This window comes from Streptomyces sp. 378 (assembly GCF_030124145.1).
Lineage (GTDB): Bacteria > Actinomycetota > Actinomycetes > Streptomycetales > Streptomycetaceae > Streptomyces.
Genome location: NZ_JASKMS010000017.1, coordinates 55,341 through 112,537 on the forward strand (window position 1 = coordinate 55,341; position 57,197 = coordinate 112,537).

The 57,197-nt window shown below is 72.0% G+C and carries 52 protein-coding genes and 1 pseudogene (2 of these 53 cut by a window edge); 27 read left to right on the forward strand and 26 right to left on the reverse strand.

Annotated features, from left to right (window positions below; all coding sequences use genetic code 11):
* Positions 1-318, reverse strand: the 5' end (the start) of a protein-coding gene (locus QNO09_RS22645) for a DeoR/GlpR family DNA-binding transcription regulator (protein ID WP_283972066.1). Its footprint begins 453 nt before the window's first position; the window shows 318 of its 771 coding nt (coding positions 1-318); its start codon is at positions 316-318; its stop codon lies beyond the left edge, outside the window.
* Between the two features lie 258 nt (positions 319-576).
* Positions 577-1,401, reverse strand: coding sequence for an NAD-dependent epimerase/dehydratase family protein (locus QNO09_RS22650; protein ID WP_283972067.1), 825 nt, complete (start codon positions 1,399-1,401; stop codon positions 577-579).
* A 221-nt stretch (positions 1,402-1,622) separates the two neighbouring features.
* On the opposite strand from QNO09_RS22650, the gene QNO09_RS22655 reads away from it, so the two are divergent.
* Both QNO09_RS22655 and QNO09_RS22660 read left to right on the forward strand, forming a co-directional pair.
* Positions 1,623-2,564: a 5-dehydro-4-deoxyglucarate dehydratase gene (locus tag QNO09_RS22655; RefSeq protein ID WP_283972068.1), complete on the forward strand. Its 942-nt coding sequence runs from the start codon at positions 1,623-1,625 to the stop codon at positions 2,562-2,564.
* A complete protein-coding gene (locus tag QNO09_RS22660; protein WP_283972069.1) occupies positions 2,561-3,724 on the forward strand; it encodes a hypothetical protein in 1,164 nt (387 codons plus the stop codon). Before QNO09_RS22655 ends, QNO09_RS22660 begins: the two co-directional genes overlap by 4 nt.
* On the opposite strand, the gene QNO09_RS22665 is transcribed toward QNO09_RS22660, so the two are convergent.
* The gene (locus tag QNO09_RS22665) at positions 3,661-4,899 is read right to left on the reverse strand and encodes an MFS transporter (RefSeq protein WP_283972070.1); all 1,239 of its coding nucleotides are present in this window, start codon (positions 4,897-4,899) and stop codon (positions 3,661-3,663) included. The two genes, QNO09_RS22660 and QNO09_RS22665, sit on opposite strands and share 64 nt — an antisense overlap.
* 130 nt (positions 4,900-5,029) lie before the next feature.
* On the opposite strand from QNO09_RS22665, the gene QNO09_RS22670 reads away from it, so the two are divergent.
* From QNO09_RS22670 to QNO09_RS22750, 17 genes and pseudogenes are all read left to right on the forward strand, one after another.
* Positions 5,030-5,638 (forward strand): TIGR03086 family metal-binding protein, encoded by a 609-nt coding sequence (locus QNO09_RS22670; protein ID WP_283972071.1) that lies wholly within the window; start codon positions 5,030-5,032, stop codon positions 5,636-5,638.
* Between the two features lie 104 nt (positions 5,639-5,742).
* Positions 5,743-6,508: pseudogene (locus tag QNO09_RS22675) on the forward strand (MBL fold metallo-hydrolase); the annotation flags it as partial.
* Positions 6,509-6,664: 156 nt separating this feature from the next.
* Positions 6,665-7,324, forward strand: coding sequence for a GntR family transcriptional regulator (locus QNO09_RS22680; protein WP_283972184.1), 660 nt, complete (start codon positions 6,665-6,667; stop codon positions 7,322-7,324).
* Positions 7,321-8,232, forward strand: a complete 912-nt coding sequence (locus tag QNO09_RS22685; protein WP_283972072.1) for a dihydrodipicolinate synthase family protein — start codon at positions 7,321-7,323, stop codon at positions 8,230-8,232. The genes QNO09_RS22680 and QNO09_RS22685 overlap by 4 nt, the downstream gene beginning before the upstream one ends.
* Entirely contained in the window at positions 8,229-9,962 is a 1,734-nt protein-coding gene (araD, locus tag QNO09_RS22690) for an L-arabinonate dehydratase (protein ID WP_283972073.1), read from the forward strand. Before QNO09_RS22685 ends, araD begins: the two co-directional genes overlap by 4 nt.
* Positions 9,963-10,075: 113 nt before the next feature.
* The gene (locus QNO09_RS22695) at positions 10,076-11,011 is read left to right on the forward strand and encodes a carbohydrate ABC transporter permease (protein WP_283972074.1); all 936 of its coding nucleotides are present in this window, start codon (positions 10,076-10,078) and stop codon (positions 11,009-11,011) included.
* On the forward strand, positions 11,008-11,907 hold the full coding sequence (locus tag QNO09_RS22700; RefSeq protein ID WP_283972075.1) for a carbohydrate ABC transporter permease: 900 nt from the start codon (positions 11,008-11,010) through the stop codon (positions 11,905-11,907). Before QNO09_RS22695 ends, QNO09_RS22700 begins: the two co-directional genes overlap by 4 nt.
* Positions 11,904-13,193 carry a pectate lyase family protein gene (locus QNO09_RS22705; RefSeq protein WP_283972076.1) on the forward strand — a complete coding sequence of 430 codons (1,290 nt, stop codon included), beginning with the start codon at positions 11,904-11,906 and terminating at the stop codon, positions 13,191-13,193. Before QNO09_RS22700 ends, QNO09_RS22705 begins: the two co-directional genes overlap by 4 nt.
* Positions 13,190-14,347: a Gfo/Idh/MocA family protein gene (locus QNO09_RS22710; protein WP_283972077.1), complete on the forward strand. Its 1,158-nt coding sequence runs from the start codon at positions 13,190-13,192 to the stop codon at positions 14,345-14,347. The genes QNO09_RS22705 and QNO09_RS22710 overlap by 4 nt, the downstream gene beginning before the upstream one ends.
* Positions 14,344-15,186, forward strand: coding sequence for a DUF6807 domain-containing protein (locus QNO09_RS22715; RefSeq protein ID WP_283972078.1), 843 nt, complete (start codon positions 14,344-14,346; stop codon positions 15,184-15,186). Before QNO09_RS22710 ends, QNO09_RS22715 begins: the two co-directional genes overlap by 4 nt.
* A complete protein-coding gene (locus tag QNO09_RS22720) occupies positions 15,183-16,703 on the forward strand; it encodes a glycoside hydrolase family 43 protein (RefSeq protein WP_283972079.1) in 1,521 nt (506 codons plus the stop codon). The genes QNO09_RS22715 and QNO09_RS22720 overlap by 4 nt, the downstream gene beginning before the upstream one ends.
* 30 nt (positions 16,704-16,733) lie before the next feature.
* On the forward strand, positions 16,734-18,737 hold the full coding sequence (locus QNO09_RS22725) for a pectinesterase family protein (protein WP_502962337.1): 2,004 nt from the start codon (positions 16,734-16,736) through the stop codon (positions 18,735-18,737).
* A 49-nt stretch (positions 18,738-18,786) separates the two neighbouring features.
* Positions 18,787-20,142 carry an ABC transporter substrate-binding protein gene (locus QNO09_RS22730; protein ID WP_283972081.1) on the forward strand — a complete coding sequence of 452 codons (1,356 nt, stop codon included), beginning with the start codon at positions 18,787-18,789 and terminating at the stop codon, positions 20,140-20,142.
* 167 nt (positions 20,143-20,309) lie between these two features.
* Positions 20,310-21,125: a rhamnogalacturonan acetylesterase gene (locus QNO09_RS22735; RefSeq protein WP_283972082.1), complete on the forward strand. Its 816-nt coding sequence runs from the start codon at positions 20,310-20,312 to the stop codon at positions 21,123-21,125.
* Positions 21,126-21,160: 35 nt separating this feature from the next.
* On the forward strand, positions 21,161-22,471 hold the full coding sequence (locus QNO09_RS22740; RefSeq protein ID WP_283972083.1) for a pectate lyase family protein: 1,311 nt from the start codon (positions 21,161-21,163) through the stop codon (positions 22,469-22,471).
* 96 nt (positions 22,472-22,567) lie between these two features.
* Positions 22,568-23,701 carry a pectinesterase family protein gene (locus tag QNO09_RS22745; RefSeq protein WP_283972084.1) on the forward strand — a complete coding sequence of 378 codons (1,134 nt, stop codon included), beginning with the start codon at positions 22,568-22,570 and terminating at the stop codon, positions 23,699-23,701.
* Positions 23,702-23,705: 4 nt separating this feature from the next.
* Positions 23,706-24,845, forward strand: coding sequence for a dienelactone hydrolase family protein (locus QNO09_RS22750; RefSeq protein WP_502962338.1), 1,140 nt, complete (start codon positions 23,706-23,708; stop codon positions 24,843-24,845).
* Positions 24,846-24,848: 3 nt separating this feature from the next.
* Here the strand turns inward: QNO09_RS22750 and QNO09_RS22755 are convergent, their stop codons facing one another.
* From QNO09_RS22755 to QNO09_RS22770, 4 genes are all read right to left on the reverse strand, one after another.
* Positions 24,849-27,065 carry a glycoside hydrolase family 43 protein gene (locus QNO09_RS22755; RefSeq protein WP_283972086.1) on the reverse strand — a complete coding sequence of 739 codons (2,217 nt, stop codon included), beginning with the start codon at positions 27,063-27,065 and terminating at the stop codon, positions 24,849-24,851.
* A 501-nt stretch (positions 27,066-27,566) separates the two neighbouring features.
* Entirely contained in the window at positions 27,567-28,400 is an 834-nt protein-coding gene (locus QNO09_RS22760) for a pectate lyase (RefSeq protein ID WP_283972087.1), read from the reverse strand.
* 85 nt (positions 28,401-28,485) lie between these two features.
* Entirely contained in the window at positions 28,486-29,331 is an 846-nt protein-coding gene (locus QNO09_RS22765; RefSeq protein WP_283972088.1) for a hypothetical protein, read from the reverse strand.
* A complete protein-coding gene (locus tag QNO09_RS22770) occupies positions 29,328-29,927 on the reverse strand; it encodes a SigE family RNA polymerase sigma factor (RefSeq protein ID WP_283972089.1) in 600 nt (199 codons plus the stop codon). Before QNO09_RS22770 ends, QNO09_RS22765 begins: the two co-directional genes overlap by 4 nt.
* A 274-nt stretch (positions 29,928-30,201) precedes the next feature.
* Between QNO09_RS22770 and QNO09_RS22775 the strand changes: the two genes are divergently transcribed.
* Positions 30,202-31,659 carry an NCS2 family permease gene (locus QNO09_RS22775; RefSeq protein ID WP_283972090.1) on the forward strand — a complete coding sequence of 486 codons (1,458 nt, stop codon included), beginning with the start codon at positions 30,202-30,204 and terminating at the stop codon, positions 31,657-31,659.
* Between the two features lie 74 nt (positions 31,660-31,733).
* On the opposite strand, the gene QNO09_RS22780 is transcribed toward QNO09_RS22775, so the two are convergent.
* The 6 genes from QNO09_RS22780 to QNO09_RS22805 form a co-directional block, all read right to left on the reverse strand.
* Positions 31,734-33,188, reverse strand: coding sequence for a peptidoglycan D,D-transpeptidase FtsI family protein (locus tag QNO09_RS22780; protein ID WP_283972091.1), 1,455 nt, complete (start codon positions 33,186-33,188; stop codon positions 31,734-31,736).
* 73 nt (positions 33,189-33,261) lie between these two features.
* Positions 33,262-33,924: a response regulator transcription factor gene (locus QNO09_RS22785; protein WP_283972092.1), complete on the reverse strand. Its 663-nt coding sequence runs from the start codon at positions 33,922-33,924 to the stop codon at positions 33,262-33,264.
* On the reverse strand, positions 33,921-35,174 hold the full coding sequence (locus tag QNO09_RS22790) for a sensor histidine kinase (protein WP_283972093.1): 1,254 nt from the start codon (positions 35,172-35,174) through the stop codon (positions 33,921-33,923). Before QNO09_RS22790 ends, QNO09_RS22785 begins: the two co-directional genes overlap by 4 nt.
* The gene (locus QNO09_RS22795) at positions 35,171-36,178 is read right to left on the reverse strand and encodes a hypothetical protein (protein WP_283972094.1); all 1,008 of its coding nucleotides are present in this window, start codon (positions 36,176-36,178) and stop codon (positions 35,171-35,173) included. Before QNO09_RS22795 ends, QNO09_RS22790 begins: the two co-directional genes overlap by 4 nt.
* 89 nt (positions 36,179-36,267) lie before the next feature.
* The gene (locus QNO09_RS22800) at positions 36,268-36,741 is read right to left on the reverse strand and encodes a GNAT family N-acetyltransferase (RefSeq protein WP_283972095.1); all 474 of its coding nucleotides are present in this window, start codon (positions 36,739-36,741) and stop codon (positions 36,268-36,270) included.
* 3 nt (positions 36,742-36,744) lie between these two features.
* Positions 36,745-37,518, reverse strand: coding sequence for an IclR family transcriptional regulator (locus tag QNO09_RS22805; protein WP_283972096.1), 774 nt, complete (start codon positions 37,516-37,518; stop codon positions 36,745-36,747).
* Positions 37,519-37,651: 133 nt separating this feature from the next.
* Here QNO09_RS22805 and QNO09_RS22810 point away from each other — a divergent pair, with 133 nt between their 5' ends.
* From QNO09_RS22810 to QNO09_RS22830, 5 genes are all read left to right on the forward strand, one after another.
* A complete protein-coding gene (locus tag QNO09_RS22810; RefSeq protein ID WP_283972097.1) occupies positions 37,652-39,181 on the forward strand; it encodes an aldehyde dehydrogenase (NADP(+)) in 1,530 nt (509 codons plus the stop codon).
* A gap of 123 nt (positions 39,182-39,304) precedes the next feature.
* Positions 39,305-39,913: a DUF1349 domain-containing protein gene (locus tag QNO09_RS22815; RefSeq protein WP_283972098.1), complete on the forward strand. Its 609-nt coding sequence runs from the start codon at positions 39,305-39,307 to the stop codon at positions 39,911-39,913.
* Positions 39,914-39,959: 46 nt separating this feature from the next.
* Positions 39,960-40,454: a GNAT family N-acetyltransferase gene (locus QNO09_RS22820; RefSeq protein WP_283972099.1), complete on the forward strand. Its 495-nt coding sequence runs from the start codon at positions 39,960-39,962 to the stop codon at positions 40,452-40,454.
* 73 nt (positions 40,455-40,527) lie between these two features.
* Positions 40,528-41,250 carry a DsbA family oxidoreductase gene (locus tag QNO09_RS22825; protein ID WP_283972100.1) on the forward strand — a complete coding sequence of 241 codons (723 nt, stop codon included), beginning with the start codon at positions 40,528-40,530 and terminating at the stop codon, positions 41,248-41,250.
* Positions 41,251-41,346: 96 nt separating this feature from the next.
* Positions 41,347-42,399: an aminotransferase class V-fold PLP-dependent enzyme gene (locus QNO09_RS22830; protein ID WP_283972101.1), complete on the forward strand. Its 1,053-nt coding sequence runs from the start codon at positions 41,347-41,349 to the stop codon at positions 42,397-42,399.
* 325 nt (positions 42,400-42,724) lie between these two features.
* Here QNO09_RS22830 and thpD read toward each other — a convergent pair whose 3' ends face one another.
* The 6 genes from thpD to QNO09_RS22860 form a co-directional block, all read right to left on the reverse strand.
* On the reverse strand, positions 42,725-43,624 hold the full coding sequence (gene thpD, locus QNO09_RS22835; RefSeq protein ID WP_283972185.1) for an ectoine hydroxylase: 900 nt from the start codon (positions 43,622-43,624) through the stop codon (positions 42,725-42,727).
* A 16-nt stretch (positions 43,625-43,640) separates the two neighbouring features.
* Positions 43,641-44,039 carry an ectoine synthase gene (locus QNO09_RS22840; RefSeq protein WP_283972102.1) on the reverse strand — a complete coding sequence of 133 codons (399 nt, stop codon included), beginning with the start codon at positions 44,037-44,039 and terminating at the stop codon, positions 43,641-43,643.
* Between the two features lie 44 nt (positions 44,040-44,083).
* Positions 44,084-45,355, reverse strand: a complete 1,272-nt coding sequence (gene ectB / locus QNO09_RS22845) for a diaminobutyrate--2-oxoglutarate transaminase (RefSeq protein ID WP_283972103.1) — start codon at positions 45,353-45,355, stop codon at positions 44,084-44,086.
* A gap of 59 nt (positions 45,356-45,414) precedes the next feature.
* Positions 45,415-45,921, reverse strand: coding sequence for a diaminobutyrate acetyltransferase (gene ectA, locus QNO09_RS22850; RefSeq protein ID WP_283972104.1), 507 nt, complete (start codon positions 45,919-45,921; stop codon positions 45,415-45,417).
* Positions 45,922-46,260: 339 nt separating this feature from the next.
* A complete protein-coding gene (locus QNO09_RS22855; RefSeq protein WP_283972105.1) occupies positions 46,261-46,797 on the reverse strand; it encodes a DinB family protein in 537 nt (178 codons plus the stop codon).
* A 63-nt stretch (positions 46,798-46,860) separates the two neighbouring features.
* Entirely contained in the window at positions 46,861-47,961 is a 1,101-nt protein-coding gene (locus QNO09_RS22860; RefSeq protein WP_283972106.1) for a pyridoxal-phosphate-dependent aminotransferase family protein, read from the reverse strand.
* 134 nt (positions 47,962-48,095) lie between these two features.
* On the opposite strand from QNO09_RS22860, the gene QNO09_RS22865 reads away from it, so the two are divergent.
* Positions 48,096-49,187 (forward strand): amidohydrolase family protein, encoded by a 1,092-nt coding sequence (locus QNO09_RS22865; RefSeq protein ID WP_283972107.1) that lies wholly within the window; start codon positions 48,096-48,098, stop codon positions 49,185-49,187.
* A 161-nt stretch (positions 49,188-49,348) separates the two neighbouring features.
* A complete protein-coding gene (locus QNO09_RS22870) occupies positions 49,349-50,350 on the forward strand; it encodes an SCO1860 family LAETG-anchored protein (protein WP_283972108.1) in 1,002 nt (333 codons plus the stop codon).
* A 92-nt stretch (positions 50,351-50,442) separates the two neighbouring features.
* On the opposite strand, the gene cobC is transcribed toward QNO09_RS22870, so the two are convergent.
* The 7 genes in view from cobC to cobI are tightly spaced (at most 29 nt apart) and all read right to left on the reverse strand, a layout consistent with a single transcriptional unit that may run on beyond the window.
* A complete protein-coding gene (gene cobC, locus QNO09_RS22875; RefSeq protein WP_283972109.1) occupies positions 50,443-51,498 on the reverse strand; it encodes an Rv2231c family histidinol phosphate aminotransferase CobC in 1,056 nt (351 codons plus the stop codon).
* Positions 51,488-52,414: a sirohydrochlorin chelatase gene (locus QNO09_RS22880; RefSeq protein WP_283972110.1), complete on the reverse strand. Its 927-nt coding sequence runs from the start codon at positions 52,412-52,414 to the stop codon at positions 51,488-51,490. Before QNO09_RS22880 ends, cobC begins: the two co-directional genes overlap by 11 nt.
* Complete coding sequence (locus tag QNO09_RS22885; RefSeq protein ID WP_283972111.1) at positions 52,411-52,998, reverse strand: precorrin-8X methylmutase; 588 nt, start codon at positions 52,996-52,998, stop codon at positions 52,411-52,413. The genes QNO09_RS22880 and QNO09_RS22885 overlap by 4 nt, the downstream gene beginning before the upstream one ends.
* A complete protein-coding gene (gene cobJ, locus QNO09_RS22890; RefSeq protein WP_283972112.1) occupies positions 52,995-54,686 on the reverse strand; it encodes a precorrin-3B C(17)-methyltransferase in 1,692 nt (563 codons plus the stop codon). The genes QNO09_RS22885 and cobJ overlap by 4 nt, the downstream gene beginning before the upstream one ends.
* Positions 54,683-55,921, reverse strand: coding sequence for a precorrin-6y C5,15-methyltransferase (decarboxylating) subunit CbiE (cbiE, locus tag QNO09_RS22895; RefSeq protein ID WP_283972113.1), 1,239 nt, complete (start codon positions 55,919-55,921; stop codon positions 54,683-54,685). The genes cobJ and cbiE overlap by 4 nt, the downstream gene beginning before the upstream one ends.
* Complete coding sequence (gene cobM, locus QNO09_RS22900; protein WP_283972114.1) at positions 55,918-56,736, reverse strand: precorrin-4 C(11)-methyltransferase; 819 nt, start codon at positions 56,734-56,736, stop codon at positions 55,918-55,920. The genes cbiE and cobM overlap by 4 nt, the downstream gene beginning before the upstream one ends.
* A gap of 29 nt (positions 56,737-56,765) precedes the next feature.
* Positions 56,766-57,197: the 3' portion of a precorrin-2 C(20)-methyltransferase gene (cobI, locus tag QNO09_RS22905; protein ID WP_283972115.1), read on the reverse strand. The gene runs 300 nt beyond the window's last position; only the last 432 of its 732 coding nucleotides appear in the window; its start codon lies off the right edge, out of view; its stop codon occupies positions 56,766-56,768.

The following is a 57,197-nucleotide window of genomic DNA, read 5'->3' on the forward strand; positions in this document are numbered from 1 at the left end:
GGTGTAACCCTCGTCGACGAAGACGGTCTCCGCGTCACCGAGCAGCTCCGCCGCGGCGGCCGCGACCCGGCGCTTCTCGGGGACGTGGCTGGTGGCGCGGAAGGCGAGCGTCGTCTCGAAGCCGGCGCTCTCCACGGGGTAGGCGCCGCCGTGGGTGCGGCGCAGCAGGCCGTGGTCCTCCAGGACGCGCAGGTCCCGCCGCACGGTCTCCTTGGCCACGCCCAGCTCGGTGGCGAGGACGGTGACGTCGACCGTTCCGTCACGTCGTGCGGCCAGCACGATCGCGCGCCGGCGTTCTTCCGCCGTACTGGTACTCATGCCGACACGTGCCTTCCGCTCTGCTGCCCGTTCGGGCCCTGTGCGGCCCATGGGGGAAGTTCTACAGCGGGCGTGCGGCACTGACCAGGCCTGTTGGGGAATCGATGCTGCCCGGTTGTGCCCGTTCGATACGGGGTGTGCCCGTCAAGGACCTGCGTCGGGGCCCCTCGGGAGGTGGGATCGGGCAGCGGTGGTGCCCGAACAGGGCGGCGGGCGGGCCCGTTCGGTGCCCGCCCGCCCGCGTGACGACTTCTCCGGTCAGTACGGCCAGATCGGCGGGTCCGTCACGAAGTGGCCGCCCAGATAGGCGTGCGCCTCGTTCTCCGGGTCCAGCCCGCCCTGCTCGGCGATGAGCTTCTCGGCGAACGGCTCGGAGTCGTCCTGCGGCTCGTAGCCGAGCGCCCGGGCGCTGCTGAGGTCCCACCACAGCCGGGTGTTGGCGGAGGAGCCGTGGACGACGGTGTGGCCGACGTGCTCGGCGGTCAGCGCCGCGTGGAGGAGGCGGGCGCCGTCGGCGGGGCTCATCCACACCGAGAGCATGCGCACGCTGGTCGGCTCGGGGAAGCAGGAGCCGATGCGCACCGAGACCGTCTCCAGGCCGTGCTTGTCCCAGTAGAACTGCGCGAGGTCCTCGCCGAAGCACTTGGACAGGCCGTAGAAGGTGTCCGGGCGGCGTGGGGTGTCGACCGGGATGAGCGCGCCCGGATCGAGGGGTGCGTCGCCCCGGGGGCGCGGGGTGTAACCGACGGCGTGGTTGGAGGAGGCGAAGACGATTCGGCCCACGCCCTCCTCGCGGGCGGCCTCGTACAGGTGGTAGGTGCCCTCGATGTTCGCCTTGAGGATCTTCTCGAATGGGGCTTCCAGGGAGATGCCCGCGAGATGGATGATCGCGTCGACACCCCGGACCGCCTCGCGTACGGCGTCCCGGTCGGCGAGGTCGGCGGTGATCGCCTCGGGTGCGCCCTCGATCGGGCGCATGTCCAGCAGGCGCAGGTCGTAGCCGTAGTCCGGGAGCAGGTCCCGCATCAGGGTGCCGAGGCCACCGGCGGCGCCGGTGAGCAGGACGGTGCGGGGAGCGGGCATCCTCGGATCTCCTTGATCGCCGACCATGCATATGAGCGCACGGCATTCATATGCATGGACACGCTAAGGATCAGGGGCGGAGCCCGTCAAGTAGGTCGTGGAGAGGGGAATTCGCAGGTGCGTCGCGGGTGGGCGCGCTTGACCGGCCCCGCGGCGGCGCCTTAGCGTGGACTGGTTCAGAAATATAGACGCCAATCATGAATATGGAACCGGGAGAGCTCGTGACGTCAGCCCCTCTCGCCGCTCGACTCGCCATCCCCAGCGGACCGCTGTTCTTCCCGGTCACCGCCTTCGCACCCGACGGCTCCGTGGACCTCGACACCTACCGCGCGCACGTCCGCCGCGGGGTGGAGGCCGGGGCCGCCGCCGTGTTCGCCTGCTGCGGCACCGGTGAGTTCCACGCACTGACGCCCGAGGAGTTCGAGGCCTGCGTACGGGCCGCCGTCGAGGCCGCCGACGGTCGCGTGCCGGTCGTCGCGGGCGCCGGGTACGGCACCGCGCTCGCCGTGCGCTACGCCCGCCTCGCCGAGGCCGCCGGCGCGGACGGCCTGCTCGCCATGCCGCCCTACCTCGTCGTCGCCGGGCAGGAGGGGCTGCTGCGGCACTACCGGGAGGTGGCCGCCGCGACCCCCCTGCCGGTCATCGTCTACCAGCGCGACAACGCCGTGTTCACCCCGGAGACGGTCGTCGGACTCGCCCGCACGGACGGGATCATCGGCCTCAAGGACGGGCTCGGCGATCTCGACCTCATGCAGCGCGTCGTCAGCGCCGTCCGCACCGCAACCTCTGGCGACTTCCTCTACTTCAACGGCCTGCCGACCGCCGAACAGACCCAGCTCGCCTACCGCGCCCTCGGTGTGACGCTCTACTCGTCCGCCGTCTTCTGCTTCGCGCCGGAGATCGCCCTCGCCTTCCACCGGGCCCTCGGCACCGGTGACGACACCACCGTGCGCAGACTGCTGGACGGCTTCTACGGTCCGTTCGTCGAACTGCGCGCCCAAGGCCGCGGATACGCCGTCGCGCTGGTCAAGGCCGGGGTACGGCTGCGCGGCCTCGACGTCGGGGAGGTGCGGCCCCCGCTGCACGAGCCGGCCGGGGATCATGTCAAGCAGCTCGCCGAACTGATCGAGCGGGGCTACGCGCTGCTGGAGGAGACCAAGTGAAGGCGTCGGCGTTCGTCTACCCCTGGGACGTCAACGGGGACCCGGAGGCACCCGCGCGCATCGCCGCGCTCGGCGTGCGGCAGGTGACGCTCGCCGCCGCCTACCACTCCACGCGCGCCCTCACGCCCCGCCACCCGCGCCACCGCATCGTCACCGCAGAGCACGCCGCCGTGCTGTACCCGGCGGACGACCGCTGGGCCGGGCGCGAGCTGCGCCCCTACGCGGCCGGCGCCTGGGCCCCCGGCGACGCCTTCGGCGAGGCCGCCGGCGCGCTCACCGAGGCCGGTCTGCGGGTGCACACCTGGGTCGTCCTGGCGCACAACTCCCGCCTCGGCGCCGAACACCCGGACACCTCGGTCGTCAACGCCTACGGCGACCGCTACCCCTGGGCGCCGTGCATCGCGCAGCCCGCCACCCGCGCGTACCTGACCGACCTGGCGGCCGAGGCGGCGGTCCGGCCCGGGGCGCGCGGCACCGAACTGGAGTCCCTCGGCTGGTACGGACTGCAGCATCTGCACGCCCACGACAAGACCGGCGGCATCGGCCTCGGGGACGCCGGGCAATACCTGATGGGGCTGTGCTTCTGCCCGTCCTGCCGGGAGGGCTACGGCCGGCACGGCCTGGACGCCGACGAACTGGCGGCCGCCGTACGGACCGCTCTGGAGCCGGTCTGGCAGGGTGCCGGCTCCGACGGAGGCTGGACGGGCGTCGAGAAGCTCCTCGGTGACACCCTCGCGAACATCACGCGCGCGTACCGCGACGACACCGCCCGCACCCTCCAGGAGCAGGCCGTCGCGGCGGTCCGCGCGGCGGCACCCGAGGGCTTCCAGGTGCTGCTGCACGCGGATCCGGTATCGTACCACGTCGGCGCCAATCCCGGGGTCGACCCGGCGCACATCCTGTCCGTCGCGGACGGTGTGGTCGTGCCCTGTGCGGGCGGCACCGGCACGCTGACACCGTTCGCACGGCAGGACCGCCGGGGCGCCGTCATCGCGGCCAACTTCACCGTCGTCTCGGGGATGGGCGGCAACCCGGGCACCCTCGCCGCCGACGCGGCCGGGGCACGGGAACTCGGCGCCACCGAACTGCGGCTCTATCACGCGGGGTTGGCGTCCGACGACGACCTGGAGGCGGTCCGCTCCGCCCTCGCCGGCCTCTGACACAGCGCGGCCGCCGTCACCAGCAGGGCCGCGCCCAGGGCCACCAGCACCAGCCGGTGGCTCACCAGCTCGACCAGGGCCGCCCCGGCGGCCAGCCCCACCACGTTCGGTGCGTACACCAGGGTGTGGGCGGTGGCCGTGACCCGGCCCAGCAGCGCACCCGGCGTCTCGTGCTGCACGGAGGTCAGCGCGGCGATCAGCACGGCGGGCAGCCCCATGCCGATCGCCGCGCCGCACACCAGCGCGACCGGGTCGGACGGCACCGCCCGCAGGGCCACGGCGACGGCCAGCAGGGCGATCCCCCACGCCGCGAAACGCCGAGCGCCCAGGTGGCGCAGGGCGGAGCCGGAGAGCAGGCCGACCGCGACCGAACCGGTGCCCTGCACGGCGTACAGCACGCCGGTGTACGCGGGGGAGTGCCCGAGGGCGTCGACGACGGCGTACACCATCGCCCCGTTCAGGCCGGCGCAGAGCATGGCGGTGCCGCCCGCCAGGACCAGGGGGCGCAGCACGGGGTGTGCCCACAGGTGCCGGACGCCCTCGGCGGCCCGCCGCCGAGGGCGTCCGGTGGGCGGCGCGGGCTCGTCCTCCCGTACGCGCACGGCCGCGTACAGGGCCGTGGCCAGCACGAACGTCGCCGCGTCCAGGAGGGCGACACTCGCGCCGCCGTACGCCGCGCAGAGGCCCGCGCCCGCCAGTGGGGCCAGGAGTTTCATACTCTCCGTGGCGGTCATGCGCAGGCCGTTGAAGTCGCCCAGCAGGGCCGGGTCGACCGCCGTCGCCACCAGCGCCGACCCGGCCGCGTCGTGGACGACGCCCACCGCCCCGTATACGAACAGCACCGCGTACAGCAGCCACAGGTCGCCCGGGGTGTCGACCCCCACGAGGGTGAGCAGCAGGGTGGCCAGGAGCAGGTTCCCCCCGATCAGCAGGGGCTTGCGGCGGACCCGGTCGGCGAGCGTGCCCAGCAGTGGTCCGGCGAGGGCCGGCAGCCACAGGGCGAGCACGCACAGCGCGGCCAGGCCGTCCGAGCCGGTCAGGTCCTTGACCCACACTCCGGACGCCAGCCACAGGGCCGACGTGCCGAAGCCGGAGACCACCACGCCGCACAGGTACAGCCCGGCGTCGCGGTCGCGCAGGACGCGCACGAGGGGCCGGATCGTCTTGGTCGTCATGCCTGACCACCGTGCGGCTGAGACCCCGGGCGGCGGATCGGGCAGATTCCCCGGAAAAGGCCCGGACGAGCGATGACTTTCCCGCCCGGGGTCGGTCTACCTCCCGAGACCACACTCCGGAGGAGCACCCATGACCGACACCACCGGGACGACCGGTACGCCCCTCGACCTCGGACCCCAGACGGAGGTCCTGGCCCGGCTCGTCGCCGGCGTCACCGACGATCAGCCGGCCGACCCGACGCCCTGCCCGAAGTACGAGGTGCGCCACCTGCTCGGCCATCTGGTGGGACTGACCACCGCCTTCCGTGACGCGGCCCGCAAGGACCTCGGCGCCACGACCGACACCAGCCCGGACTCCGCGCTGCCGGACATCGCGCCCGGCTGGCGTGAGGACCTGCCCAAGGTCCTCGCCGAACTGGCCGAGGCCTGGCGCGACCCGGCCGCCTGGACCGGCATGACCCGGGCCGGAGGCGTCGACCTTCCCGGCGAGATCGCCGGCCTCGTCGCCACCGACGAACTGGTCATTCACGGCTGGGACCTGGCCCGCGCCACCGGCCAGTCGTACCACCCCGACCCGGCCGCACTCCGGGTCTGCCACGACTTCCTCGCCGCGTCCGTCGACGACCCCGGGCGCGGCGCCATCTTCGGCCCGGTCGTCACCGTCGACGCGGACGCGTCCCTGCTGGACCGGGCGGTCGGACTGAGCGGCCGGGACCCGGGGTGGACACGCACGCCGTAGCCGGGCCGGACTGCCGCGATCCCGGGCCTGCGGCGAGGCGGGGGGTGTGATGCGGCACCCCGGCGTTCCGGCTGCCCGGGTGAAACCGGAGGTGCCCGGGGCGGGTGGTGCACAGCCTCTCGCCATGTCCCTCACCCCTGACCGTCCTCGGGACGGCTTCTCCGCATCCGCGGCCCCACCGTCCCTGCTCCGGCTACCTGCTGCGCGGCGGCGGGACAGAGGTGTGGGTGGACGCCGGGCCGGGGACCTTCGCGGAGTTGCAGCGGCACACCGATCCGGCACACCTCACCGCCGTATGGATCTCGCACCTGCACGCCGACCACTGCTCCGATCTGCTGTCCGCGGTGTACGGCCTCGAGTACGACGGGCTCACCCCGGCCGCGCCCGTGCCGGTGTACGCCCCGGCCGGGTGCGTTCAGCGTCTCGCCGGGTTCTTCGGACGGCCCGCCGCCGGTTTCCCGGACGGCGTCCTGGCCTTCCGGACCTTGCACGACGGCCACGTGGCCCGGCACGGCGGCCTCGCCCTCACCGCACACGCCGTCACCCACGACGCCGAGTCGTACGGGCTGCGGGCCGAGGCCGGCGGGCGGGTCCTCGCCTACTCCGGTGACAGCGGCCCCTGCCCCGCCCCGGACGAACTCGCCCGCGACTCCGACCTGTTCCTGTGCGAGGGCGGACATCGACACGCATCGCGAAGGCGAACAGGTGCATCTCACTCCCGAGGGCGCCGGTGCCGTCGCCCGCCGGGCGGGGGTACGGGAGTTGCTCGTCACGCACGTCGGTCCCACGGTCACCCCCGAGGCCGCGACCGCACGCGCCGCCGTCGCCTTCGGCGGCCCCACCGACACCGCCCATCCCGGTGCCACCAGGGGCGTGGAGCGGCACCACGGCTTCTTCGTCGAAAGCATTGACGAAACACACGCGCCCTCCTACCGTCATCGCGTCGTACTTCGTACGTCATATATGAGACGCGATACGCGAGATCCGATACGCGATCCACCGAGACGCGAGATCCGAGAGGCGCGCATGACCTCTGTGCCCACGCCGATCCCCTCCCGCACGCAGTACGTGCTGGAGGGGATCAAACACCGCATCCTCACCGGGCAGTTGACGCCCGGGCAGGCGCTCGTCGAGACCGAGCTCGCCGCGCAGTTCGGGGTGTCCAAGACCCCCGTGCGGGAGGCGCTCAAGACCCTCGCCGGGACCGGGCTGGTCGTGATGAACCAGTACAAGGGCGTCACGGTGCGCATGGTGGACGCGGACATGGCGCGCGAGGTCTACGACGTGCGGCTGCTGCTGGAGCCCGAGGCTCTGAAGCGGGCCGTGCGGCGCGGTGCCTCCCTGGACGCCGCTCGGGACGCCCTGACCCGGGCCGACGTCGCCACCGACACCGCCGAACGCTCCCTGGCCAACCGGGAGTTCCACCGTGCCCTGTACCTGCCGTGCGGCAACCCGCTGCTCGGCCGAATGCTCGACGAGGTGCGTGACCAGGCCGCCCTCGTCTCGGCCGTCGCCTGGGCCGCCTCACCCTCCTGGGAGCGGGAGGCCGGCGAGCACCGGGAGATCCTGCGGCTCGCCCTCGACGGCGACGCCGACGGCGCGGCGCGTGCCCTGCACGTCCACATCGCCTCCTTCGTGCAGCGCGCCTTCCCCCAGGCGGCACGGGAACAGGAAGGTCAGCAATGAGCAGCGTGGCGTTCGAGACCCAGCGGGCGGCCCTGGCCGACGTGGTGGCGATCCCGGTGACCCCGTTCGCCGAGGACGGCTCCGTCGAGCAGGGCACCTACCGGGCTCTGCTGCGCCGTCTGCTCGACGGCGGCATCACGACCCTCACCCCCAACGGCAACACCGGCGAGTTCTATGCCCTCACTCCCGAGGAGCGCCGGCTCGTCACCGAACTGACCGTCGACGAGGCCGGAACGCGGGCCGCGATCCTCGTCGGCGTCGGGCACGACGTCCCGACCGCCGTCGCCTCCGCGCGGCACGCCCGGGACCTCGGCGCCCAGATGGTGATGGTCCACCAGCCCGTCCACCCGTACGTCTCCCAGGCGGGCTGGGTCGACTACCACCGGGCCGTCGCCGAGGCCGTGCCCGAGCTGGGCGTCGTCCCGTACATCCGCAACGCGCAGCTCTCGGGCGCCCGGCTGGCCGAACTCGCCGACGTCTGCCCGAACGTCATCGGCGTGAAGTACGCCGTCCCGGACGCGGCCGGGTTCGCCGGGTTCGCCCGGGACGCGGGTCTCGAGCGGTTCGTGTGGGTGGCCGGGCTCGCCGAGCCGTACGCGCCCTCCTACTTCTCCGCCGGTGCCACCGGCTTCACCTCGGGACTGGTGAACGTGGCCCCGGCCGTCTCCCTGAACATGCTGGAGGCGCTGCGCTCCGGCGACTACCCGGCCGCCATGAAGGTGTGGGAGCAGATCCGCCGCTTCGAGGAACTGCGCGCGGCCAACGGTTCCGCGAACAACGTCACCGTCGTCAAGGAGGCCCTCGCCTCCCTCGGGCTGTGCCGCCGCGAGGTCCGCCCGCCGAGCCGCACCCTCGGGGAGGACGAGCGCGCCGCGGTCGCCGCGATCGCCGCGGGGTGGTCGATATGAGCACACCGAAGAAGCGTCCGGAGGACCTGCGCAGCCACCAGTGGTACGGCACCGAGGGGTTGCGTACCTTCAGTCACCGTGCCCGCACCCGCCAGCTCGGCTACCTGCCCGAGGAGCACCTCGGCAAGCCGGTCATCGCGATCCTCAACACCTGGTCGGACATCAATCCCTGCCATGTGCACCTCAGGGACCGCGCCCAGGCGGTCAAGCGCGGTGTCTGGCAGGCGGGCGGTTTCCCGCTGGAGTTCCCGGTCTCGACCCTGAGTGAGACCTTCCAGAAGCCGACCCCCATGCTCTACCGCAACCTGCTCGCCATGGAGACGGAGGAGCTGCTGCGGTCGTACCCGGTCGACGGGGCCGTGCTGATGGGCGGCTGCGACAAGTCGACGCCCGCCCTGCTCATGGGCGCGGCGAGCGCGGACCTGCCGGCGGTGTTCGTGCCGGCCGGGCCGATGCTGCCGGGCCACTGGCGGGGCGAGACCCTCGGCTCCGGTACCGACATGTGGAAGTACTGGGACGACAAGCGGGCCGGGGTCATCGGCGACTGCGAGATGCAGGAGCTGGAGAGCGGCCTCGCCCGCTCGCCCGGCCACTGCATGACGATGGGCACGGCCTCCACGCTGACCGCCGCCGCCGAGGCGCTCGGTGTCACGGTCCCGGGCGCCTCCAGCATCCCGGCCGTCGACTCCGGGCACGACCGGATGGCCGCCAGGGCGGGCATGACGATCGTCGAACTGGTCCACAAGGACCGCAAGCCGAGCGACATCCTCACCGCCGAGGCCTTCCACGACGCCGTGACGACCGTGCTCGGACTCGGCGGCTCCACCAACGCCGTGATCCACCTGATCGCCATGGCCGGCCGCGCGGGCGTCCGGCTCACCCTCGACGACTTCGACCGCATCGCCCGCACGGTGCCGGTGCTGGCCAACGTACGGCCCGGCGGACAGACGTACCTGATGGAGGACTTCCACTTCGCGGGCGGCCTGCCCGGGTTCCTCTCCCGGATCACGGACCTGCTCCACCTCGACCGCCCGACCGTCTCGTACGACACGCTGCGGGAGCAGCTCGCCGGCGCCCAGGTGCACAACGACGACGTCATCCGGACCCGGGACAACCCGGTCGCCGCCGAGGGTGGGGTCGCGGTGCTGCGCGGCAACCTCTGCCCGGACGGCGCCGTCATCAAGCACATCTCCGCCGAGCAGCACCTGCTCAAGCACACCGGACCCGCCGTCGTCTTCGACGACTACAGGACGATGCAGCGCACCATCAACGACCCGGCGCTCGGCATCACCCCCGACCACGTGCTCGTGCTGCGGGGCGCCGGCCCCAAGGGCGGCCCGGGCATGCCCGAGTACGGCATGCTGCCCCTGCCCGACTACCTGCTCAAGCAGGGCGTCCGGGACATGGTCCGCATTTCCGACGCCCGGATGAGCGGCACGAGTTACGGCACCTGTGTGCTGCACGTCGCTCCCGAGTCGCATGTGGGCGGACCGCTCGCCCTCGTGCGCACCGGCGACTCCATCACCCTCGATGTCGCGGCCCGCACCCTCCATCTCCATGTGGACGACGAGGAGCTGGACCGGCGCAGGGCGGACTGGACGCCCCCGCCCACCCGCTACGAGCGCGGATACGGCGCGCTCTACGACGAGCAGATCACGCAGGCCGACACCGGCTGCGACTTCGAGTTCCTGGCTCGCCCGGGCACGGTGCGGGACCCGTACGCGGGCTGAACCACCGCACCGCCCAGGTACCTCAGCACGACCCGGCACGAACCCCGCACAGCGGGAAAGCGCTTACCGCGCCCGCATGACGTACCACGACGTACTGAGAACGGAGAACAGTCATGGCCCAAGCCGCAGCCGTGGCGAAACCGCCCGCGCCACCGAGGCGGCGCCGTGCCTCCGCCACCCCGCGCAGGCTTCCCTACCTGCTGATCGCACCGGCCGCCCTGCTCATGCTGGGCTTCATCGCCTACCCGGTCATCAGCGTCTTCTACTACAGCCTGCAGAACTACAACCCCACCAAGCCGTGGCGGAACGGATTCGCGGGTTTCGACAACTTCGTCCGTATCTTCACCGACGACCCGCTGTTCTGGGACAGTCTCGTCTTCAGCGCCAAGTGGGTCTTCGTCGAAGTGGGCCTGCAGCTGATGTTCGGCCTGGCGCTGGCCCTCATCGTCAACCAGACCTTCGTCGGCCGGGGCCTGGGACGCGCCATGGTCTTCTCCCCGTGGGCCGTCTCCGGCGTACTGACCTCCGCGATCTGGGTGCTGCTCTACAACTCCCAGACGGGCATCACCCGTTACCTCGCCGACATGGGCATCGGCTCCTACGGCACCAGCTGGCTGTCCGACACCTCGACCGTGTTCCCGGCCGCCGTCGTCGCCGACCTGTGGCGCGGTGTGCCGTTCTTCGCGATCCTGATCCTCGCCGACCTGCAGTCCGTCTCGAAGGACCTCTACGAGGCCGCCGAGGTCGACGGGGCCAGCCGGTTCAAGCAGTTCTGGCACATCACGCTGCCCCATCTGAAGGACGCCATCATCCTGTCCACGCTGCTGCGCGCGGTCTGGGAGTTCAACAACGTCGACCTGCTCTACACGCTGACCGGCGGCGGACCCGCGGGCGTCACCACGACCCTGCCGCTCTACGTCGCCAGCACCAGCGTCGAGTCCCACAACTTCGGCTACGCGTCGGCCCTGACCACGGTCGCGTTCGTGATCCTGCTCTTCTGCTCGGTCGTCTATCTGCGGATGAGCAAGTTCGGAGGCGAGAACAAGTGAGCACCAAGGTGGCCACCAAGGCCGCGCCCGCCCCCGCACCCGCCACCCCCGAACCGCCGCGGCCGGCGAGCACGTCCCGCCGCGCCTGGGACGAGGCGCCCCGCTGGCAGATCTACCTGCCCCTGGGCATCTACCTCGTCTTCACGCTGATCCCGTTCTACTGGATCCTGCTGTTCTCGCTGCGCCCGGCCGGTTCCACCTCGCTGGTGCCCTGGCCGATGACCTTCGACCACTTCGAGAAGGTGTGGACGGAGCGCAGCTTCGGCGTCTACTTCCAGAACAGCGTGCTCGTCGGCGTCGCCACGCTGGTGATGACGACCCTGGTCGCGCTGGCCGGGGGCTACGCCCTCGCCCGGTTCGACTTCAAGGTCAAGCAGCTCTTCATGCTGGCCCTGCTGTGCTCCCAGTTCGTCCCGGGCGCGCTGCTGCTGGTCCCGCTGTTCGAGATCTTCGCCGAGCTGCAGATGATCAACTCGCTGGGCAGCGTCATCATCGCCGAGACCGTCTTCCAGCTCCCGCTGTCGATGATCCTGATCAGCAACTTCATCAAGAACGTGCCGTACTCCCTGGAGGAGGCCGCCTGGGTCGACGGCTGCAACCGGTTCAAGGCCTTCCGGATCGTCGTCCTGCCGCTGCTGCGGCCCGGCCTGATCGCCGTCGGTTCCTTCGCCTTCGTGCACTCCTGGAACCACTTCCTGTTCGCCCTGATGTTCCTCAACAACCAGCACAAGCAGACCATCCCGGTCGGCCTCAACACCCTGATGGGCGCGGACAGCGTCGACCTCGGCGCCCTCGCCGCCGGCGGCATCATCGCGGCCGTGCCCGTGGTGCTCGTGTTCGCCTTCATCCAGAAGTGGCTGATCACCGGGTTCAGCGCGGGGGCGGTGAAGGGATGAGAGCACGTCACCTCGCCGTGGCCGCCGGCCTGCTGGGGCTGCTGTGCGTCCCCGCGCACGCCGAGGCCCGGGACATCGGCCGCGACACCCTGCCCGCGCACGACGGCTGGGCGGCGGCCGCGGGCGGCACCACCGGAGGCGCCGCGGCCGACGACGCCCACGTCCACACCGTGACCGACCGCGCCGGGCTGGTCCGCGCCCTCGACGGCGGTAGCGACACCCCGAAGATCATCAAGATCGCCGGGACCGTCGACGCCAACACCGACGACGACGGCGACCGCCTGGACTGCGCCGACTACGCCACCGACGGCTACGGCCTGAAGAAGTACCTCGCCGCCTACGACCCCCGCACCTGGGGCCCGGCCAAGCCCAGCGGCCCGCAGGAGGAGGCCCGCCAGGCGTCGGCGGCCCGGCAGGCCGAGCGGATCGTGCTGCCCGTCGGCTCCAACACCACGATCGTCGGACTGGGCTCCCGCGCGGTGCTCAAGGGCGCGAGCCTCCAGGTCAAGGACGCGGACAACGTGATCATCCGCAACCTCGACCTGCGCGACGCCTACGACTGCTTCCCCGTCTGGCAGCCCAACACCGGCGGCCTCGGCGACTGGAAGACCGCCTACGACAACATCTGGTTGCGCGGCGCCACGCACGTCTGGATCGACCACGTCACGCTCTCCGACCAGGGGCACCCGGACGAGAAGGAACCCACCCACTTCGGCCGCAACTACCTGCGCCACGACGGCCTGCTGGACATCACCAACGGCTCCGACCTGGTCACCGTCTCCTGGAGCCGCTTCACCGGCCACGACAAGGCCATGCTCATCGGCAACAGCGACTCGGCCACGAGCGACCGGGGCAAGCTCCGGGTCACCCTGCACCACAACGAGTTCACATCGGTCGTCCAGCGCGCCCCGCGGGTCCGCTTCGGCCAGGTGCACCTCTACAACAACCGGTACGTCGTCCCCGACGGCGCGCCCTACCGCTACTCCCTCGGCGTGGGCACCGAGTCCGCCCTCTACGCCGAGAACAACGCCTTCACCACGCCCGGCCATGTCGAGGCGGCCGACCTGGTCAAGAGCTGGAACGGCAGCGCCCTGCACCAGAGCGGCACCCTCTTCAACGGCTATCCGGTCGACCTGCTCGCGATCCACAACGCCTACAACTCGGGCAGTGAGCGCGACCTGACCGCCGACGTGGGCTGGACACCGACCCTGCACACGAAGATCGACAGCGCCCGGACGGCCGACCGAGTGGTGGCCCGCGGCGCGGGAGCGGGGAGTAACCCATGAGCACACCCCTGCCCGTCGTCCTCGCCGGCGCCCGCGGCCACGGCCGCTGGCACCTGGAGAACATCCGCCGGCTCGGCCGCGCGGGACTGGTCCGGCTGGCCGGCATCTGCGAGCCGACCCCGCTGACCGAGGACGAGTTCGGCGGCGAACTCCCCGAGCAGTCGGCCGACTTCGGCGCGCTGCTGGAGTCCACCGGCGCCCGGATCGCGGTGATCTGCACGCCGATCCCGACGCACACCGACCTCGCGCTGACGGCCGCGCGCAACGGCGTCCACATCCTCCTGGAGAAGCCGCCCGCGCCCTCCTACGCCGAGTACCGCCGCATGGCCGACGGCGTCGCCGAGGCCGGTGTCGCCTGCCAGATCGGGTTCCAGTCGCTGGGCTCGCACGCCCTGCCCGCCATCCGCGAACTGATCGCCCAGGGCGCCGTCGGCCAACTCGTCGGGCTCGGCGGAGCCGGTGCCTGGGTGCGCGACGAGGCCTACTTCCGCCGGGCGCCCTGGGCGGGCAAGCGACGGATGAACGGCGCCGACGTGATCGACGGAGCGCTGACCAACCCCCTCGCGCACGCCGTCGCCACGGCCCTGGCCCTCGGCGGCAGCACCCGCGCCGAGGACGTCACCGCCATCGAGACCGAACTGCTGCGGGCCAACGCCATCGAGTCCGACGACACCTCCTGCGTCCGCGTCACCACCGCGCAGGGACACCCGGTCACCGTCGCCGCGACCCTGTGCGCCGAACGGGCCGACGAGCCGTACGTCCTGGTGCACGGCAGCAGCGGCCGGATCACCTTCTGGTACAAGCAGGACCGGGTGCTGCTCCAGCGCGCGGACCACGGCCCGCAGGAGTACGAGTACGGCCGCACCGACCTGCTGGAGAACCTCGTGGCGCACCTCACCACCGGGGCCGGCCTGCTGGTCACCCCGGACGCGACCGGCGCCTTCATGAAGGTCGTGGAGGCGATCCGGCAGGCCCCCGACCCGGCCCCGCTGCCCGACACCGCCTGGCACCGGATCCCCGGCGAGAACCGCAGGGTCGTGCCCGGCATCGACGGACTGGTGGCGGCCGCCGCCGACACCCTCTCCCTGTACTCCGAGCTGGGTGCTCCTTGGGTGCTCCCGCCCGCCCGCCGGAAAGAGGTGAGCACCCGATGACCACCGACACCGCGGTCCTGCATGTCGCGGGCCGGCCGGTCGGCCGGTACGTCACGCGGCCCGAGCTCCCCGCGCGCCTGTCCCCGCGCCCGTACCTGCACCCCGTCACCACCCTGGCCGGCACGGCCGTGACCGAGCTCGGCCCGGCCGACCACGCACACCACCTCGGCGTCGGTGTCGCCGTTCCCGACGTCGAGGGGTACAACTTCTGGGGCGGGCGCACCTTCGTCCGCGACCAGGGCCCGACCGAGCTGGACAACCACGGCACCCAGCGGCACTGCGCCTTCCAGCTGCGCGACCCCGACGGCTTCGTGGAGGAGCTGCGCTGGGTGGCCGCCCCGGGCGAGCTGCTGCGTGAACGCCGCACGGTCGCGGCCACCGAACTCACCGACCACGCCTGGGCGCTGGACCTCACCTTCTCCCTCACCAACGTCACCCCGGGCCCGCTGTCCATCGGCAGCCCCGCCACCAACGGGCGCCCGGGCGCGGCCTACGGCGGCTTCTTCTGGCGGGCCCGCAAGGAATCCGGGGCCCCGGACGTCTTCACCGCCGACACCGAGGGCGAGGCCGGGGTCCACGGACGGCGTGCCGACTGGCTCGCCCTGGCCGGCTCCACCTGGACGCTGGTCTTCGCCGGGGCCACCGGACAGACCCGGCGGGACCCGTGGTTCGTACGCACCGGGGAGTACCCGGGCGTGGGCTCGTCCCTCGCGCACGACGAACGGCTGCCGATCCCGCCCGGTGACACCGTCGTACGCCGTGTCGTCACCGTCGTCGCCGACGGCCGCCTCGACCGGGACGCGGCCGCGTCCCTCGTCCGCAAGGCGGTGAGCCCGTGAGCGCCGAGCAGACCGACGTCACGTACCGCAACCCCATCCTCGACGCCGACTGGTCCGATCCGGACGTCGTGCGCGTCGGCGACGACTTCTACCTGACCGCCTCCAGCTTCGGCCGCGTCCCCGGCCTGCCGCTGCTGCACTCCCGCGACCTGGTCAACTGGACCCTGGTCGGCCACGCCCTCGAACGCCTGGAACCGGCGGGCGAGTTCCGGGCACCGCGTCACGACTGCGGCGTCTGGGCACCCTCGTTGAGGTATCACGACGACCGCTTCTGGATCTTCTGGGGCGACCCCGACCAGGGCATCTTCCAGGTCAACGCCCCGGCGGTGCGGGGCCCGTGGACCCGCCCGCACCTGGTCAAGTCGGGCCGGGGCCTGATCGACCCGTGCCCCCTGTGGGACGACGAGACCGGCGAGGCGTACCTCGTGCACGCCTGGGCCAAGTCCCGCTCCGGCGTCAAGAACCGCCTCACCGGCCACCGCATGAGCCCCGACGGCACCGAACTCCTCGACGAGGGCAAGGTGATCGTCGACGGCGACCGCATCCCCGGCTGGTTCACCCTCGAAGGGCCCAAGCTCTACCGGCACGACGGCTGGTTCTGGATCCTGGCGCCCGCCGGGGGAGTGGAGACCGGCTGGCAGGGCGCCCTCCGCTCGCGCGGCTTCTTCGGGCCGTACGAGGAGAGGATCGTCCTGGAGCAGAAGAACACCGACGTCAACGGCCCCCACCAGGGCGGCTGGGTGCGCACCCCCTCCGGCGAGGACTGGTTCCTGCACTTCCAGCAGCGCGGCGCCTACGGCCGGGTCGTGCACCTCCAGCCGATGCGCTGGGGCGCGGACGGCTGGCCCGTGCTCGGCCACGAGGGCGCCCCCGTGGCCGTGCACCAGCGGCCCCGCCTGCCACCGCAGCCGCCCGCCGCGCCCGCCACCGACGACGACTTCCCCGGCGGACGCTTCGGCCGCCAGTGGCAGTGGACCGCCAACCCCCAGGACGGCTGGGCCCCCCAGCACTCCGGCGACGGACTCCGGCTGACCTGCGTCCGCTCGGCCGACGCGCACGACCTGCGCCGGCTGCCGAACGTGCTCACCCAACGGTTGCCCGGCACGCCCCGCGTGGTCGAGGTGGACCTGTGTCTCAACAGCGAGGAACCGGGCGCGCGGGCCGGACTCGCGGTCCTCGGCGACGCGTTCGGCTGGATCGGGCTCCAGCGCGGCGCGGACGGGACCGTACATGTGGTGCACCGGTTCGCCGAGGCGGTCGCGGAGCAGGAGCGGGACGCCGCGCATCCCCGGGAGGCGCCCGAGGGCCGGGCCCGGCTGCGCGTCGAGGTCGGCGCCGGGGCGCGCTGCCGCTTCTCCTGCGACGTCGGGGACGGCTTCCGTCCCTCCGGCCAGGTCTTCGCCGCCACCCCGTGGCGCTGGGTCGGTGCCCTGCTCGGCCTGTTCGCCCTCGCGCCCGCCGGCTCCGGACACGCCGGCGCGGCCACCTTCACGCAGTTCCGGATCAGCCCCCTGTAACTCGTCACCACCCGCCTGTTGGGAGCCGCAATGACGCACCTCCGAAGCAAGCGCTTGCCGGGATCCGGCAGAACCATGGCCGCCGTGTTCGGCCTGGTCGCCGCCCTGGCCCTGGGGACGGTGGGGGAGGCGAAGGCCGCCGCCCCCGCCACGGGCACGGCGCGGACCACCCCGGCCACCAAGACCGCCGACCGCTTCACCGACCGGCCGCACGGTTTCGCCGCCCTCGCCGGCGGCACCACCGGAGGGGCGGGCGGCAAGGTCGTCACGGTCACCGACCAGGCCTCGCTGGCCCGATACGCGGCGGCCGAGGAACCGTACGTCATCCGCGTCAAGGGCTCGATCGCGGTCGAACCCTTCGGCTCGGACATCGTGGTGGCGTCCGACAAGACCCTCATCGGCGTCGGCGACACCGGCGAGATCGTCCACGGCGAGCTGCACCTCAAGCCCGGCACGCACAACGTCATCATCCGCAACCTGACGATCCGGGACTCCTACGTCGAGGGCGACTGGGACGGCAAGACCACCGACTTCGATGCCATCCAGATGGACTCCGTCCACCACGTCTGGATCGACCACAACCGCTTCACGCGCATGGGCGACGGGCTGCTCGACGTGCGCAAGGACAGCGAGTACATCACCGTCTCGTACAACGAGTTCGCCGACCACAACAAGGCGTTCGGCATCGGCTGGACGGGCAACGCCAAGACGCAGATCACCATCGACCACAACTGGTTCACGGGGACGAAGCAGCGCAATCCGTCCGCCGACAACTGTGCCTACGCGCACCTGTACAACAACTACTTCTCCCGCCAGGTGGCCGACGGCGACCCGCAGTGGACCTACGGCAGCTGGGCGCGTGGCAGGACCGAGATGGTCATCGAGAACAGCTACTACGACGGCGTCCAGCACCCCCACCAGGCCGATGCCACGGCCGAGCTGGTGCAGCGCGGCTCGATCCTGAAGAACACCACGGGGCGGCACGACACCCGGGGTGACGCCTTCGACCCACGGGCGTTCTACGACTACCGCCTCGACCCGGCCGCGGCCGTCCCCGCGCTGGTCAAGCGCTTCTCCGGCCCGCAGAAGCGGATCGGTGACGCGGTGACGCTGCACGTCCCCGCCGCGTACCCGACCGTGCAGTCGGCCGTGGACGCCGTGCCGTCCGGCAACGACGTTCCCGTGACCGTCGCGGTCGCGCCCGGCACCTACCGCGAGAAGGTCCTCGTTCCCGCGGACAAGCCGAAGATCGTGCTGCGGGGGACTGGACAGGACCGCTCGGACACCGTCATCGTCTACGACACACCCGCCGAGTACGGCGGCTCCACCGGGAGCGCGACCGTCCGGATCGCCGCGAGCGACGTCACCGTACGCAACCTCACCTTCAGCAACGACTTCGACGAGGCCGCGCACGAGCTGAAGGGCGAGCAGGCGCTGGCGATGAAGACGACCGGCGACCGGATCGTCTTCGAGGACACCGCGTTCCTGGGCAACCAGGACACCCTGATGACCGACAGCCCCAGGCTGACCACCGTCAGCCGAGTCTACATCCGCGACTCGTACATCGAGGGCGATGTCGACTTCATCTACGGGCGGGCCACCACCGTCATCGAGCGGTCGGTGATCCGGGCGCTGAGCCGGGGGTCGGCGACGAACAACGGCTACATCACCGCCGCCTCGACCTGGAAGGACAACCCGTACGGGTTCCTGATCACCCGGTCGGAGATCCTCAGCGACGCACCCGCCGGATCGTTCCACCTGGGGCGGCCCTGGCACCCGGGCGGCCAGCCGGACGCCATCGCCCAGGTGCTGATCCGGAACACGAAGCTGCCCGCCGCGATCAAGGCCTCGCCGTGGACCGACATGAGCGGCTTCTCCTGGCGGGACGCGCGGTTCGCCGAGTACGGCAACTACGGGCCCGGCGCGTTCGTGACGGCGGACCGGCCGCACCTGAGTGACGCCGAGGCCCGGTCGCACACCGTGGCCCGCTACCTGAACGGGTCGGACGGCTGGGCGCCGTACGACCGCCACTGACACCCCCACCCGCACATCTCCGTTGGATCCAGAAGAAGAGAGCCGACCCATGAGGATCAGCAATCACAGCACCAGCACAGGAAGGCGCCGGACGTCGGCCGCCGTCGCTCTGGGGGCCGTACTCGCCCTGACCGCCACCGCCTGCGGTGACGACGGCAGCGGTGGGGGTGACGGAGCGGAGGGCAGCGGCACCGGGAAGATCGTCTTCTGGGACAACAACGGCGGTGTCCGCACCGACATCTGGAAGGAGATCATCGCCGACTTCGAGAAGGCGAACACCGACATCGAGGTCGAGTACGTCGGGATCCCCTCCACCGAGGTGCAGTCGAAGTACGACACCGCCATCCAGGGCGGCGGCCTGCCGGACGTCGGCGGTGTCGGCGCGGCCATGCTCGCGGGCATCGCGGCGCAGAACGCGCTGGAGCCGCTGGAGGACCGGCTGGCCAAGTCCTCCCTGGGCGGCAAGCTCAACGAGGGCATGGTCGAGTCGGTCAAGGTGGCCGGCGGCTCCGGCGACAACATGTTCACGATCCCGACCTCCGCGAACAACGGCACCCTCTACTACCGCACCGACCTGTTCGACCAGGCGGGTCTGGAGGCGCCCACCACGTGGGACCGGTTCTACGAGGCCGCCGAGAAGCTCACCGACGTCAAGAAGAACGAGTTCGGCTACACCATCCGCGGCGGCGCGGGCTCCATCGCGCAGGCGCTGGACGCCATGTACGGGCAGTCCGGCATCACGTCGTTCTGGGACGCCGGCGGCGAGAAGACCACGCTCAACGACCCGAAGAACGTCGAAGCGCTGGAGAAGTACGCCGGCCTGTACAAGAAGTACACGCCGGCCGCCGACCTCAACAACGACTTCACCAAGATGGTCGCCCAGTGGGACTCCGGCACCATCGGGATGCTGAACCACAACCTGGGTTCCTACCAGGACCACGTGAAGGCGCTCGGCACCGACAAGTTCCGCGGCATCCCGCAGCCGACCGGACCCGGCGGCAAGCGTGTCCAGGTCTCCAACCCCGTCGACGGTCTCGGCCTGTTCAAGAGCTCCAAGAACAAGGAGGCCGCCTGGAAGTTCATCGAGTTCGCCGCCTCGCACGAGTCCAACTCCAAGTGGAACGAGTCGGCCGGCGCCATCCCGTCAAACAAGGAAGCCGCCAAGGACGCCTGGATCTCCAAGGCCGAGCCGACCAAGCTCGCCGCCGAGGCCCTCAACGACGGCTCCACCACCATTGTCCAGCTGCCGTACTACCTGCCGGACTGGAACACCATCTCCAAGGCCGAGAACGAGGCCGGCTTCCAGAAGGTCCTGCTCGGCGACATGAGCGCCAAGGACTTCCTGGACAAGATGGCCGAGCAGCTCAACGAGGCCCAGAAGGAATGGAACGAGCAGAAGGGCTGATCCCGGCCCGCTGATCTCCCCCCCCCACGCCCACCGGATCGGGCCGGCGGCGGACCCATCGCGCCCCGCCGCCGGCCCTTACCCTCCCCCCACCCCGCGACCCCCGCCACGCCCGAGCAAGAGGCCTGCCGAAAGAACCCGATACACCGCACTGAAAGGCCGCCCCGATGTCTCTCACCCGCAGACAGGTCGCCGCCGCGGCGCTCATCGCCGCCGTCCCCGTCGGCGCCGCCGCGTCTCCCGCGCACGCCACCGCCCCCTCCCACGGCGGCGCCCCGCGCACCCGCACCCTCTTCATCGCCGGTGACTCCACCGCCGCCCAGAAGTACACCGACGCCGCCCCCGAGACCGGCTGGGGCATGGCGCTGCCGTTCTTCCTCCGCAAGCCCCTGAAGGTCTCCAACCAGGCGGTGAACGGCCGCAGTTCGAAGAGCTTCGTCGACGAGGGCCGCCTCGACGCCATCCTCGGTGCCATCCGGCCCGGTGACCTGCTGCTGATCCAGTTCGGCCACAACGACGCCAAGCGCGACGACCCCGCCCGCTACACCGAGCCCTGGACGACGTACCAGGACCACCTGCGGCTGTACCTCACCGGTGCCCGGGCACGCGGTGCGCGACCCGTGCTGGCCACGTCCGTGGAGCGCCGCAGATTCGACGCGAACGGCAACGCCCGGTCCAGCCACGGCGAGTACCCCGCGGCGATGCGGGCGCTCGCCGAGGCGGAGGGCGTGGCACTGCTCGACATCCAGGCCCTGTCCCTCGCGCTGTGGCAGGAGCTCGGGGCCGAGGAGACGAAGAAGTACTTCAACTGGACCGAGACCGAGCAGGACAACACGCATTTCAACCCGCCCGGCGCCATCGCCGTGTCGCGGCTGGTGGTGCGGGAACTGCTGCGCACCCGGGTGCTGGGGCCCCGGGACGTGCGCCGGCTGGACGACGACATCCCGGAGTCCTGGATCACCTGGCCCCGCCCCACCGCCTGACCCCACTCCGTCCTGATGCTGAGGAGAGCCGCACCATGAATACACGCGATTGGCATGGGCATGCCACAGTAAGAGCCGCAGCGCTCGTCGGATGCACCGCTCTGGTGCTGTCCCTGACCGGCGCCACCGCCCAGGCGGGCGGCCGGGACCTCGGCCGTGAGGTACTGGCCGCGCAGGACGGCTGGGCTGCTCAGGGGACGGGCACGACGGGTGGCTCGGCGGCCGACACCGCGCATGTCCACACCGTCACCACCTGGGAGGAGTTCAAGGCCGCCCTGAAGGACGGCGGTGACGCCCCGAAGATCATCAGGGTCAAGGGGATGATCGACGCCGTGGCCCAGGGCTGCGGGGCCTTCGAGGCCGAGGGGTACGACTTCCAGCAGTACCTCGCCGACTACGACCCCGCCGTCTGGGGCCACGACACCCCGGTCAGCGGGGAGCAGGAGGACCTGCGGGACGCGTCCGCGGACAACCAGGGCAAGGCCATCAGGGTGAGCGTCCCCTCCAACACCACCATCGTGGGCGTCGGGCGGAACTCCGGGATCCTCGGCGGCAGCCTGCAGATCAAGGGCGTGCACAACGTCATCCTGCGCAACCTCACCATCGAGGCCCCGATCGACTGCTTCCCGCAGTGGGACCCGACCGACGACAACAAGACCGGCGCCTGGAACTCCGAGTACGACGGTGTCGTCCTCTACGGCTCCACCCATGTGTGGGTCGACCACAACACCCTCACCGACGGCCGCCACCCCGACAGCTCCCTGCCGAAGTACTTCGGCAAGGTCTACCAGCAGCACGACGGGCTGCTCGACATCGTGCGCGGCGCCAACTACGTGACCGTGTCCTGGAACTCCTTCGAGGACCACGACAAGACCATGCTGATCGGCAACAGCGACAGCGCCGCCGCGGACGACGCCGGCAAGCTCAAGGTCACCCTGCACCACAACCGCTTCGAGGGCATCGTGGAGCGGGCCCCGCGCGTGCGGTTCGGGCAGGTCGACTCGTACAACAACCACTTCGTGGTGACCAAGGACCAGCCGTTCGGCTACGTCTTCGGCATCGGCATCGAGTCGCGGCTGCACGCCACGGACAACGCCTTCTCGCTGGCGAAGGGGGTCAGCGCGGCCAAGATCCTGAAGAAGTGGAAGGAGGCGCCGCTGACCGCCGAGAACAACTGGGTCAACGGCAGGCTCACCGACCTGATCGCCGTGCACAACGCGGAGATCCCCGAGGAGACCCTCCAGTCCGGCGCCGGCTGGAGGCCGACCCTGCGCACCCGGGTCCACTCGCCGCGGGCGGTTCCGTGGCTCGTCGACCACCGCGCCGGCGCCGGCCGCCTGCGCTGACGTCACCCGCACGCCCGGGCCGGGGCGGACCGCCCCGGCCCCCAACCCCCCACGCGAGGAACCACCGCCCGAGCCGCACCCCCAAGGAGCATTCGCATGTCCTCGCCCCACACCCCGTCCTCCCTGCCCAGAAGGGGAATCCTGTTCGCGGGCGCCGGTGCCGCGGCCGCGCTCGCCGTCGGGGCGGCTGCCCCCGCCCAGGCCCGGCCGCGCCCCTTCGGCCGGTACGGTTCGCCGACCGCCCGCCGCACCCCGCGGACCCTGTACGTCCACCCGCACGGCCGCGGCGACTTCACCTCCGTCCAGGCCGCCGTGACCGCCGTCGCAGGCAGCGGCTGGACCCTGGTCATCGCGCCCGGCACCTACCGGGAGACGGTCTCCGTCGACCGCTCCCGCACGGAGATGACCTGGCTCGGCGCCGGTGACGGTCCGCGTGACGTCGTCATCGTCTACGACAACGCGGCCGGCACTCCGAAGCCGGACGGCTCGGGCACCTACGGCACCACCGGCTCGGCCACCACCACCGTCCGGGCCGACGGTTTCACCGCCCACCGGATCACCTTCGCCAACGACTTCCTGCGCGAGGAGCACCCCGGGATCAGCGGCACCCAGGCCGTCGCCATCAAGGTGCAGGGCGACCGCTCGGCCTTCCACCACTGCCGCTTCCTCGGCCACCAGGACACCCTGTACGCCGACTCCAACGCCGCGAGCCTCTTCGCCCGCCAGTTCTTCTCGCACTGTTACGTCGAGGGCGACGTCGACTTCGTCTTCGGCCGGGCCTCGGCCGTCTTCGAGCACTGCCGCTTCCGCACCCTGAACCGCACGGACGCGTCCGGCGCCCCGTACGGCTTCGTCTTCGCCCCCTCCACGGAGGCGGACAACCCGCACGGCTACCTCGTGACGCGTGGTCACGTCAGCAGCGACGCCCCGGACGGTTTCTACAAACTGGCCCGTCCCTGGGTGCCCAGTTCCAGCACCACCGCCCGCCCGATGCTCACGGTGCGCGACACCTGGCTGGGCCCGGGCATCGACGCGGTCGCGCCCTACGCCAACATGCGGGACGCACACCCCTGGCAGGCCCAGCGCTTCGCCGAGTACCGCAACACCGGGCCGGGCGCGCACATCACGGTCCCCGCCGAGCGGCCCCAACTCACCGCCCGGCAGGCCCGGTCCGCGACCCGCGCCGCCTGGCTCGGCGACTGGGAGCCGTGGAAGACGGCGTGCCCATGACGCCCTGGGGTGCCGGACGCCCGTGCCCGGGGAGGGGGCCGCGCCGCCGGGCGGGGCGGCGGTGAGCGGGACGGAGGCGGCGGTCGTGGACGGACCGCTGCCGGACTTCCACCCGGCCCTGAAGGCCGCCCTGACCTTCCCGCTCGCCTGGGGACGTTCCCCGATCCGCGACTTTCGCGCCTGGCGGCGTACCGCCCGGGCCACCGTCGAGGAGCACCTCCTCGTCGAGCGGCAGGACGGGACGCCGTACGCGCCGGAGTTCACCGGCCGTTCCCGGACGCTGGACCACACCCGCGAACTGGTGACCGTCTCCCTCACCCGCTACGAACGGGTCCGCGGCGCCCTGCTCACCCCGCACGGCCACGGGCCCTTCCCCGCCGTGCTGCTCCTGCACGACCACGGCGCCCGGTTCGACATCGGGAAGGAGAAACTCGTCCGGCCCTGGTACGACGACACGCGACTCGTGTCCGCCCGCGCGTGGGCCGACACCTACTTCAGCGGGCGGTTCGTCGGTGACGAACTGGCCCGGCGCGGCTATGTGGTGCTGTGTCTGGACGCGCTCGGCTGGGGCGACCGCGGGCCTGTCGCCTACGAGCAGCAGCAGGCCCTGGCCTCCAATCTTTACCATCTCGGCTCCTCGCTCGCCGGGCTGATGGGCCGGGAGGACGAGCGGGCCGCCGCCTTCCTGGCCGGGCTCGACCGGGTGGACGCCGGGCGGGTCGCGGCCGTCGGCTTCTCCATGGGCGCCTACCGGGCCTGGCAGACCGCCGCCCTCAGCGACCACATCGCCGCCGCGGCGAGTGTCTGCTGGATGACCGGCCTGAAGGAGATGATGGTGCCCGGCAACAACACGTTGCGCGGGCAGTCGGCGTACTACATGCTCCACCCCGGCCTCGCCCGGCACCTCGACATCCCCGACGTGGCGAGCATCGCCGCACCCCGGCCGATGCTGTTCTTCCACGGCGGCCTCGACCCCCTGTTCCCGGCCGCGGGCGTGCGGGTCGCGTACGACAAGCTGCGTGCCGTCTGGCGCTCGCACCACGCCGAGGAGCGGATACGGGTGAAGACGTGGCCGGAGCTCGGCCACGTCTTCACCCACGCGATGCAGGACGAGGTCGTCAGCTGGCTCGACGACGTCCTGTGAGCGTCACCGCCGTACCGGCTCGATGCCCTCCAGCGTCGGCACCACCGGCTTGATCGTGCCGTCGGCCGCGAACTCCATGCGGTCGATGGTCGTCTCGCGGTGCATTCCGTCGCCGCCCGGCCTGCCGGGGCCGTTGAGGGCGAAGCGGTGGTAGACGGCGTACCAGTCGTCGGTGCCGGGGGCGTTCACCACCGAGTGGTGGCCGGTGCCGAGGATGCCGTACTCGGGCCGCTTCTCGAGAATCGTCCCGCGCTTGGTCCACGGGCCGAGCGGGGACGGTCCCGTCGCGTACGCCACGTGGTAGTTCTCGCTGCGGGTGTCGTCCTCCGACCACATGAAGTAGTAGGTGCCCTTCCGCTTGATCACGAAGGAGCCCTCGCGGAAGTTGTCCGGGGTGATGTCCCGCACCTTCGACGCGTCGTACGACACCATGTCGTCGTTCAGCGGCACCACGTACCCACGGCCGTTGCCCCAGTACAGGTAGGCCTGGCCGTCGTCGTCCGTGAAGACCGACGGGTCGATCATCTGGCCCTTCAGCGAACCGCCCTTGGCGACCAGCGGCTTGCCGAGCGCGTCCTCGAAGGGGCCGGCGGGGGAGTCCGCCACCGCCACACCGATCTGCTGCTCGGCGCAGTAGTAGAAGTAGTACTTGCCGTTCCGCTCGGCGATGGCGGGGGCCCAGGCGTTGCTGTCGGCCCAGCTCACGTCGGGCCCGAGATCGAGGATGACGCCGTGGTCCTTCCAGTGGACCAGGTCCTTCGACGAGTACGCCTTGAACTGGGTGCCGCTCCAGCCCTGGAAGCCGTCCGTGGTCGGATAGATCCAGTACCGGCCGTTCATGTAACGCACGTCGGGGTCGGCGTTCAGGCCGGGCAGGATCGGGCTGCGGGTGCGGACCGCCTCGACCGTCCACGTGCGCCTGGTGCCGTCGGCGGCGGTGACCGTGTACTTCTGCGGCGTGCGGAAGTCGCGTCGGGTACCGGACTTCGGGCTGAGCTTCGCGCCCTCACCGACCCACAGCTTCGGGGCGAGGCGCCGTAGGTCGGCGTGGGGCTCCATGGGCAGGACGACCTTGGAGGCGCTGTCCGTGACGATCGAGTAGCCCTTCTGGCGCTTCGCCGTCGCGTCCACGACCGAGGTGGCCGTGGCCGGGTAGGCGGCCAGCAGACGGTCGTACTCCCGCTGCGTCACCGGCAGGACCGTGCCGTGCCGGGGGCTCGCCGGGAGCTGGTAGTTCGTGGACGGGGTCCACTTGCCCGAGGCCAGGTCGGTGGTCTCGAAGGGGATGTAGCCGCGACCGCCGTACTCGTCGATGAACAGGTACCACTTCTTCTCGGTGTTCGACTTGAACACCGTCGGGCCCTCGCCGCGGTCCATCGCGCCCTTGCCGATGCAGTCGGCCACGAAGTCGTACGTCGTCGAGGTCAGGGAGGTGGACTTCTCCCCGGTGATGAACTTCGAGCAGGGACTGGAGGAGCTGGGGTCCCGCTCGTCCTTGGTGTAGCGGTAGTACTCGTCCTCGTACTTCACGACCGTTGAGTCGATCACCGAGTAGCCCGGGTCGTTCCAGACCTTCGGCTCGCTGAAGGTGCGGAAGTCCTTGGTGGTCGCGTACAGCATCTTGTTGTACGTGCTGCCCTTGTGGTCCGGGTCGTCGTCGGCGTACAGCTTCGACGCCCAGAAGACCACGTAGGCGTCGAGCTCGTCGTCCCAGTAGGCCTCCGGGGCCCAGGTGTTGCCCGCGCTGTCCGGGGAGACCTTCACCAGGCGCTGGTCGGTCCAGTTGACCAGGTCGGTGGACTCCCAGACCATGATCGACTTGCTGCCGTGCCGCTGGACCTGGTCCCAGCTGCCGCTGGAGTTCTTGTACATCCGCAGGTCGGTGGCGATCAGGTAGAACTTGTCGCCCTTGGGGGAGCGGATGACGAACGGGTCGCGCAGGCCCTTCTCGCCGATCGTGGACGTCAGGACCGGCTTGCCGGAGTTCAGTTCACGCCAGTGCAGCGGGTCGTTGCCGCGACTGAGGGCGTAGCGGATCTGCTCGCCGTCGGCGGTGCCCTCGCCGGTGAAGTAGGCGAAGAGGTAGCCGGCGTACTTGCTGTGCTTCACGGGTGGTGCTCCGGGATCTGCGGTGCTGGGCGGTGCCGTGAGAAGGGTCAGGAGCAGGCCGGTCAGGGCCAGGAAGGGAAGCAGGAGCGTGCGGGCGATGCGGGAGCGCATGACACTTCCTGTCGGAGTGTGGGGGATTCTGTTGGATAGCGGCCCTCGGAGTTTCACCGGAGGGGCGCGGGGCGTCAACGGGTGTGTGTGAGGCCGGCGGTTCCGAAACTTTCGAAACGCCGGTGCCTCCGGCGCGGACGACGGTCACCGTCTCCGTCACCGCCCGGCTCGAGAAGCCGTGAAGAACGCCGGCGCCGGCACCGTGATGTCGGGTGCGCGGCGGCACCTGCCACCCGGACGCCACCCCCGGATCCACCACGAACGGCACTGGCAGAAGCCCGCCGCGGGATGCCCCCACACAGGGCGACGCCCCCGCCGGTGCGAAACGGCGGGGGCGTCCTACCGACCGGTCGAGGGGGGCTCGACCGGTACCGTCCGGCCGTCCGGAGGGGGGCTCCGGAGGGCCGAGGTGCCGGGACGTCCGACTGGGGGGTCGGAGACCCGGCATCCGGCCGGCCCGTGGGGGGACCAGGGCCAACCGGAGTCACAGCGGGGCAGGTTCTACTGGTAGCTGATGTCGGAGGCCTTGAACAGGCAGCTCTTGCCGTCCGGGCCGGGCGGCGTCAGCTCCTTGGGTTCCTTGCCCGTGTTGTTGCCCTCGAAGCGCACACACGTCTTGATCTTCTTCTTGCCGTCGCCGTGGACACGGATCCTCGACAGCGTCGCCGTGTCGCCGTAGTTGACGTTCACCCCGACGATCGAGTTCATCGGCGCCGTCACGTCGATGTCGCTGAGCACGATCGTGCGCTTGTGCTGCGTCTTGCAGTTGCCGCAGGAGCGGACCAGCTTGCCGGCGTTCTGCACCTGGAAGCCCGACACGTTCAGCGTGCCGGCGCCGTTGAACTGCAGCACCTTGTCGTCGGCGTTCCTCGCGCCGCCGCCGATCACCTTGTACACCGCGGACGAGGACTTGCCCTTGAAGCTGGCCGCGTCCTCGCCGACGTCCGTCCACCACACGTTCTGCAGGGTGCAACTGCCCTTGCAGTGCACACCGTCCGCGGCCGGGGTGCCGATGACGACGTTCTTGAGGACCGCGCCGTCGGCCAGCTCGAAGAGCGGGGCCTGCCCCTCGTCCTGGTTGCCGCCGCCGAGCGCGCCGGTGCCGTAGAACATCTTCATGCCGCCGTCGCGCACACCGGAGACCGGAATGGTCTTCGCCACGGGGGTCTTGCCCTTGTCCGCGGGCCAGGAGGGCGCGGCGCCCGCCGTCGACAGCATCGACGTGGTGACGATCGCCGCTCCCGTGATGCCGAAGGCGGACACCGTGGCGATCACCGCCCGCCGCTTGGTGACACCGCGGCGGTGGCGGACGCGCTGGTCTGCTGGTGCAGTCATGTACCGATTCCTCAGATGGGGGGTGACTCTTGCGCCTGGTGGTCGTCACCGGTGAAGAAAGGGTTGCCGCCTCTTCATGTCTTTTTCACGAGCCGCCGTCGCCGTCGGCCACGGCGGCGAACCCGCCGCCCACCGACAGCTGCCGCGAACCCGCGGTGGCCGTCACCGCGTAGGCGTCCTCTCCCGCGTCGCGACCGCCGCGGGCGTGGGCGAACTGGCCGGCGAACACCCACTGGCCCGCCGGAACCGTACGGCCCTCCTTGAGGGTCCAGGTGTAGACGAGGAAGCCGTCCCGCTCGGCGACCGTGAGGGTGAAGTCGTCCTCGGGCAGGGAGCGCCAGGCGCCCGCGTCGGAGACCCCGCCGGTCTGGGCCACCTTCAACCGCACGCTCAGCGCGGTCAGTTGCTCGCGGGTCTTGAGAGTGACGTTGCTCTGCGCCCAGTAGTCGTTGCTGTGCGGGTCGACCGAGCCGTCCGACCACAGCGGCCCGTCCTCGGCGGCGGGCGGCCGCTGGGCGGCCGGGGCGTTGGGCGTCCCCGACGGCGGAGGGCCGGACTCGCGGCGCTCGGGCGACCGGCTGGGCGCCGGTTCCACCGCGGGCGGAGGCACGGGGGCCCGGCTCGTCGCCTCCGGGGAGGGCGTGGGCGTCGGCGACGTGGCCACTTCCTGCTGAGGTGCGGCTTCGTCCTTCACCGCGGACGCCACCGCGTATCCGCCCACCGCGAGCACACCGGCGACCGCGGCCGACGCACCGGCCACCCGCACCCAACCGAACACCGGCGGATGCTTCGCCCGGTGGCCGGAAACGGCCGGACCGGCCATGCCGCGCTCGATCCGGGCCAGCATGCGCTCCCGGTCGGGCTCGTGCGCTCCGGCCGCCTCGTGCAGCCGTGTGCGCAGCTCCTCGTGCACGTCCCGCCGCATGGTCATCGGTCCCTCCCTCCGGCCTCACCGGTGCGCGCGCCCTCCACGGCGGCCGAACAGCGGGGAGCCCCCAGCGTCGCGTGCATCCGCTGCGGCACCCCCCGCGCCCCCAGCAACCGCTGGAGTTCGGCCATCCCCTTCGAGGTCTGGCTCTTCACCGTACCCACCGACACCCCCAGCGCCAGGGCGGTGTCCTTCTCCGACAGGTCGAACGCGTGCCGCAGCACCACACAGGCCCGCTTGCGGAACGGCAGCCTGCGCAACGCCTCCTGCACGTCGACCACGCCCGCGACGTCCGGGTTCTCGGTGTTCTCCTCGCGCTGCGACCAGAACAGGGCGATGCGACGCCGCTCGCGCACCGCGCTGCGGATGCGGGTACGGGCCAGATTGGCGACCACACCGCGGGCGTACGCCGCCGGGTGGTCGGCCGCGCGCACCCGGTCCCAGCGGTGCCACAGCGCCAGCAACGCGTCCGCCGCCAGATCGTCGGCGGTGTCCGACTCGCCCGTCAGGAGGTGGGCGAGACGGGACAGTTCGGCGTAGTGGCGCTCGAAGAAGGCGTGGAACTCCACGGAGGCGGCGTCGTCGACGGCTGTGCCCACGGGCGACCTCTCCTCGCAGCGGCTACGGGCGCTCCCGGTCGGCCGGGGCACCCTGTGACTGTCATGCAGATGACATGTGATCATCCGGGGAAGACCCGGACGAGATCGGGAAGCGTAGCAGCGATCGTCGAACGGTTCGTACGGAGCTTCGAACGGCGTATGGCAGGCCGGACCCCGATTCCGTAACACGGAGAAAACCCGAACGGGGTTCACGGCAGGCACAATCCGGCCAGCATCCGCACACCGATGACCCAGGCACCGAGGAGTACGCGCCATGTCCGAACCGCAGCAGGTCACCGACCGGCCTCCCGTGAAGGAACCCCCGGCGAACGGCGTCGACCGGTTCTTCCGGATCTCCGAGAGGGGCTCCACCTTCGGCCGGGAGATACGCGGCGGCTTCGCCACGTTCTTCACGATGGCCTACATACTCGTCCTGAATCCCATCATCCTGGGCAGCGCGAAGGACAAGTTCGGGCACCAGCTGGACGCCGTCCAGCTCACCACCGCCACCGCCCTGGTCGCCGCCGTCATGACGATCATCATGGGCGTCGGCGGCAACCTGCCCCTGGCGCTCGCCGCCGGACTCGGCCTGAACGCCGTGGTCGCCTTCCAGATCGCCCCGCTGATGAGCTGGGACGACGCCATGGGCCTGATCGTCCTCGAAGGCCTGCTGATCTGCGTGCTGGTGGTGACCGGTCTGCGCGAGGCCGTCATGCACGCGATACCCCAGCCGCTCAAGCAGGCGATCAGCGTCGGCATCGGCCTGTTCATCGCCTTCATCGGCTTCGTCGACGCCGGGTTCGTCAGCCGCATCCCGGACGCCGCGAACACCACCGTGCCCGTCCAGCTGGGCGGCACCGGCACCCTCGCCGGCTGGCCGATGCTCGTCTTCTGCCTCGGCGTGCTGCTGACGATCGGACTGCTCGCCCGCAAGGTCAAGGGCGCCATCCTGATCAGCATCGTCACCATGACCGCGCTGGCGATCGTGATCAACTCCCTGGCCGACATCAAGTCCTGGGGTCTGACCACACCCTCCTGGCCGGACCGGTTCGTCGACGCCCCCGACTTCGGGCTCATCGGCGACTTCGACCTGTTCGGCGCCTTCAGCGCCCCCGGCGTCGGGGTCGTCACCGTCGTCCTGCTGATCTTCACGCTGATCCTGTCCGACTTCTTCGACACCATGGGCACGGTCGTCGGCATCAGCGCCGAGGCCGGCCTGCTCGACGAGGACGGCAAGGTCCCGAACCTGGGCCGGGTGCTGCTCATCGACGGAGCCGCCGCGGTCGCGGGCGGTGCGGCCTCCGCGTCCTCGGCGACCTCCTACATCGAGTCCGCGGCCGGTGTCGGCGAGGGCTCGCGCACCGGCTTCTCCAACCTCGTCACCGGCGGCCTGTTCGGTCTCGCGCTGTTCCTGACCCCGCTGCTCACCATCGTCCCGCTCCAGGCCGCCGCCCCGGCCCTGGTCGCCGTCGGTTTCCTGATGATGACCCAGGTCAAGCAGATCGACTGGGACCGCTACGACATCGCCATCCCCGCGTTCCTCACCATCGCGGTGATGCCGTTCACCTACTCCATCACCAACGGCATCGGGGCCGGGTTCCTCGCCTACGTCGTCATCAAGACCGTGCTCGGCCGGGCGAAGGAGGTCCACTGGCTGCTGTGGGGGACCTCGGCGCTGTTCCTCGTGTACTTCGCGATCGACCCGATCGAGCAGCTCCTGGGAGCGAGGTAACGAGGACGGGCCGCCCCCGGGGGGAGGGGGGCGGCCCGTCTCGTCTCTACAGACGGATTGTCGGCGGCCGAGGTTCAGTCCTTGAGCGCCGCTTGCATCATCGCCTTGGCGACCGGTGCCGCGAGGCCGTTTCCGCTGACCTCCGAGCGGGCCGCGTCCGACTGCTCGACGACCACCGCCACGGCCACCTCCTTGCCGGACGAGTCGGACTTCCCGTACGAGGTGAACCAGGCGTACGGCACCTGGCTGTTGTTCTCGCCGTGCTGGGCCGTCCCCGTCTTGCCGCCCACGGTCGCGCCCGGCACCTGGGCGTTCGTGCCCGTGCCCTTGTTCACGACCGTCTCCATCGCCGACTGCAGCTGCTCGGCGGTCGAGGAGCTGACGATCTGCTTCGAGCCCGCGCCGTCGTAGTCCTCCAGCACATCACCGCCGCTGTCGGTGATCTGCGCAACCATGTGCGGCGAGACGAGCTTGCCGCCGTTGGCCATGGCCGCCGACACCATGGCCATCTGCAGCGGCGTGGCGGTGACATCGAACTGGCCGATGCCCGTCAGGGCCGTCTGCGACGGATACATGTCCGACGGGTACACGCTGGTGTAGGCCCGCACCGGAACATCCAGCCTGTCGTCGTTGAAGCCGAACTTCTCGGCCATCGCCTTCACCTTGTCCTGACCCAGCTTCACGGCCATCTTCGCGAAGACGTTGTTGCACGAGTACTCCAGCGCCGTGCGGATCGTGGCGTTCGTGCAGGGCGCGTTCGGGTTCTCGTTCGTCAGCTCCCGGCTGGTGCCCGGCAGCGTGTACGGGTCGGGGCTGTCCGTCCGCTCGTCCACCGACGTGTACAGCCCGTCCTCCAGCGCGGCCGCCGCCACGACCAGCTTGAACGTCGAGCCGGGCGGCAGTGGTTGCCGCAGCGCGCGGTTGACCAGCGGTTTGTCCGGGTCCGAGGTGAGCCTCTGCCAGGCCGCCCCCGCGGTGTTGGCGCCGGTCAGCGAGGACGGGTCGTACGACGGCGTCGACACGACCGCGAGGATCTTCCCGGTCTTCGGGTCGATGGCGACGGCACCGCCCTTCTTGTCGCCGAGCGCCTCGTAGGCCGCCTTCTGCACGTCCGGGTCGATGGTCGTGACCACGTTGCCCGGCTCGGCCCGCTGGTTGGTGAGCGTGTCCATCACGGACTTCAGCCGGCTGTCCGTGCCGTTGAGCAGATCGGTGTAGATGCCCTCCAACTGGGTCGGGGCGTACGCCTGCGACGCGTATCCCGTGACCGCCGCGTACAGCGGGCCGTCCGTGTACGTCCGCTTGTACTTCAGGTCGCCCGTCTTCGTCGGCGCCGAGCCGGTCACCGACCGGCCGCCCACGATGATGTTCCCGAGCGGTGCCGAGTACGTCTCGATCGCGTTCCGCCGGTTGTCCTTGTCGTCTGCCAGCGCCCGGCCCTCGTAGAACTGCACCCAGGTCGCCCTGATCAGCAGAGCCAACACCAGGAGCAGTGCGAAGACCGAAGCGCGCCTGATCGTCTTGTTCATACGAACAGAAGGACGAGCCACACCGGGCGGATCGTTCCCGTCCGTCCCGTTTCTCATCCGACGCGCCGATTTCTCATCCGCCGTTCAGAAAACCCGCCTCGTACGCCGCGATCACCGCCTGTGTGCGGTCCCGGGTGCCGGTCTTGGCCAGCACCGCCGCGACGTGCGACTTCACGGTGGCCGGGCCGACCTCCATACGGCGCGCGATCTCCGCGTTGGTCAGCCCCTCCGCCATGTGCCGCAGCACCTCCCGCTCGCGCCCGGTGAGCTTCGCCACCCACGCGGGCGGTGCCGGGTGCGCGCGGGCGTGCTCGGTCGCCAGGGTGCGGACGGCCGCCGGGAAGAGCAGGCTGTCACTGCGCGCGACGAGCCGGACCGCCTGCACGAGCGCGTCGGCGTCCGCCCGCTTCAGCAGGAACCCGGCGGCTCCGGCGCGCAGGGCGTCGTACACGTAGGAGTCGTTCTCGAAGGTCGTCACGACGACGATCCGGGGCGGCTCGTCCAGGGTGGCGAGGATCCGCTCGGTGGCGCGGATCCCGTCGACCTCCGGCATCCGGACGTCCATGAGGACGACGTCCGGCCGCAGCTCCCGGACGACCGACACGGCCTCCGCGCCGGTGGCCGCCTCGCCCACCACCTCCAGGTCCGGCTCCGCGGAGAGGATGGCGCGCAGCGCGGTGCGCACCATGCGCTCGTCGTCGGCGAGGACGACACGGACGGTGGCCGGACGGATCACAGGGGTCCCTTCATCGGCAGGCGGGCGTGCAGCCGCCAGGTCTGCGCCGGGGTCGGTCCGGCCGTGGCGGTGCCGCCCAGCAGCCTGGCCCGGTCGGCGATCCCACGCAGCCCGTGGCCGCCGCCGGTGCGGGAGGGCGCCGGGCCGGTCACGGGATTCTCCACGGTGATCTCCAGGTCCCCGTCCGCCACCGCGATCCACACCTCGACGGCGGCCCGCTCACCGGCGTGCTTGAGGGCGTTGCTCAGTCCCTCCTGCACGATGCGGTAGGCCTCGCGGGACAGCAGCGGGGGCAGCGCCTCCGGGTCGGCGCCCACGGCGGCGGTCACGCGCCGTCCGCCCGCCCGGGTGCGTCGCAGCAGCCCGTCGAGGTCGGCGGCGAGGGTGGGTGCCGGGGCCGTGCCGGGGGCGTCGCCGTCGCGCAACACGCCCAGGACGGCGTCGAGTTCACCGACCGTGCGCCGGGTGGTGTCCTCGATCGCGGCGAGGGCCTCGCGGACGAAGGCGGGGTCGGAGTCGAGGACCCGGCGGGCCGCGCTCGCCTGGAGGGTGACCGCGGACAGGGCGTGGCCGACACTGTCGTGCAGTTCCCGCGCCAGCCGGTTGCGCACCGCGAGGTCGGCGGCGCGGGCCTCGGCGGCCACGAGCCGCTCCCTCGGCGTGGGGCCGAGCAGCAGGGGCGCCCAGCGGGCCAGCAGCGCGCCGCACCCGGCCGCGCAGCCGGCGAGGGCGATCAGCGACGCCACGCCGGCGACCGGGGCCAGCGCCAGGACCCAGGTGTGGTCGAAGGCCTCGGGCAGCCCGAGCCGGCTGTCGCGCAGTCCCGCGAGGACCGGCAGCACGATCAGCGCGGCGGCGAACGGCGGCAGCGCCAGCGACATCCCCGCGATGATGCCGCCGAACCCGAGATGCAGCGTGAACCAGGCCGCGGTCCGGCCCTTCTCGCCCCGCGTCCCGGCCGGTCCGAACGCGAGCCGGTCCTCGTCCACACCGCACAGCCAGCGCACGGCGGCGGACTCCAGCGGCCGGGTGAGCGGGAACAGCGAGGTGACGGCCGCGAGCGGCAGGCCGACGCCGAACGAGGCCAGCTGGAGGGGGAAGGAGTCGAACACGTCCGTGGCGCCGATGGCCGGAGCGATGATCACCGAGCCGACGAGGACGTACGGCACGGCCAGCGCACCGCCGAGGATCAGATGGATCCAGCGCAGGCGCGCCCGCCGGCCGAACAGCGACCTGCCGACCGCGCTCACACCGCCCGCCGCGCGCCCGCGGCCGAACGCTCCGCCAGGTGGTAGGCGCCGATGGCGGCGACGAGGAGGCCCACGAGCATCTGGCCAGCGTAGGCGAGGTTCATCGACGGGGTGGGGCGGTCGGCGAGGTCCGCCGCACCCCCGACGGAGGCCAGCGACAGCCAGCCGCCCCAGCAGACCACGGCACTCGACCCCACCCAGGCGAGACCGAGCGGCACCGGCACGGGCAGCGCCCGGCCGCGCCGGAACGCCATCAGCACGGCACCGGTGACCGCCGCGAGGAGGAACACGACGTACAGCGCCTCCAGGACGTGGAAGTCACCGCCCCGGTCCGCGGCCCGGCCCTCGCCGAGCCCGGCGGAGACACCGCAGGCCCAGAGGGCGTGGAGCGTGAGCGGCGGCAGGGCGAGCACGGCGGCGGCCACCGCGAGCACCCGGTGGGCCGGGCCGAGGGCACCGACGGGCAGGTCCCCCACCCGCCCGCGCCACACGTGCCCCCAGCGGTCCCGCGCGTAGAGCACGAACAGGCCCCCCAGCGCGAGCCCTTGCGCGATGAACCCCGTGTACACGACGGCGAACACCCACGCGTGGAGGAAGGCCTCCCGGTCCGCCGACGAGCCGCCCCCTCCGCCGAACGCCCTCGCCACCAGCTGCGCCGGGAACCCGGCCATGATCGGTGCGAGCAACCCGGTGGCGACCCACACGGGGAACGCGAGCAGCCACGCGGGCAATCGCAGCCCCCACGGCCGGGTCAGCACCAGCGCGAGCACGATCACCGCGCTGTCCAGCAGCATCGACAGCCCGTTGACGACGGCCATGGTCAGGTGGTCGTCCAGCAGCGGGCTCCCCTCGGGAATCCCGAGGTGACTCCCGGCGATCCAGGCGGCCTTGAGAGCGAGGTAGGGCACGCAGGAGACCACGGCGACGGCACGGAGGACCCGCCGGGGGCGGTCGGCACGGACGGCGGGGCCGGGAGCGGCGGGGGGAGCGATCGACTGCGTCATGCGATCAGGCTCCCGCGGGGCGGGTCCCCGGCACCTCCTGCCCGGCGACGATCCGCCTCCGCCGGACGGGGGAGAACCGTGGGGGCCGCTCAGCCCTCCAGGATCAGCACCGTCTCGTCGATCTCGGCACCCCGGGCCGTGGCGTACCCCCGGGCCGCCGCCGCCACCCGGAAGCCGCACTTCTCCAGCACGCGCAGCGACCCCGTGTTGTCCGACGCCGCCCGTGCGTACAGCGGGCGCTCGGGCACCTCGGCGAGCAGCGCCCGCAGGGCCCGGGTGGCGATGCCCTTGCCCCAGTACGCGCGGTCGATCCAGTACGTCACCTCGCGCTCGCCCGGCACTCCGTACACCGCCGCGCTGCCCACCACGTCACCGTCGGCCAGGACGGTGCGGGCGACGATGTCGGGCGAGGAGCGCTGCCGGGACCAGCGGGCGTCGAAGGCGGCCCGGTCGGCCGGATCCTCCGGGGTGAAGGCCGCCATGCTCAGGGACTCGGGGTCGTTCATCTGCCGGAAGAAGACCGGCAGATCGCTGTCATGGACCGGGCGCAGCTCGACGTTCATGCCTCAGAGCCTACGGGTGGCCAGTGTCAGCCGGTCCCGCGCGTCGAAGAGGGCGTCCTTCACCAGCTGTTCGTGCGCCGGGGTCAACCGTGCCACCGGCACCGAGCAGCTGATCGCGTCGCGCGCCGGTGTGCGGTAGGGGATGGCCACGCCGAAGCAGCGCAGCCCCAGGGTGTTCTCCTCGCGGTCCACGGCGAAGCCCTGCTCCCGCACCTGGCGCAGCTCCTCGATGAGCCTCTCCCGGTCGGTGATCGTGTGCTCGGTCAGCGCGGGCAGCGTCTCCGGGAGCATCTTGCGGACCTGCTCGTCCGAATAGGTGCTCAGCAGCGCCTTGCCGAGGGACGTGGAGTGCGCGGGCAGCCGGCGGCCGACCCGGGTGAAGGGGCGCAGGTAGTGCTGGGACTGGCGGGTGGCCAGGTAGACGACGTTGGTGCCGTCGAGGCGGGCGAGGTGGATCGTCTCGGTCGTGTCGTCCGAGAGCCGGTCCAGCGTCGGGCGGGCCGCCGCGACGACCTCGTCGCCGTCGATGTACGACGTGCCCACCAGCAGGGCCCGCACGCCGATGCCGTACCGCGTGCCGGTCGCGTCCGTCTCCACCCAGCCCAGCTCGACCAGGGTGCGCAGCAGCATGTAGAGGCTGGACTTGGGATACCCGACGGCCTCCTGGACCGCCGCGAGGGAGTGCATGCCGGGGCGCCCGGCGAAGTATTCGAGCAGTTCAACCGTTCGTACCGCGGACTTGACCTGCGCCCCGCCGCCCGTCTCGCCAGCCGACATCGCCCTTGACCCCTTCGTTGGACGGGAAATAGTCTCCCCAGCATATTCATCATCAGAGACGGCGTTCAGTATATCGAACGTCCCTGGTGGATGACCCAAGTACTGCGGCATGACATGTGTGGAGGGACCCGCGGTGGCAGCAGCACCAGTCTGGAGTGTCGACCCCCGAACCGGGAAGCAGCGTGAACAGGTTGCGGTGGAGGCCACAGCCCAGGAGGTGGACGCCGCCGTCCGCGCCGCGCACGAGGCACGCGGCGCCCTGGCCGACCGCACGGTCCGCGCGGCCTTCCTGCGCACCGCCGCCGAGGAGCTTCAGGCGGCCAAGGACGGCCTCGTCGAGACCGCCGACGCCGAGACCGCGCTCGGCCCGGTCCGGCTGACCGGCGAGCTCGCCCGCACCTGCTACCAGCTGCGCGCCTTCGCGGACATCGTGGACGAGGGCGCCTTCCTCGACGTCGTCATCAACCACCCCGACGACACTGCGACCCCGCCGATCCCGGACCTGCGCCGCTACAAGGTGGCGCTGGGCGTCGTCGCCGTCTACTCGGCGTCGAACTTCCCCTTCGCCTTCTCGGTCGCGGGCGGCGACACCGCGAGTGCCCTCGCGGCCGGCTGCCCGGTCGTCGTCAAGTCCCACCCGGACCACCCGGGCCTGTCCGAGTACGTCGCCAAGGTGCTGCGCCGCGCCGCCGCCCGGCACGACATCCCCGAGGGCGTCGTGGGCCTGGTCCACGGCTTCGAGGCGGGCGTCGAGCTGATCAAGCACCCGCTGGTCGCGGCGGCGGGCTTCACCGGTTCCGTGCGCGGCGGCCGGGCCCTCTTCGACGCGGCGGCCGCCCGCCCGGTCCCGATCCCCTTCCACGGCGAGCTGGGCTCCCTGAACCCGGTCGTCGTCACCGAGGCCGCGGCCGCCGAGCGGGCCGAGGCGATCGGCACGGGCCTCGCCGGCTCGATGACGCTGGGCGTCGGCCAGTTCTGCGTGAAGCCGGGCCTCGTCCTCGCGCCGGCCGGTGCCGCCGGGGACGCCCTGCTGAAGTCCCTGACCGACGCCGTCAGCGACACCGACGCCGGGGTCCTGCTCGACCACCGGATGCGTGACAACTTCGTCGCGGGCGTCGCCGAGCGGGCCGGACTGCCCGACGTCGAGTCCCCCGTCACCCCGGGCGCGGGCGGCGAGCACACCGTCAGCGCGGGCTTCCTCACGGTGCCGGCGAGCAGGCTGGCCGCCGAGGGCGAGCACGACCTGCTTCTGGAGGAGTGCTTCGGGCCGGTCACCGTGGTGGCCCGCTACGAGGACGAGACCGAGGTGAAGGCGGTGCTGTCGCGGCTGCCGGGCAACCTCACGGCGACGGTGCAGCTGTCCGAGGAGGAGGCGGCGGGCCAGGGCCGCGGCGCCGAGATCCTCGCCGAGCTGACGCCGCTGGCGGGGCGCGTGCTGGTGAACGGCTGGCCGACGGGTGTCGCCGTCGCGCCGGCCCAGCACCACGGTGGTCCGTACCCGGCCACGACGTCGACGTCCACGTCGGTGGGCGGGACGGCGATCGAGCGGTGGATGCGGCCTGTTGCCTACCAGAACGCGCCCGGGGCGCTGCTGCCGGCCGAGTTGCGGGACGAGAATCCGCTGGGGCTGCCTCGTCGGTTCAACGGGCGCCTGGAGCGTTGACGCCGTAGGGGCGCGGTGAGCTCCGGGCCGCGGGTCGTTCGTGGTTGATCGCGCCCACGTGGCGGAGCCGCAAATTGACACAGTCCCGCGCCCCTTGGGGGCGGAGCTGGAAGAGTGAGCCGAATGGATCTCGAATTTCCCGAACTTCCGTTCCCGCTGCGCACTTACGGGCCCGACGGTCATTGGTCCTACGAGAACGGCGTGCTCACCGGGTGGGCCGTGGCGCGGCAGGACCGGTTCGTTCCGCCCACCGACGAGGGGCTGGACCCCGCCTCCGACGCGCCCCGGCTGCTCGGGGCGCCCGAGGGCGACTTCCAGCTGATCGCCAAGGTCACCGTCGGGTTCGGCGCGGCCTTCGATGCCGGTGTGCTCTACGTGCACGTGGGGGAGCGGGCCTGGGCCAAGCTCTGCCTGGAGTACTCCCCGGACGTCCCCACCGTCTGCACGGTGGTGACCCGGGGGCACTCCGACGACGCCAACTCCTTCACCGTCGACGGCAGTTCCGTCTGGCTCCGGGTGAGCCGCACCGGCCGCGCCTTCGCCTTCCACGCCTCCCACGACGGTGAACGCTGGGTCTTCGTCCGTCTCTTCACCCTCGCCGGCGAGAAGGAGACGGAGGCGGCCCTGGTCGGCTTCATGACCCAGTCCCCGATGGGCGAGGGCTGCGTGGTGACGTACGACCACATCGAGTTCAGGCCGTCCTGGCCGAAGGATCTGCGCGACGGCAGCTGAGGCCGGGCCGGGAACCGCCGTCCCGTGCGATCGCGTCATCGGTTCCATGATCAGGGACCGAGTGACTCCAGGCCGAGTGATCCGTACCGTCCTGCCCGCCGAGGTGGCGGACGTCGTCGCGCTGCACGCGCGGGCCCGGGCGACGTACTACCCCGGCGGGCTGCCGCAGGACGGCACCGACTGGACCGCCTCCTGGCGCGGCGCCCTCACCCGGCCCGACGGGCGGGTGCTGTGCGTCGTGGAGGCGGGCCGCATCATCGGCCTGGCCTCCTTCCGCGTCCCCGAGGACGCACCGGCGGACACGGTGAAGCTGTTCCAGTTCCACGTCGACCCCGGCCACTGGCGTCGCGGTGTCGGCGCCGCGCTGCACGCGGCCTGCGTCGAGGAGTGGCGGGCCGACGGCCGTCGGGAGGCCGTCCTGGACGTGCACGTGGACAACCGGCGGGCCCAGGGGTTCTACCGGCGGCTGGGCTGGGTCCCGGAGGCGGCCGGCCCGGGGGACCACCATGTGCGGATGCGGTACGCCCTGCCCGGGGAATGAACCCCGCTGCTTGAACGTTCATGCACTTGGCGGAGGGAGTCTCCGTACCGTACGACCTGGAGAGAGCCGAGACATGCGCGTCGAGATCTGGAGCGACATCGCCTGCCCCTGGTGCTACGTGGGCAAGGCCCGCTTCGAGAAGGCGCTGCGGGACTTCCCGTACCGCGACGAGGTCGAGGTGGTGCACCGCTCCTTCGAGCTGGACCCGGGCCGCGCCAAGGACGACATCCAGCCCGTGATCACGATGCTCACCAAGAAGTACGGGATGAGCGCCGCTCAGGCGGAGGCCGGGGAGGACAACCTCGGGGCCCAGGCCGCCGCCGAGGGTCTCGACTACCGCACCCGGGGCCGCGACCACGGCAGCACCTTCGACATGCACCGCCTGCTGCACCTCGCGAAGGAGCAGGGCCGCCAGGAGAAGCTCCTCGACCTGCTCTACCGGGCCAACTTCGCCGAGGAGCGCTCCGTCTTCGACGACGACGAGCGGCTGGTGGAACTCGCCTCGGCCGCGGGGCTGGACGCCGAGGCCGTGCGCGCGGTGCTCGCCGACCCGGTCGCGTACGCCGACGAGGTGCGTGCCGACGAGCGCGAGGCCGCGCAGCTCGGAGCGAACGGCGTGCCGTTCTTCGTCCTCGACCGGAAGTACGGCGTCTCCGGCGCCCAGCCCGCCGAGGTGTTCGTCCGGGCCCTCACCCAGGCGTACGGCGAGCGCTCGGCCCTCAAGATCGTCGAGAGCGGCGACGCCGACGGCGCGGACGCCTGCGGACCGGACGGCTGCGCCGTGCCCCAGCCCTGAAAGGCCCAGCTCGGAGCGCATCCATAAGCGCTCCTTGGCCGCATCACGCAGAAATCGGCAATGGACGGGGAGATCCCGGGGACGCAGAGTGGTTGCATGGAGACCTTCGAGAACCTCGTCCGTGCCGAGTTCACCCCGAAGCACACCTTCCTCAACACCGCGAGCAACGGGCTGCTGCCCGCCCGCACCGTCAGCGCCGTGCAGCAGGCGGTGCGGATGCGCGCCGAGGGCACGCCCCTGGGTCCCCTGTACGAGGACGTGGAGGCCGCCCGCGCGTCCTTCGCCCGGCTGGCCGGCGTGCCCGCCGAGCGGGTCGCGACCGGGGCCTCGGTCGCCGAGTACGGCGGGCTGATCGCCGCGTCCCTGCCCGCCGGAGCCGAAGTCCTCACGGCGGAGGGCGACTTCTCCTCGCTGGTGAACCCGTTCCACACGCGCGGCGACCTCAAGGTGCGGGCCGTGCCGCTGGAGCGGATCGCCGAGTCCGTCCGCCCCGGCACCGCGCTCGTCGCGGTCAGCGCCGCCCAGTCCGCCGACGGCCGCCTCGCCGACCTGCCGGCCGTGCGCGAGGCCGCCCGGGCGCACGGCGCCCGCACCTACGTCGACGCCTCCCAGTCGGCCGGCTGGCTGCCGATCGAGGCCGACGCCGACGACTTCCTCGCCGCCGTCGGCTTCAAGTGGCTGCTGGGCCCGCACGGCGCCTCGTTCTTCGTCGCCCCGCGGGACTTCGGCGGGCTCACGCCGCTGCTCGCCGGCTGGGTCGCCGGGGAACGCCCCTGGGACAGCTGCTACGGCCCGGTCGAGGAACTCGCCCACTCCGCGCGGCGGTTCGACGTCAGCCCCGCCCTGTTCACCTACGCCGGGCTGCGGGCCTCGCTGGAACTGCTCGAAGAGATCGGCGTCGACGTCGTGCACGCCCACGACGTCGGCCTCGCGGACCGCTTCCGCGCCGGACTCGCCGGGCTGGGACACGAGCCGGTGCCCGCGCCGGGCTCGGCCATCGTGTCGGTGCCGGGGCTCGGCCACCGGCAGGGCGAACTGAGCCGGGCGGGCATCGAGGTCTCCGACCGGGCCGGGAACCTGCGGGCCGCGTTCCACCTCTACAACACGCCCGCGGACGTGGACCGGCTTCTGGAGATCCTCGCCGCATGACACAACCGGGTGGGGCCTCCCGTCCCACACGAGGAGGCCCCACCCGGCAGCTCTGTCACACGGTCACTTCACCGCTGTCACGCGGTCACTTCACCGGCGTGAAGTCCCGCGCCCCGATGCCGTGTCCTCCGGGGGACGACCCCCGGACCCCCGGCAGAGGAGCGGTCACTTCACCGGCGTGAAGTCCCGCGCCCCTATGCCGTGTCCTCCGGGGGACGCTCCCCGGACCCCCGGCAGAGGAGCGGTCACTTCACCGGCGTGAAGTCCCGCGCCCCTATGCCGTGTCCTCCGGGGGACGCTCCCCGGACCCCCGGCAGAGGAGCGGTCACTTCACCGGCGTGAAGTCCCGCGCCCCGATGAACTCCGGTCGCCGCACCGGGGCCGCGAACGGTTCCACCGCCGTGTTCTCCACGCTGTTGAACACGATGAACACGTTGCTGCGCGGGAACGGCGTGATGTTGTCGCCGGATCCGTGCATGCAGTTGCAGTCGAACCAGGTCGCCGAACCGGCCTTGCCCGTGAACAGCTTGATGCCGTGCTGCGAGGCCAGCTGGGTCAGCGCCTCGTCCGAGGGCGTGCCCGCGTCCTGCATCTGCAGCGACTTCTTGTAGTTGTCCTTGGGCGTGGCCCCCGCGCACCCGAGGAACGTCTTGTGCGACCCCGGCATGATCATGAGCCCGCCGTTGGTGTCGTGGTTCTCGGTCAGCGCGATCGAGACCGACACCGTGCGCATCCGCGGCAGACCGTCCTCGGCGTGCCACGTCTCGAAGTCCGAGTGCCAGTAGAAGCCACTGGCGCCGAACCCCGGCTTGACGTTGATCCGCGACTGGTGGACGTACACGTCCGAGCCGAGGATCTGCCGCGCCCGGCCGACGACCCGCTCGTCACGGACCAGCCGGGCGAACACCTCGCTGATCTTGTGCACCTCGAAGACCGAGCGGATCTCCTTGGACTGCGGCTCGACGATCGACCGCTCGTCCGCACGGATGTCCGGGTCGGTGACCAGCCGGTTCAGCTCGTCCCGGTACACGGCGACCTCGTCCGGGCCGATGAGCTCGTCGATGGCCAGGAAACCGTCGCGCTCGAAGGACAGCAGGTCGGCCGGCGCGACCGGGCCCGGGGCGTCGGGGGCGCCCCAGACGACCGGGTCCTGACGCGGCGTGAGCACCTCGGTGGCGCCGCGACTGGGATAGAGGTCGGTGATACCGGTGGTGGTCTCGGTGATGGCGGTCATGGAAACGTCACACCTCCTCGGTGAGCAGCGGGTAGACGCCGTTCTCGTCGTGGTCCTCGCGTCCGGTCACGGGCGGGTTGAACACGCAGAGGCAGCGGAAGTCCTTCTTGACCCGCAGCGTGTGCCTCTCGTGCCCGTCCAGGAGGTACATGGTGCCGGGCGTGATGGTGTGCGTCTGCCCGGTCTCGTGGTCGGTCAGCTCGGCCTCGCCCTCCACGCAGACGACGGCCTCGACGTGGTTCGCGTACCACATCGACGTCTCCGTACCCGCGTACAGGACCGTCTCGTGCAGGGAGAAGCCGACCTTCTCCTTGGCGAGGACGATGCGCTTGCTCTCCCACGTGCCGGACGCCGCCTTCACGTGCCGGTCGGTACCTTCGATCTCCTTGAACGAACGGACAATCACGGTGCTGCGATGCCTCCTAGATGGGTGGTGCTCTCGGTTCGGTGTCAGGCGGTCTCTCGGACGGCGCGGGCCAGCGTGCTCAGGCCCTCGTCCAGTTCCTCCGGCGTGATGGTGAGGGCCGGAAGCAGCTTCACGACCTCGCTCTCCGGGCCGGACGTCTCGATGAGCAGTCCGAGCTCGAAGGCGCGCTTGGCGACCTTGCCGGCGCGTGCCTTGTCGTGGAACTCCAGGCCCCACACCAGGCCGCGGCCCCGGTACTCCTTCACGTCGGCCAGGTTCTCCTCGGTGATGGAGATCATGGCCTGCTCGACCTGTTCACCGCGCTTGCGGGTCTGCTTCTCCATCGCGGAACCGTCGGCCCAGTACGTCTCCAGGGTCGCGGTGGCCGTGACGAACGCGGGGTTGTTGCCGCGGAAGGTGCCGTTGTGCTCGCCGGGCTCCCAGACGTCGAGCTCGGGCTTGAACAGGCACAGCGACATGGGCAGGCCGTAGCCGCTGATCGACTTGGAGACGGTGACGATGTCCGGCGTGATGCCCGCCTCCTCGAAGGAGAAGAACGCGCCGGTACGGCCGCAGCCCATCTGGATGTCGTCGACGATCAGCAGCATGTCCTGCCGCTCGCACAGCTCGGACAGGGCGCGCAGCCACTCGGGCCGGGCCACGTTGATGCCGCCCTCGCCCTGCACGGTCTCGACGATCACGGCGGCGGGCTTGTTGAGGCCCGAGCCCTGGTCCTCCAGGAGCCGCTCGAACCACAGGAAGTCCTCGACCGTGCCGTCGAAGTAGTTGTCGAACGGCATCGGGGTGCCGTGCACCAGCGGGATGCCGGCGCCGGCGCGCTTGAAGGCGTTGCCGGTCACGGCCAGCGAGCCCAGCGACATGCCGTGGAAGGCGTTGGTGAACGACACGATCGACTCGCGTCCCTTCACCTTCCGCGCCAGCTTCAGCGCGGCTTCCACGGCGTTGGTGCCGGTCGGGCCGGGGAACATGACCTTGTACGGCAGGTCACGCGGGCGCAGCAGCAGGTTCTGGAAGGCCTCCAGGAACGTGCGCTTGGCGGTGGTCGACATGTCGAGCCCGTGCGTGACGCCGTCCCGCTCCAGGTAGTCGATCAGCGCGCGTTTCAGGACCGGGTTGTTGTGGCCGTAGTTCAGTGACCCGGCTCCTGCGAAGAAGTCGAGGTACTCATGACCGTCCTCGTCGTACATGCGGCTGCCCACCGCACGGTCGAAGACGGTGGGCCAGCCGCGGCAGTAGCTGCGCACCTCGGACTCGACGGTCTCGAAGACGCTCAGGTCGGGCTGGGTGATGGTCACGACGAATCGCTCCTCGGTACGTGGGGGAAGTCTGTGGGAGTGGGGCGGCGCGGGAAGTCTCAGTGGGGCAGGGGGCCGATGCGGTACAGCACCTCCGCGTCGTGCGGCCCGTCGGGGAACAGGCCCGCGTCGAACAGCACCTCTCGCTCCAGCCGCGCGCCGTGACGCTCGGCGAACGAGGTGAACAGGCGCTCCGAGGCGGTGTTGCCCGGGGTGATGGTGGTCTCCACCGTCGTCACCTCTCGCTCGGTCACGGTCCGCGCGACCAGACCGTCGAGCAGCGCGGCGGCCAGTCCGCGCCCGCGGTGGGCCTCGTCCACGGCCACCTGCCAGACCAGCAGGGTGCGCGGGCTGTCCGGCCGCACGTACCCGGTGATGAAACCCATCGGCTCGCCGCGCTCGTCACGGGCCACAGCCGATGTGGCGGCGAAGTCGCGGCACCACAGCAGATAGCTGTAGGACGAGTTCACGTCGAGAACCTTCGAGTCCTTCGCCATCCGCCAGAGTGCGGCTCCGTCAGCCACCGTGGGGCGGTCGATTTGCGGATCTGCTTGTACGGCAGTCATACGAAATGAACTTACCCAGCGAAATTCGAAATTGCATCGCCGATGAGGGTTACATATGAGCCACGTCTGTGTTATCACGCGAGCGCGAGGATCCACTCGACGAGGGGGAGGAATGCCCGATATTGACCGGTAATTACCGGTCAAATCGGTCACCATGTGTAACGCGTCACAGGTGTGCAACCCGCACGAGACCTGCCGCAATTGCGCCGCCGAGTGCCCCTGAAATCCGTGCGTTTAGGACCGGCGAAAGCGGGCAGGAGAAGACGGGAAGCTGTTCTCGAAAGAATTGCCAATTGTGTGTCAGCTTACATGTGGGATGTATCGGAAAGCGCGTGGAATTCAGGCCCCGGTCACTCCGTCGATACGTTCCCGCAAGAGATCGGCGTGACCGTTGTGCCGCGCGTACTCCTCGATCATGTGAATGAGGACCCAGCGCAGACTGACCTCCATGCCGGGCACCGGCCCCTCGGCGACCCGCCCGAGGTGCTCCAGCGGCAGCCCGGCGCACAGCTCCCGCCCCCGCGCGATCTCCCGCCGCCAGATCCCGAGTGCCTCGTCGAGCCCCCGCGCCGGATCCAGCGTGTAGCCGGTCGCGTCCTCGAACACGGGCGGTACGGCCAGCCCGCCGGCCACCCGCTGGAACCAGTTCCGCTCGACCTCGGCGAGATGCTGCACCAGCCCGAGCAGCGTCAGCGACGACGGCTCGGCCGCCGCCACCCGCACCTGAGCGTCGTCCAGCCCGGCACACTTCAGCGCCAGAGTGGCCCGGTGGAAGTCCAGCCAGCTCTCGAGCATGGCCCGCTCGTCACCGGTGAGGTGGGGGACGGGGCGGCCGTCGGGAAGGGCGGGGGCGTCAGCGGGTGTGTCGGCGGTCATTCGGGGAGCATGACACGGGGCGCCGACCCGGTGCCCGGACGCCCGATGCCTTTCGGCCGGGGACTACCGCCACGCCTCCTCGGCGGCCCGCAGCGCGCCCTCCACGTCGACCGGCAGCCCCTGCTCGGAGAGCGCCACCCCCAAGGCCGCCAGACTCGCGCGCACGGCCCCGGGCGTCGCCTGCGCGCCGTAGTGGTTGACCCGGATCATCTCCTTGGCCAGCGCGCCTCCGCCCGCGGCCAGCGGCACCGCCGGATCCGCCGCCAGCGCCCGCCGGACGAGCTCCGACGCCACCAGCCCGGACGGCGCCCGCAGCGTCGTGGCGACGGGCGCCGCGTCCCGGGCCTCGTACACGTACGGCTCCAGCCCGCCACCGAGCGCGACCGACCCGGCCCGTGTCGCCGCCGCGGCGGAGGCGTGCCGGGCCATCACGGCCTCCAGCCCCGCCGTCTCGATCCGCTCCACACACGCCTCCAGAGCCAGCATCTCCAGCTGTGCGGGCGCGTGCGGCAGCGCCGTGCGGCCGCGGTCGATCCACCGCTCCTTCCAGTCGAGCAGCGACAGGTACGACCGGCGGGGCGCCTTCGGGTTCGCCGCCATGCGGGCCCAGGCCCGCTCGCTGACCGACACCGCCGACACCCCGGCCGGGCCGCCCATCGCCTTCTGCGCGCCGATCACGCACAGGTCCACGCCCCAGGCGTCCGGCAGCACCGGTTCGGCCCCGATCGACGCCACGGCGTCCAGGTAGAACAGCGCCCCGTGCGCCCGCACGCCCTCGCCGATCTCCGCGACCGGGTTGGTGTTGCCGGTCGCCGCCTCCGCGTGCACCAGGGACACGAAGTCGATGGCCGGGTGCTCGGCGAAGGCCTGCCGGATCTCCTCGGCCGTCACGGCCGTGTGGAAGGGCACCGCCAGGTCGATCACCGCGGCGCCGCAGTCCCGCAGCCAGTCGCCGAAGGTCTGGCCGTACGGCCCCGTGACGATGTTGAGCGCCGTGGTGCCCGGACCGGCCGCGGCACGGATCGCGCCCTCCAGCGGCAGCAGCGCCTCACCCTGCATGATCACGACGTCCTGCCGGGTGTCCATCAGCCGTGCGACACGGTCCTCGATCGCGGCGAAGCGGTCCGCGCCGAGCGGGGCCAGGTCCAGAAACGGATGCGTCACGGCAATGCTCTCTTCACTCACAGCAGGTTCGATCGCATCGAGGGTAACCGGCCGGCCTCACCCCCTCACGTGGCGAGTCCCGCGGACACCGGCCTCCGTCGAGGCCCGGCGGCCGGCTCACTAAGGTGCGGTACATGAGCGATCGCACGGTGCTGCACGTGAAGGGACGGGTGCTCGTCGGGCCCGAGGACGTCCGGGACGAACTGTGGGTGGTCGACGGCCGCGTCTCCTACGACCGTCCCGGCGGCGCCCACGACGTCCGCACCGTCGTCGGCTGGGCCCTGCCCGGCCTCGTCGACGCGCACTGCCACGTCGGACTCGACCGGCACGGCCCCGTCCCCGCGGACGTCGCCGAGAAGCAGGCCCTGACCGACCGGGACGCGGGCACGCTGCTCATCCGCGACGCCGGCTCGCCCTCCGACACCCGCTGGATCGACGACCGCGAGGATCTGCCGAAGATCATCCGTGCCGGGCGGCACATCGCCCGCACCCGCCGCTACATCCGCAACTACGCCTGGGAGATCGAGCCGGAGGACCTGGTGGCCTACGTCGCCCAGGAGGCCCGGCGCGGCGACGGCTGGGTCAAGCTGGTCGGCGACTGGATCGACCGCGACCTCGGCGACCTGTCGGCGTGCTGGCCCCGCGACGCCGTCGAGGCGGCCATCTCCGAGGCCCACCGCCTGGGAGCCCGCGTGACCGCGCACTGCTTCGCCGAGGACTCCCTGCGGGACCTCGTCGAGGCGGGCATCGACTGCATCGAACACGCGACGGGCCTGACCGAGGACCTCATCCCGCTGTTCGCCGAGCGGGGCGTGGCCATCGTGCCGACCCTGGTCAACATCGCCGGCTTCCCGCAGCTCGCCGAGGGCGGCGAGGCCCGGTTCCCGCGCTGGTCGGCCCATATGCGCCGACTCCACGAACGCCGCTACGACACCGTCCGGGGCGCCTACGACGCCGGGATCCCGGTCTTCGTCGGCACGGACGCCGGCGGCGGCCTCGCCCACGGCCTGGCCGCCGCCGAGGTCGCCGAACTGGTCACCGCCGGCATCCCGCCCGTCGAGGCCCTCGCCGCGGGCACCTGGACGGCCCGCGCCTGGCTCGGCCGCCCCGGCCTGGACGAGGGCGCCCCCGCCGACCTCGTCGTCTACGACGAGGACCCGCGTGCGGACGTACGCGTCCTGGCGTCGCCGCGCCGGGTGGTGCTGAACGGGCGCGTGGTCGGGTAGCCGGGAGGGTGACGGCGGGGAACGCCTGTGCCGTTCCGGACGGTCAAGGACTCCCACGGTCTTGCCACGTTGGAGTGAAGCGGCGTCAGATCACTCACGGTGTATGCGGCGCGAGACGAATGTTTCAGGGACCCGAGCCTGTCTCCCCTGGAGCCTCTACCGTGAACAGCACCTTCTTCCGTGTGCCCGCACGCCGTCTGGCGACCGTCGCGACGGTCATGGCCCTGGCCGCCGGGCCCGTGACACTGACCGGCGTGAGCCCGGCGTACGCCGTCGACGACCACGGCCGCGCGAGCGCGGTCACCCTGCGCACCGACTTGGACGTCTCCCTGCTGAACAAGTCGGTGAACGTCCCGCTCGCCGTCTCCCTCAACGAGGTCCAGGCTCCGCGGAGCGCCGAGGAGACCACACTGACGGCCCGGCTGGACGCGGTGAACGGCGGCCGGCCCTTCAGCGTGCTGCGCGCCGAGGTGGCTCAGGCGAGAGCCACGACGACCGCCACGAAGGCCGAGGCGGCCGCCACCCTGGCCCATGCCCGCCTGCACGTCCCCGGCCTGCCGCTGCTGGCGGTGATCGAGGTCGAGCAGATCACGTCCAAGGCCACCTGTGAGGTCGGGGAGGAGCCGGTCGCCACGACCGCCATTCCCGGCTCGGTGACCGTGCTCGGCGAGCGCGTGAACCTCACCGCCGAGGGTTCGGCGGACGTCACGGTGCCGGGCGTCGGCGAGGTGCGCCTGGATCTGTCGAGTACCCGGACGACGGCCCGTTCGGCCGCCGCCACCGCCCTCGAACTCAAGGTGTCGGTCAACCCGGGGAAGCTGAACGTCGCCGAGGTCGACGGCACGCTCACCCTGGCTGAGGCGGCCTGCAAGACGCCCGCGCCCGCCGCCGCACAGCCCGGGGCCGATGCGTCCGCCCCGCCGGCCGACGCACAGCCCGGGGCCGACGCACAGCCCGCGGCCGACGCACAGCCCGCGGCCGACGCACAGCCCGGGGCCGACGCGTCCGCCCCGCCGGCCGACGCCGAGCCGCAGGGAGCAGTCGCCGAGGAAAGGCTGGCCGAGACCGGCGGTGACTCGACGACGCCGTACCTCGTGGGCGGCGGGATCGCCCTGCTCGTGGCTGGCGGGGGAGTGACGGTGCTGGCCCGCCGCCGCGGCTGATCCCGCAGCCGGGGATGGCGGCGAGAAACTAGGAGGAGTCGGGGGTCTGAGGGGCTTCGGGGCCTGCTCCAGCGCCCACAGAAGCCCGGGCCTCAGTGCTGCAGCGCTCGCTCGAGCGCCCGCAGGAACCCGTCGGTCGTCGCGCGGTCCCGCACCGCCAGCCGTAGCCACTGCTCGTCCAGGCCGGGGAACGTGTCCCCGCGGCGCACGGCGTAGCCGAGGTCGCGCAGGTGCCGCCGTACCGCGGACGCCCGCTCCAGGCGGATCAGGACGAACGGGCCCTGCGCGGGCCCGGCGACCCGCAGTCCGGCCGGGGCGAAGCGGGCGAGACCGGCCAGCAGATACGCGCGGTCCGCGGCGATGCGATGGGCCGCGTGGGCCGCCTCCGCCACCGCCCGTGGCCCCACGCACGCCTCGGCCGCGGCCAGCGCCGGGGTCGACACCGGCCACAGCGGCTGCGCGCGCTCCAGGTCCTCGACGGTCTCCGGCTCCGCCAGCACGTACCCGATCCGCAGCCCGGCCAGCCCCCATGTCTTGGTCAGACTGCGCAGCACCACGAGGCCGGGCACGTCGGCACGGCCGGCCAGGGCCTCGCGCTCGCCCGGCACCGCGTCCATGAACGCCTCGTCCACCACCAGCACCCGCCCGGGGCGGGCGAGGCCGGTGATCGTGTCCGCCGGGTGCAGCACCGAGGTCGGGTTGGTCGGGTTGCCGATCACGACCAGGTCCGCGTCCCCGGGGACGGCCGCCGGGTCCAGCCGGAAGCCGTCCTCCTCCCGCAGCAGCACCCGGCCGACCGTGTGCCCGGCGTCCCGCAGCGCCGCCTCGGGCTCCGTGAACTGAGGGTGGACGACGACCGGCCGGCGCACCTTCAGCGCCCGCGCCAGCAGTACGAACGCCTCCGCCGCTCCCGCCGTCAGCAGCACCCGCTCCACCGGCAGCCCGTGCCGGGCCGCCACCGCCGCCCGCGCGGCACGCCCGTCCGGGTAGGCGGCCAGGCCGCCGAGCGACGCGGCGATGTGCTCCCTCAGCCACTTCGGCGGTGTGTCCGCGCGGACGTTCACGGCGAGGTCGACGAGCGAGCCGCCGTCGTCCCGGACCTCCGCGTCGCCGTGGTGGCGCAGATCGTGCCCGCTCTCAGTGCGCATGCGAGTGAGCGCCGTGGTGGTGGTGCCCGTGCCCGTGGTGGTGGTCGTCGTCGTCCGGGTGGAAGTGCGGCTGCTGCGGCATGCCCACCTTGTCCTCGAAGCCGGGCAGCGCGATGCGGTACACGCACGAGTCGCAGTTCATCCGCAGATCGCCCTTGACGGCCTCCTCGTACCGCTCCCACACCAGGTCCAGCAGCTCCGGCTCCGGCCCGATGACGTCGGCGGAGAGCACCTCGACCTCCGGGTGCGCGGCCGCCCAGCCCTCTGTCTGGTGTCGCACCCGGTCCGGCAGGATGCCCGTGAACAGGAAGTAGGGCAGGACCACGATCCGGCGGGCGCCCAGCCGCACACAGCGGTCCAGCCCGCTGGGCACGTCCGGCGCCGCCAGCGACACGAACGCCGTCTCGACACCGGCGTACCCGCGCCCCTCCCACAGCAGCCGGGCCGCCTTGTGCACCTCGGCGTTGGCGTCCGGGTCCGTGGAGCCGCGCCCCACCAGCAGCACCGTCACGTCGGCCCGGTCCCCGGGCGTGCGGTCCGCCGACCCCAGGGCCTCGTCCAGCCGCCGCTCCAGCACGTTCAGCAGCGCCGGATGCGGGCCGAGCGGACGCCCGTAGGTGTAGGAGATGCCGGGGTGCCGCTCCTTCTCACGGGCCAGGGCCGCCGGGATGTCGCCCTTGGCGTGCCCGGCGGACACCAGCATCAGCGGGACGGCGGCGAAGCGCCGCACGCCCTGTTCCACCAGCTCGGTGACGGCCTCGCCCAGCGGCGGTGGGGACAGTTCGATGAAGCCGCCCGCGACGGGCAGCCCGGGGTGCCGGGCCCCCAGCCGCCGTACGAAGTCGCGGAACGCCTCCGCTCCGGCGTCGTCGCGGGTGCCGTGGCCGGCGATGAGCAGGGCGGGCGGGGTGGTCACAGGTTCTCCTCGGCGGAAGTGGGGTGGTACAGCAGGGCGTTGAGCGCGGCGGCGGCGACCGCCGACCCGCCCTTCTCGGACACGTTGCTCACGGCGGGCAGTCCGCTCTCGCGCAGCGCGGCCTTCGATTCGACGGCTCCGACGAAACCGACGGGCAGGCCGATGACGAGCGCGGGGTCGGCGTCGAGCGTCAGCAGTTCCTCCAGCGCGGTCGGCGCGTTGCCGATCACCCAGAGGGCACCGGGGCCGACCTGCTCGTGGGCGAGCCGGATCGCGTGCGCGGAACGGGTCAGCCCCGGACCGGACTCGGCGTCCCTCAGACGGCAGACGGTCTCCCGCCGGGTGATCCCGGCGCCGACCATCTCCACGTCCACGACCACGGGCGCCCCGGCGTGCAGCGCCGTGTGCGCCTTCCGCAGGGCGGCCTCGTCGATGACGAGGTCGGTGGCGTAGTCGAGGTCGGCGGCGGAGTGGATGACCCGCTCCACGACCGCCCGGGTCAGCGGCGGGAAGTGCGAGGTGTCCAGCCGGGCGCGCAGCCGCCGGTAGGACTCCACCTCGATCGGATGAACGACGCGGTTCACTCGGAGCCCTCCCGCGCCGACTGCCAGCGGTAACCGCGCGGGGTCACCATGCGCCCCGCGATGTCCCTGGTCGCCGTGTTGCCCACGGTCACGACCGTCATCATGTCGACCGTCGCCGGGTCCAGAGCCCTCAGCGTCGTGAGCCGGCTGGACTCGTCCGGCCGCGAGGCGTTGCGTACGACACCGACCGGCGTCGTCGGCGTCCGGTGCTCGGCGAGGATGCCCAGCGCCTTGGGGAGCTGCCAGTCGCGGCCGCGCGAGCGCGGGTTGTAGAAGGTGACCACGAGGTCCGCCTCGGCCGCCGCGCGCACCCGCCGCTCGATGACCTCCCACGGTGTGTGCAGGTCGGACAGGCTGATCGACACGTGGTCGTGGCCCAGCGGGGCGCCCAGGATCGCGCCGGCCGCGAGCGCCGCGGTCACGCCGGGCACTCCGACCACGTCGATGTCGTCGGAGGCCTCGGCCAGCGCGGGGGAGGCCATGGCGTAGACGCCCGCGTCCCCGCTGCCGATCAGGGCGACGGCCTGCCCCTTGCGGGCCTCCTCGACCGCCGTGCGCGCCCGCTCCTCCTCGGCCCCGAGTCCCGACTCCAGGATCAGGGTGCCGGGCCGCAGCAGGTCACGGATCTGGTCGACGTACTGGTCGAGCCCCACGAGCACGCGGGCGCGCCGCAGTTCGGTCTTCGCGCGCGGTGTCAGCAGGTCCCGGGCGCCCGGCCCGAGCCCGACCACCGCGAGCCGCCCGCGCCCCGGCCGCCGTACGACGGCACAGGTCGCCATCGCCGGGCTCGCGGCCGACTTCCGCTTGGGGACGAGGAGTTCGCCGCCGCCGACGAGCGCGGCGGCCTCCGCGACGGACGGGGTGCCGACGGCCGCGAGCGGCGCGTCGGACGGGTTGGGCACATCGACCCCAGCCAGGTCCTCGGCGCAGTACGTCACCAGGGGCACCCCGAGCCGCCGCGCCGCCTCGACGATGCCGGGCTCCGCGGCCTTGGCGTCGACGGTGGCCAGCTCGGCGACGGACGCCGGGGACAGCCCGGCCTCCCGCAGGGCGTCCCCGACCAGCCCGAGGACCTCCTCGACGGGGGCGCCCTTGGACGCCCCGACCCCGACGACCAGGCTCGGCGGACGCAGCACGACCTCGCGCCCGGCCGCCTCCACGAGCCGGTCGGTGAGCCGGATCGTGTACGGGCCCTCGTCCGTCACCGGCAGCGGGGGCAGCGGCCAGGCCACCTCGGCCCGCAGTGCCACCGCCTCACCGTCCAGCAGCGCCCGCGACACCCCGGCGACATCGCCCTCGACGGGCAGGCCGAGGGTGTCCAGGCCCGGCAGGTCCACGGCGTCCGTGGCCGTCGTCACGACCGGCTCGGCGCCCAGCACGTCGCCCACCTCGCGGGCCAGTTCATTGGCCCCGCCCGCGTGCCCGCCCAGCAGGGACACGGCGAACCGCCCGCCCTCGTCGACGCACACCACGCCCGGGTCCTCGGTCTTGCCGGACAGCAGCGGTGCCACCAGCCGCACCACCGCCCCCGTCGCCAGGAAGCACACGAGCTGCTCGCACTGCGCGAACGCGGTCCGTACGGCGTCCCCGACGGGACCGTCGTACACCCGCGTGCGGTCCGGCCACGCCGCGGCCAGCCGGTCCCGCGCAGCCGCTCCCGCCGCGGTGGCGGAAATGAGGCCGATCACTGAGCGACTCCTTCTTCGACAGCTGCCGGAGGCCGGACGCCCCACAGCAGGAAAACGGGGTTGGTCGCCGCGAGCCGGGTCACGTCCCCGGGCAGCGGCGCGAGCCGCGACGACTGCAGCAGCACGCCGTCGCAGGTGAGACCGGCGCCCGTCAGGGCCTCGCGCGCGGCCGGTACCCGGTCGAGCGCCGCCATGGCGACGACCACCGTGCGCCGGGCACGCCGCGCACACGCGGCGACGACGGCGGGCAGCTCGCGCCCGCCGCCCCCCACGAACACGGCGTCCGGGGCCTCGGCGAGATCCGCCAGCACGTCCGGCGCCGTGCCCCGCACCACGCGGACGTCCACGCCGTGCGCGGCGGCGTTGGCGCGGACCCGCTCCACCCCGTCCGCGGCCTTCTCCACGGCGGTGACGGCCGCGCCCAGCCGCGCGCACTCCACGGCCACGGACCCCGAACCCGCGCCCACGTCCCACACCAGGTCACCCGGGCGCGGCCCCAGCCGGGCCAGGGCCAGCGCCCGCACCTCGAACTTGGTGATCATCGAGTCCCGGTGGGTGAACTCCGCCTCCGCCAGGGCCCAGCCGGCGGGCCGCTCCCCGGGCCCCGCGACGGTCCGCACGGCCCCGAGGGCGCGCGTCTCGTCCAGGCACAGCACCACGTTCACCGCCGTGCCCCAGTCCCGGGCGGCGGCCTCGGCGGGCGTCACCCGCTCCACGCGCTCCGCCGGCGAGCCGAGCCCGGAGGCGACGACCAGCACCCGCGGCGCGTCCCACAACGCGGCACCCAGCTCCGCGGGGCCCGCGCCCGGCCCGGTCAGCACAGCCGTCTTCGCCTGCGCCCGGCACACGTTGACGGCCGTGCGCAGCTCCCGCCCGTGGGCGCTCACCACCACGGCGTCGTCCCAGGGCAGCCCGATCCGCGCAAACGCGGCGGCCACGGACGACACCCCGGGCCGCACCTGAAGCCGCTCCGGACCGAACCGCTCGGCCAGCACCCGCACGATCCCGAAGAACCCGGGGTCGCCGGAGGCCAGGACCAGAACGGGACGGTCCTTCGCGACGTACGTGCCGATGGTGTCGAGAGCCGGTGCCAGCGGCCCGAGCACGACCCGCTCCGCCCGCTCGGGCAGCCGCACGGCATCGAGATGCCGCCGCCCGCCCACGACCAGCTCGGCACCGGCGAGGACGTCGTCGCAGGGCGCCGCCCCCGTCCCCGTGCCGACCACCGTGATCATGTACTGGCACCCCGTTCACGCAGGGCCCTGCGGGCCTCCGGGTCGGCCTTGCGGTAGCCGTGGAAGTGACCCGGGTGGTACAGGTGCGAGCGCGTGCCGTGCGCGTCGAGCGCCGGGCCGACCAGGAACAGGGTGTGCTTCCAGAGCTTGTGCTCCTTGACCGTCTCCTCCAGCGTGCCGATCGTGCACTTCACGATCAGCTCCTCGGGCCAGGTCGCCTGGTAGGCCACCACGACCGGGGTCGTCGTCGGGTAGCCGCCCTCCAGCAGCTCCCGCACGAGCTGCCCGCTGCGGGCGGCGGAGAGGAACACCGCCATGGTGGTGCCGTGCTTGGCGAACTCACGGACCTCCTCCCCGGGCGGCATCGGCGTCTTGCCGCCACCGAGCCGGGTCAGCACGACCGACTGCGCGACCTCGGGGATGGTCAGCTCGCGCTGGGCGAGCGCCGCGACGGCCGAGAAGGAGGACACCCCGGGCACGATCTCGGTCGCGATGCCGATCTCGGCACACCGGTCGACCTGCTCCTGCGTGCCGCCCCACAGGGCCGGGTCACCGGAGTGGATGCGGGCGACCTTGAGGCCCTCGGCGCGGGCCCGCTCGTACACGCCGACGACGTCCTCCAGGGACATGGTCGCCGAGTCCAGGATCTCCGCGTCCTCGCGGGCGTGCTCGAGGACCTCCTCCTGGACCAGGCTGGCCGCCCAGATCACCACGTCGGCCTCGGCGATGGCGCGCGCGGCGCGGAACGTCAGCAGGTCGGCGGCACCGGGGCCGGCGCCGACGAAGGTCACTGTGCCGGCAGGGGCGTCGGCCATGGGATGGGTCCTCTCGTGGTTCACGGGTGTCACAGCTTGCCGCCGCGTCCGCCGTCGCGCCGCGCGGGGGCGATGAGCGTCGACAGGTACGGCAGGGGAGCGCCGTCCAGCGCGGCCGCCGGGCGGATGGACTCCTCCGGCAGACCGAGCGCCGACCCCCACACGGCGTCGGCGAGCCGCCCGGTCTCCCGCAGCGCCCCGGCGACCTCGTGCGCCTGCCGCCCGAACTTGTAGGCGACGACGGTCCCGGGCCCCGCCAGCGCCTCCTTCAGCACGGTCGCCCCCGCGGTGACGGGCACGAGCGTCAGCGGCTCGGTGCCCTCGGTCAGCACGGCGCCCGACCGGGCGGCGAGGTCCTGCATGGCGGTGATCCCGGGGACGGTCTCCACGATCACGCCCGGCACCAGCTCGACGATGGTCTGCGCGAGGTACGTGAAGGTCGAGTACACGTTGGGATCGCC

Excerpts from the sequence above, each read along its gene's own strand:
- QNO09_RS22650 (WP_283972067.1), bottom strand. The coding sequence starts at position 1,401 with ATGCCCGCTCCCCGCACCGTCCTGCTCACCGGCGCCGCCGGTGGCCTC.
- QNO09_RS22665 (WP_283972070.1), bottom strand. The coding sequence starts at position 4,899 with ATGACGACCAAGACGATCCGGCCCCTCGTGCGCGTCCTGCGCGACCGC.
- QNO09_RS22670 (WP_283972071.1), top strand. The coding sequence starts at position 5,030 with ATGACCGACACCACCGGGACGACCGGTACGCCCCTCGACCTCGGACCC.
- QNO09_RS22680 (WP_283972184.1), top strand. The coding sequence starts at position 6,665 with ATGACCTCTGTGCCCACGCCGATCCCCTCCCGCACGCAGTACGTGCTG.
- QNO09_RS22685 (WP_283972072.1), top strand. The coding sequence starts at position 7,321 with ATGAGCAGCGTGGCGTTCGAGACCCAGCGGGCGGCCCTGGCCGACGTG.
- araD (WP_283972073.1), top strand. The coding sequence starts at position 8,229 with ATGAGCACACCGAAGAAGCGTCCGGAGGACCTGCGCAGCCACCAGTGG.
- QNO09_RS22695 (WP_283972074.1), top strand. The coding sequence starts at position 10,076 with ATGGCCCAAGCCGCAGCCGTGGCGAAACCGCCCGCGCCACCGAGGCGG.
- QNO09_RS22705 (WP_283972076.1), top strand. The coding sequence starts at position 11,904 with ATGAGAGCACGTCACCTCGCCGTGGCCGCCGGCCTGCTGGGGCTGCTG.
- QNO09_RS22710 (WP_283972077.1), top strand. The coding sequence starts at position 13,190 with ATGAGCACACCCCTGCCCGTCGTCCTCGCCGGCGCCCGCGGCCACGGC.
- QNO09_RS22715 (WP_283972078.1), top strand. The coding sequence starts at position 14,344 with ATGACCACCGACACCGCGGTCCTGCATGTCGCGGGCCGGCCGGTCGGC.
- QNO09_RS22725 (WP_502962337.1), top strand. The coding sequence starts at position 16,734 with ATGACGCACCTCCGAAGCAAGCGCTTGCCGGGATCCGGCAGAACCATG.
- QNO09_RS22730 (WP_283972081.1), top strand. The coding sequence starts at position 18,787 with ATGAGGATCAGCAATCACAGCACCAGCACAGGAAGGCGCCGGACGTCG.
- QNO09_RS22735 (WP_283972082.1), top strand. The coding sequence starts at position 20,310 with ATGTCTCTCACCCGCAGACAGGTCGCCGCCGCGGCGCTCATCGCCGCC.
- QNO09_RS22740 (WP_283972083.1), top strand. The coding sequence starts at position 21,161 with ATGAATACACGCGATTGGCATGGGCATGCCACAGTAAGAGCCGCAGCG.
- QNO09_RS22745 (WP_283972084.1), top strand. The coding sequence starts at position 22,568 with ATGTCCTCGCCCCACACCCCGTCCTCCCTGCCCAGAAGGGGAATCCTG.
- QNO09_RS22755 (WP_283972086.1), bottom strand. The coding sequence starts at position 27,065 with ATGCGCTCCCGCATCGCCCGCACGCTCCTGCTTCCCTTCCTGGCCCTG.
- QNO09_RS22760 (WP_283972087.1), bottom strand. The coding sequence starts at position 28,400 with ATGACTGCACCAGCAGACCAGCGCGTCCGCCACCGCCGCGGTGTCACC.
- QNO09_RS22765 (WP_283972088.1), bottom strand. The coding sequence starts at position 29,331 with ATGACCATGCGGCGGGACGTGCACGAGGAGCTGCGCACACGGCTGCAC.
- QNO09_RS22775 (WP_283972090.1), top strand. The coding sequence starts at position 30,202 with ATGTCCGAACCGCAGCAGGTCACCGACCGGCCTCCCGTGAAGGAACCC.
- QNO09_RS22780 (WP_283972091.1), bottom strand. The coding sequence starts at position 33,188 with ATGAACAAGACGATCAGGCGCGCTTCGGTCTTCGCACTGCTCCTGGTG.
- QNO09_RS22795 (WP_283972094.1), bottom strand. The coding sequence starts at position 36,178 with ATGACGCAGTCGATCGCTCCCCCCGCCGCTCCCGGCCCCGCCGTCCGT.
- QNO09_RS22800 (WP_283972095.1), bottom strand. The coding sequence starts at position 36,741 with ATGAACGTCGAGCTGCGCCCGGTCCATGACAGCGATCTGCCGGTCTTC.
- QNO09_RS22805 (WP_283972096.1), bottom strand. The coding sequence starts at position 37,518 with ATGTCGGCTGGCGAGACGGGCGGCGGGGCGCAGGTCAAGTCCGCGGTA.
- QNO09_RS22815 (WP_283972098.1), top strand. The coding sequence starts at position 39,305 with ATGGATCTCGAATTTCCCGAACTTCCGTTCCCGCTGCGCACTTACGGG.
- QNO09_RS22820 (WP_283972099.1), top strand. The coding sequence starts at position 39,960 with ATGATCAGGGACCGAGTGACTCCAGGCCGAGTGATCCGTACCGTCCTG.
- QNO09_RS22825 (WP_283972100.1), top strand. The coding sequence starts at position 40,528 with ATGCGCGTCGAGATCTGGAGCGACATCGCCTGCCCCTGGTGCTACGTG.
- QNO09_RS22830 (WP_283972101.1), top strand. The coding sequence starts at position 41,347 with ATGGAGACCTTCGAGAACCTCGTCCGTGCCGAGTTCACCCCGAAGCAC.
- ectA (WP_283972104.1), bottom strand. The coding sequence starts at position 45,921 with ATGACTGCCGTACAAGCAGATCCGCAAATCGACCGCCCCACGGTGGCT.
- QNO09_RS22855 (WP_283972105.1), bottom strand. The coding sequence starts at position 46,797 with ATGACCGCCGACACACCCGCTGACGCCCCCGCCCTTCCCGACGGCCGC.
- QNO09_RS22865 (WP_283972107.1), top strand. The coding sequence starts at position 48,096 with ATGAGCGATCGCACGGTGCTGCACGTGAAGGGACGGGTGCTCGTCGGG.
- cobC (WP_283972109.1), bottom strand. The coding sequence starts at position 51,498 with ATGCGCACTGAGAGCGGGCACGATCTGCGCCACCACGGCGACGCGGAG.
- cbiE (WP_283972113.1), bottom strand. The coding sequence starts at position 55,921 with ATGATCACGGTGGTCGGCACGGGGACGGGGGCGGCGCCCTGCGACGAC.
- cobM (WP_283972114.1), bottom strand. The coding sequence starts at position 56,736 with ATGGCCGACGCCCCTGCCGGCACAGTGACCTTCGTCGGCGCCGGCCCC.